This is a genomic window from Brachybacterium sp. ACRRE, assembly GCF_022346485.1.
GTDB classification, from domain to species: Bacteria; Actinomycetota; Actinomycetes; order Actinomycetales; family Dermabacteraceae; genus Brachybacterium; species Brachybacterium halotolerans.
Genome location: NZ_JAKRMO010000025.1, coordinates 1 through 53,448 on the forward strand (window position 1 = coordinate 1; position 53,448 = coordinate 53,448).

At 73.1% G+C, this 53,448-nt stretch carries 48 protein-coding genes, 1 tRNA gene and 1 riboswitch; of the genes, 19 read left to right on the top strand and 30 right to left on the bottom strand.

Annotation, left to right across the window (positions count from 1 at the left end; translation table 11 throughout):
• Nucleotides 1-127 precede the first annotated feature (127 nt).
• Entirely contained in the window at nt 128-1,843 is a 1,716-nt protein-coding gene (gene purH / locus MHY49_RS08970) for a bifunctional phosphoribosylaminoimidazolecarboxamide formyltransferase/IMP cyclohydrolase (protein ID WP_239203666.1), read from the bottom strand.
• A gap of 73 nt (nt 1,844-1,916) precedes the next feature.
• A riboswitch (ZMP/ZTP riboswitch) is annotated at nt 1,917-1,995 on the bottom strand.
• Between the two features lie 33 nt (nt 1,996-2,028).
• Complete coding sequence (purN, locus tag MHY49_RS08975; RefSeq protein ID WP_239203667.1) at nt 2,029-2,607, bottom strand: phosphoribosylglycinamide formyltransferase; 579 nt, start codon at nt 2,605-2,607, stop codon at nt 2,029-2,031.
• A gap of 182 nt (nt 2,608-2,789) precedes the next feature.
• Between purN and MHY49_RS08980 the strand changes: the two genes are divergently transcribed.
• Entirely contained in the window at nt 2,790-3,206 is a 417-nt protein-coding gene (locus tag MHY49_RS08980; protein ID WP_200501894.1) for a hypothetical protein, read from the top strand.
• Here MHY49_RS08980 and MHY49_RS08985 read toward each other — a convergent pair.
• The gene (locus tag MHY49_RS08985; RefSeq protein WP_239203668.1) at nt 3,175-4,629 is read right to left on the bottom strand and encodes a DUF6350 family protein; all 1,455 of its coding nucleotides are present in this window, start codon (nt 4,627-4,629) and stop codon (nt 3,175-3,177) included. The two genes, MHY49_RS08980 and MHY49_RS08985, sit on opposite strands and share 32 nt — an antisense overlap.
• Before the next feature lie 121 nt (nt 4,630-4,750).
• Between MHY49_RS08985 and MHY49_RS08990 the strand changes: the two genes are divergently transcribed.
• Entirely contained in the window at nt 4,751-6,121 is a 1,371-nt protein-coding gene (locus MHY49_RS08990) for an isochorismate synthase MenF (RefSeq protein WP_239203669.1), read from the top strand.
• Between the two features lie 81 nt (nt 6,122-6,202).
• On the opposite strand, the gene MHY49_RS08995 is transcribed toward MHY49_RS08990, so the two are convergent.
• From MHY49_RS08995 to MHY49_RS09015, 5 genes are all read right to left on the bottom strand, one after another.
• Nucleotides 6,203-7,798 carry a S1C family serine protease gene (locus MHY49_RS08995; protein WP_239203670.1) on the bottom strand — a complete coding sequence of 532 codons (1,596 nt, stop codon included), beginning with the start codon at nt 7,796-7,798 and terminating at the stop codon, nt 6,203-6,205.
• A gap of 87 nt (nt 7,799-7,885) precedes the next feature.
• On the bottom strand, nt 7,886-9,697 hold the full coding sequence (gene menD / locus MHY49_RS09000; protein WP_239203671.1) for a 2-succinyl-5-enolpyruvyl-6-hydroxy-3-cyclohexene-1-carboxylic-acid synthase: 1,812 nt from the start codon (nt 9,695-9,697) through the stop codon (nt 7,886-7,888).
• 62 nt (nt 9,698-9,759) lie between these two features.
• Nucleotides 9,760-10,737: an o-succinylbenzoate synthase gene (locus tag MHY49_RS09005; RefSeq protein WP_239203672.1), complete on the bottom strand. Its 978-nt coding sequence runs from the start codon at nt 10,735-10,737 to the stop codon at nt 9,760-9,762.
• A gap of 5 nt (nt 10,738-10,742) precedes the next feature.
• Nucleotides 10,743-11,228, bottom strand: a complete 486-nt coding sequence (locus tag MHY49_RS09010; RefSeq protein WP_239203673.1) for a glutathione peroxidase — start codon at nt 11,226-11,228, stop codon at nt 10,743-10,745.
• A 50-nt stretch (nt 11,229-11,278) separates the two neighbouring features.
• Entirely contained in the window at nt 11,279-12,796 is a 1,518-nt protein-coding gene (locus MHY49_RS09015; protein WP_239203674.1) for an amino acid permease, read from the bottom strand.
• Between the two features lie 104 nt (nt 12,797-12,900).
• Between MHY49_RS09015 and MHY49_RS09020 the strand changes: the two genes are divergently transcribed.
• The 4 genes from MHY49_RS09020 (at nt 12,901) to MHY49_RS09035 (ending at nt 16,992) form a co-directional block, all read left to right on the top strand.
• Entirely contained in the window at nt 12,901-13,518 is a 618-nt protein-coding gene (locus MHY49_RS09020) for a GNAT family N-acetyltransferase (RefSeq protein WP_239203675.1), read from the top strand.
• An 89-nt stretch (nt 13,519-13,607) separates the two neighbouring features.
• Nucleotides 13,608-14,576, top strand: coding sequence for a 1,4-dihydroxy-2-naphthoyl-CoA synthase (locus tag MHY49_RS09025; RefSeq protein WP_239203676.1), 969 nt, complete (start codon nt 13,608-13,610; stop codon nt 14,574-14,576).
• A 5-nt stretch (nt 14,577-14,581) separates the two neighbouring features.
• Nucleotides 14,582-15,934, top strand: coding sequence for an AMP-binding protein (locus MHY49_RS09030; RefSeq protein ID WP_239203677.1), 1,353 nt, complete (start codon nt 14,582-14,584; stop codon nt 15,932-15,934).
• 176 nt (nt 15,935-16,110) lie between these two features.
• The gene (locus MHY49_RS09035) at nt 16,111-16,992 is read left to right on the top strand and encodes a 1,4-dihydroxy-2-naphthoate polyprenyltransferase (RefSeq protein WP_239203678.1); all 882 of its coding nucleotides are present in this window, start codon (nt 16,111-16,113) and stop codon (nt 16,990-16,992) included.
• Between the two features lie 40 nt (nt 16,993-17,032).
• Here the strand turns inward: MHY49_RS09035 and MHY49_RS09040 are convergent, their stop codons facing one another.
• Nucleotides 17,033-17,311, bottom strand: a complete 279-nt coding sequence (locus MHY49_RS09040) for a DUF4229 domain-containing protein (protein ID WP_200501905.1) — start codon at nt 17,309-17,311, stop codon at nt 17,033-17,035.
• A gap of 126 nt (nt 17,312-17,437) precedes the next feature.
• Here MHY49_RS09040 and MHY49_RS09045 point away from each other — a divergent pair, with 126 nt between their 5' ends.
• Nucleotides 17,438-18,169: a GTP pyrophosphokinase family protein gene (locus MHY49_RS09045; protein ID WP_239203679.1), complete on the top strand. Its 732-nt coding sequence runs from the start codon at nt 17,438-17,440 to the stop codon at nt 18,167-18,169.
• A 53-nt stretch (nt 18,170-18,222) separates the two neighbouring features.
• Nucleotides 18,223-18,720: a PLD nuclease N-terminal domain-containing protein gene (locus MHY49_RS09050; RefSeq protein WP_228357641.1), complete on the top strand. Its 498-nt coding sequence runs from the start codon at nt 18,223-18,225 to the stop codon at nt 18,718-18,720.
• 151 nt (nt 18,721-18,871) lie between these two features.
• Here the strand turns inward: MHY49_RS09050 and ccsB are convergent, their stop codons facing one another.
• The 6 genes from ccsB to MHY49_RS09080 form a co-directional block, all read right to left on the bottom strand.
• A complete protein-coding gene (gene ccsB / locus MHY49_RS09055) occupies nt 18,872-19,993 on the bottom strand; it encodes a c-type cytochrome biogenesis protein CcsB (protein WP_239203680.1) in 1,122 nt (373 codons plus the stop codon).
• A complete protein-coding gene (locus MHY49_RS09060; protein WP_239203681.1) occupies nt 19,990-21,879 on the bottom strand; it encodes a cytochrome c biogenesis protein ResB in 1,890 nt (629 codons plus the stop codon). The genes ccsB and MHY49_RS09060 overlap by 4 nt, the downstream gene beginning before the upstream one ends.
• Nucleotides 21,879-22,688 (bottom strand): cytochrome c biogenesis CcdA family protein, encoded by an 810-nt coding sequence (locus MHY49_RS09065; protein WP_239203682.1) that lies wholly within the window; start codon nt 22,686-22,688, stop codon nt 21,879-21,881. Before MHY49_RS09065 ends, MHY49_RS09060 begins: the two co-directional genes overlap by 1 nt.
• On the bottom strand, nt 22,685-23,302 hold the full coding sequence (locus MHY49_RS09070; protein WP_239203683.1) for a TlpA disulfide reductase family protein: 618 nt from the start codon (nt 23,300-23,302) through the stop codon (nt 22,685-22,687). The genes MHY49_RS09065 and MHY49_RS09070 overlap by 4 nt, the downstream gene beginning before the upstream one ends.
• The gene (locus MHY49_RS09075; RefSeq protein ID WP_239203684.1) at nt 23,299-23,946 is read right to left on the bottom strand and encodes a histidine phosphatase family protein; all 648 of its coding nucleotides are present in this window, start codon (nt 23,944-23,946) and stop codon (nt 23,299-23,301) included. The genes MHY49_RS09070 and MHY49_RS09075 overlap by 4 nt, the downstream gene beginning before the upstream one ends.
• A 118-nt stretch (nt 23,947-24,064) precedes the next feature.
• Complete coding sequence (locus tag MHY49_RS09080; RefSeq protein WP_200501911.1) at nt 24,065-24,706, bottom strand: MarR family winged helix-turn-helix transcriptional regulator; 642 nt, start codon at nt 24,704-24,706, stop codon at nt 24,065-24,067.
• A 106-nt stretch (nt 24,707-24,812) separates the two neighbouring features.
• Between MHY49_RS09080 and MHY49_RS09085 the strand changes: the two genes are divergently transcribed.
• Nucleotides 24,813-25,355 (top strand): YceI family protein, encoded by a 543-nt coding sequence (locus MHY49_RS09085; protein ID WP_200501912.1) that lies wholly within the window; start codon nt 24,813-24,815, stop codon nt 25,353-25,355.
• Nucleotides 25,356-25,526: 171 nt separating this feature from the next.
• Entirely contained in the window at nt 25,527-25,841 is a 315-nt protein-coding gene (locus MHY49_RS09090) for a glutaredoxin family protein (protein ID WP_239203685.1), read from the top strand.
• Between the two features lie 156 nt (nt 25,842-25,997).
• Here MHY49_RS09090 and MHY49_RS09095 read toward each other — a convergent pair whose 3' ends face one another.
• From MHY49_RS09095 to MHY49_RS09110, 4 genes are all read right to left on the bottom strand, one after another.
• Nucleotides 25,998-26,096: a 30S ribosomal protein bS22 gene (locus MHY49_RS09095; protein WP_109274628.1), complete on the bottom strand. Its 99-nt coding sequence runs from the start codon at nt 26,094-26,096 to the stop codon at nt 25,998-26,000.
• A 161-nt stretch (nt 26,097-26,257) separates the two neighbouring features.
• On the bottom strand, nt 26,258-28,033 hold the full coding sequence (locus MHY49_RS09100) for a GTPase (RefSeq protein ID WP_239203686.1): 1,776 nt from the start codon (nt 28,031-28,033) through the stop codon (nt 26,258-26,260).
• Complete coding sequence (locus MHY49_RS09105) at nt 28,030-29,862, bottom strand: dynamin family protein (RefSeq protein WP_239203687.1); 1,833 nt, start codon at nt 29,860-29,862, stop codon at nt 28,030-28,032. Before MHY49_RS09105 ends, MHY49_RS09100 begins: the two co-directional genes overlap by 4 nt.
• Nucleotides 29,863-29,898: 36 nt before the next feature.
• Nucleotides 29,899-31,143, bottom strand: a complete 1,245-nt coding sequence (locus MHY49_RS09110) for an acetoin utilization protein AcuC (protein ID WP_239203688.1) — start codon at nt 31,141-31,143, stop codon at nt 29,899-29,901.
• A 181-nt stretch (nt 31,144-31,324) separates the two neighbouring features.
• Here MHY49_RS09110 and MHY49_RS09115 point away from each other — a divergent pair, with 181 nt between their 5' ends.
• The gene (locus MHY49_RS09115; RefSeq protein WP_239203689.1) at nt 31,325-32,743 is read left to right on the top strand and encodes a TrkH family potassium uptake protein; all 1,419 of its coding nucleotides are present in this window, start codon (nt 31,325-31,327) and stop codon (nt 32,741-32,743) included.
• A gap of 164 nt (nt 32,744-32,907) precedes the next feature.
• Nucleotides 32,908-33,573, top strand: coding sequence for a TrkA family potassium uptake protein (locus tag MHY49_RS09120; RefSeq protein WP_152351722.1), 666 nt, complete (start codon nt 32,908-32,910; stop codon nt 33,571-33,573).
• A gap of 81 nt (nt 33,574-33,654) precedes the next feature.
• On the opposite strand, the gene proC is transcribed toward MHY49_RS09120, so the two are convergent.
• The gene (gene proC / locus MHY49_RS09125) at nt 33,655-34,527 is read right to left on the bottom strand and encodes a pyrroline-5-carboxylate reductase (RefSeq protein ID WP_239203690.1); all 873 of its coding nucleotides are present in this window, start codon (nt 34,525-34,527) and stop codon (nt 33,655-33,657) included.
• 101 nt (nt 34,528-34,628) lie between these two features.
• On the opposite strand from proC, the gene MHY49_RS09130 reads away from it, so the two are divergent.
• Entirely contained in the window at nt 34,629-35,153 is a 525-nt protein-coding gene (locus MHY49_RS09130; RefSeq protein WP_239203691.1) for an NUDIX hydrolase, read from the top strand.
• 36 nt (nt 35,154-35,189) lie between these two features.
• On the opposite strand, the gene MHY49_RS09135 is transcribed toward MHY49_RS09130, so the two are convergent.
• The 3 genes from MHY49_RS09135 to MHY49_RS09145 form a co-directional block, all read right to left on the bottom strand.
• On the bottom strand, nt 35,190-35,450 hold the full coding sequence (locus MHY49_RS09135; RefSeq protein ID WP_239203692.1) for a hypothetical protein: 261 nt from the start codon (nt 35,448-35,450) through the stop codon (nt 35,190-35,192).
• The gene (locus MHY49_RS09140; RefSeq protein WP_239203693.1) at nt 35,447-40,297 is read right to left on the bottom strand and encodes a hypothetical protein; all 4,851 of its coding nucleotides are present in this window, start codon (nt 40,295-40,297) and stop codon (nt 35,447-35,449) included. Before MHY49_RS09140 ends, MHY49_RS09135 begins: the two co-directional genes overlap by 4 nt.
• 142 nt (nt 40,298-40,439) lie before the next feature.
• The gene (locus tag MHY49_RS09145) at nt 40,440-41,240 is read right to left on the bottom strand and encodes a DeoR/GlpR family DNA-binding transcription regulator (RefSeq protein ID WP_239203694.1); all 801 of its coding nucleotides are present in this window, start codon (nt 41,238-41,240) and stop codon (nt 40,440-40,442) included.
• Nucleotides 41,241-41,438: 198 nt separating this feature from the next.
• Here MHY49_RS09145 and MHY49_RS09150 point away from each other — a divergent pair, with 198 nt between their 5' ends.
• Nucleotides 41,439-41,615 (top strand): Rv0909 family putative TA system antitoxin, encoded by a 177-nt coding sequence (locus MHY49_RS09150; RefSeq protein WP_228357627.1) that lies wholly within the window; start codon nt 41,439-41,441, stop codon nt 41,613-41,615.
• Nucleotides 41,616-41,786: 171 nt separating this feature from the next.
• Here the strand turns inward: MHY49_RS09150 and MHY49_RS09155 are convergent, their stop codons facing one another.
• A complete protein-coding gene (locus MHY49_RS09155; RefSeq protein WP_239203695.1) occupies nt 41,787-42,593 on the bottom strand; it encodes a nitrilase-related carbon-nitrogen hydrolase in 807 nt (268 codons plus the stop codon).
• A gap of 69 nt (nt 42,594-42,662) precedes the next feature.
• On the opposite strand from MHY49_RS09155, the gene MHY49_RS09160 reads away from it, so the two are divergent.
• Nucleotides 42,663-42,738, top strand: a tRNA-Arg gene (locus MHY49_RS09160).
• Between the two features lie 186 nt (nt 42,739-42,924).
• Nucleotides 42,925-43,188, top strand: a complete 264-nt coding sequence (locus MHY49_RS09165; RefSeq protein ID WP_239203696.1) for a hypothetical protein — start codon at nt 42,925-42,927, stop codon at nt 43,186-43,188.
• A 64-nt stretch (nt 43,189-43,252) separates the two neighbouring features.
• On the opposite strand, the gene MHY49_RS09170 is transcribed toward MHY49_RS09165, so the two are convergent.
• From MHY49_RS09170 to sucC, 5 genes are all read right to left on the bottom strand, one after another.
• Nucleotides 43,253-44,092: a hypothetical protein gene (locus MHY49_RS09170; RefSeq protein ID WP_239203697.1), complete on the bottom strand. Its 840-nt coding sequence runs from the start codon at nt 44,090-44,092 to the stop codon at nt 43,253-43,255.
• Between the two features lie 167 nt (nt 44,093-44,259).
• Nucleotides 44,260-45,201, bottom strand: a complete 942-nt coding sequence (locus MHY49_RS19185; RefSeq protein WP_370646074.1) for a C40 family peptidase — start codon at nt 45,199-45,201, stop codon at nt 44,260-44,262.
• 193 nt (nt 45,202-45,394) lie between these two features.
• Complete coding sequence (locus MHY49_RS09180) at nt 45,395-46,123, bottom strand: metal-dependent transcriptional regulator (RefSeq protein WP_239203698.1); 729 nt, start codon at nt 46,121-46,123, stop codon at nt 45,395-45,397.
• A gap of 239 nt (nt 46,124-46,362) precedes the next feature.
• Nucleotides 46,363-47,253, bottom strand: a complete 891-nt coding sequence (gene sucD / locus MHY49_RS09185) for a succinate--CoA ligase subunit alpha (RefSeq protein WP_239203699.1) — start codon at nt 47,251-47,253, stop codon at nt 46,363-46,365.
• A 9-nt stretch (nt 47,254-47,262) separates the two neighbouring features.
• Complete coding sequence (gene sucC / locus MHY49_RS09190) at nt 47,263-48,429, bottom strand: ADP-forming succinate--CoA ligase subunit beta (RefSeq protein ID WP_228357620.1); 1,167 nt, start codon at nt 48,427-48,429, stop codon at nt 47,263-47,265.
• Nucleotides 48,430-48,555: 126 nt separating this feature from the next.
• Here sucC and MHY49_RS09195 point away from each other — a divergent pair, with 126 nt between their 5' ends.
• The 3 genes from MHY49_RS09195 to MHY49_RS09205 all read left to right on the top strand — a co-directional run bounded on the left by MHY49_RS09195 (nt 48,556) and on the right by MHY49_RS09205 (nt 50,853).
• Nucleotides 48,556-48,903: a hypothetical protein gene (locus tag MHY49_RS09195; protein ID WP_228357619.1), complete on the top strand. Its 348-nt coding sequence runs from the start codon at nt 48,556-48,558 to the stop codon at nt 48,901-48,903.
• Between the two features lie 100 nt (nt 48,904-49,003).
• On the top strand, nt 49,004-49,591 hold the full coding sequence (locus tag MHY49_RS09200; protein ID WP_239203700.1) for a hypothetical protein: 588 nt from the start codon (nt 49,004-49,006) through the stop codon (nt 49,589-49,591).
• A complete protein-coding gene (locus MHY49_RS09205) occupies nt 49,588-50,853 on the top strand; it encodes a YncE family protein (protein WP_239203701.1) in 1,266 nt (421 codons plus the stop codon). Before MHY49_RS09200 ends, MHY49_RS09205 begins: the two co-directional genes overlap by 4 nt.
• Before the next feature lie 18 nt (nt 50,854-50,871).
• Here MHY49_RS09205 and MHY49_RS09210 read toward each other — a convergent pair.
• Nucleotides 50,872-53,448, bottom strand: a 2,577-nt coding sequence (locus tag MHY49_RS09210) for a UvrD-helicase domain-containing protein (protein WP_239203702.1), incomplete at its 5' end; no start/stop codon positions are given.

Here is a 53,448-nt window from a genome sequence, read left to right on the forward strand (position 1 = left end):
GGTGCGGGGGGACGGTCGCGGGCGGGCTGAGGGTGAGGAGCCGTGGCGATATCGCCACGGCTCCTCACCCTCGGCCCGTCCAGGGCACGGGCACACATGTCACCGCCCGAGGGCGGCGGCGTGCGGGTCAGTGGGCGAAGTGGCGGGTCCCCGTGAGGTAGAGGGTCACTCCCGCCGCGCGGCAGGCCTCGATGACCTCCTCGTCGCGGATGGAGCCGCCGGGCTGCACGATCGCGCTCACGCCCGCGTCGATGAGGATCTGGGCGCCGTCGGCGAAGGGGAAGAAGGCGTCGGACGCGGCGACCGCTCCGCGGGCCCGCTCGGGCGCCTGCTCGCCCTCGGAGTGCTCGCCCAGGGTGTTGGCGCGCTGCACGGCCAGACGGCAGGAGTCCAGGCGGTTGACCTGGCCCATGCCGATGCCGACGGCCGCGAGGTCCTTGGCCAGCAGGATCGCGTTGGACTTCACCGCCCGCACCGAGCGCCAGGCGAAGACGAGGTCGGCGAGGGTGCTCTCGTCGGCCGCCTCCCCTGCGGCGAGGGTCCAGGTGGCGGCCTCGTCGCCCTCGGCCTGGTAGGCGTCGGACTCCTGGATCAGGGAGCCGCCCCAGATCTGGCGGATCTCGACGCCGCCGCGGGGACGGTCGGCGATCCGCAGGATCCGCAGGTTCTTCTTCGTGCGCAGCAGCTCGAGGGCCTCGTCCTCGTAGGCGGGGGCCAGGATCACCTCGGTGAACACGGGCTTGACCTGCGTGGCCATCGCGAGGGTCACGGGGCGGTTGGTCGCGATCACGCCGCCGTAGGCGGAGAGCGGGTCGGTGCCGTGCGCGCGTGCGTGCGCGGCGGCCAGGTCCTCGTCCTCGGTCGCGACGGCGATGCCGCAGGGGTTGTTGTGCTTCATGACGACCACGCACGGCTGGTCGTGGTCGAAGGCGGCGCGGGTGGCGGCATCGGCGTCCACGTAGTTGTTGAAGCTCATGGCCTTGCCGCCGAGCTGCTCGGCGCCGGCCAGGCCGGGGTTCTCGTCGTCGATGACGGCGACGCGGGCGCGCTGGTGCGGGTTCTCGCCGTAGCGCAGGGTGCGCAGACCGGCCTCGGCTGCCTCCTCGTCATCCATCTCCAGGAGATAGGCCGGGGAGTCGGCGTCGTCGTCGGCGTCGGCGTCCGGGGAGTCGGAGACTCCCCCGTCGGCCCCGCGGAGGGTCCCGGCGCCGAGCGCGGAGGCGGTGCCCTCGGCGTCGGTCCCGTCGAGCTGGCCGAGCATCCAGTCGCTGATCGCGGTGTCGTACTCGCTGGTGCGGCCGAAGGCGATGGTCGCGAGCTCCTGGCGCTCGTCGAGGGTGAAGCCGCCCCGCGTGGCCGCATGGCCGGCGCGCGCGTAGTCCTCGGGATCGACCACGACCGCGACGGAGGCGAAGTTCTTCGCCGCGCCGCGCACCATCGACGGCCCGCCGATGTCGATCTTCTCGATGATCTCGTCGAAGGTGCCGCCCGCGGCGACGGTCTCCTCGAAGGGATAGAGGTTCACGACGACGAGGTCGAAGGGCTGGATCCCCTGGTCCTCGAGCTGGGCGCGATGGTCCTCGAGCCGCAGGTCGGCGAGGATGCCGCCATGGATGCGCGGGTGGAGGGTCTTCACGCGACCGTCGAGCATCTCGGGGCTGCCGGTGACCTCGGCGACGTCGGTGACGGCGAAGCCCGCCTCGCGGATCGTGCTGGCGGTGGAGCCGGTCGAGACGATCTCGACGTCGGCCTCGGAGAGGGCACGGGCCAGGTCCGTCAGGCCCGTCTTGTCGAAGACGGAGACCAGGGCGCGGCGGATGGGACGGCGGTCGGTGGAGCTCACGGAGCGTTCTCCTCGCGGATCGGTGCGGTGCGGTCGATGCGGCGGCTGCGCGGACGCGGTCGCCGCCTTCACATGCGGGCACCCAGGCGGTCGATGCCCACGATCGTCACTCCCCGGTGGTCCGCCCACCTGCGCCAGTCGTGTGGGTCCAGTGTATCCGGGGCAGGCGGGAGGTCCGGAAGGGGTCAGGGGGCGAGCGTGCGCGAGAGGTCGCGCACCACGTCGACGAGCATCTCGCGCTCGACGACCTTGATGCGCTCGTGGAGGCTCTCCTCGGTGTCGTCCGGCCGGACGTCCACGGCGCGCTGGGCGAGGATCCGCCCGGTGTCCACGCCCGGGTCGACCTCGATGACGCTGGCCCCGCTCACCTTCACCCCGTAGGCGAGGGCGTCGCGCACGCCGTGGGCCCCGGGGAAGGACGGCAGCAGGGCGGGATGGGTGTTGATGATGCGCCCGGGCCGGGCGTCGAGCAGCGGCGGGCCGATGAGCTTCATGAAGCCGGCGAGCACCACGAGCTCCGGCGAGAGGGCGGCGACCTCGCGGGCCAGGGCCGCGTCCCAGGCAGCGCGATCCGGGTGGTCGCCCAGTCGGACGACGCCCGTCGGCACCCCCGCGCTCTGCGCATGCGCGAGGCCGGAGGCGGCGCGGTCGGCGATCACGCCGACGATCTCGTAGGGGCACTCCTGCTCGTGCTGCGCCGCGAGGAGCGCGGCGAGGTTGCTGCCGGTGCCGGAGATGAGGACGACGATGCGTGCTGGAGCCACGGGGCAACCCTACGGGGAGCGCGCCGGGACGAGGACGGGCGTCCGGGTGGCGTGCGCGGGATCGCGCGCGAGGGGCGATGCGCGAGGGGCGATGCGCGAGGAGCGGTACGCGCGGGGACGGCGACCGAGGCGCGCGGCACGGGACGTGCGGGGCCGGCTCGCGCAGCGGGCACAATGGTCGGGTGAGCAGTCCCGAGCCCGAGCCCTCCGCCCCGTCCGAGTCGACCCTGCGCTATCGCCGGATCCTCACTCGGCTGCTCGTGTCCCTGCTGGCCTCGTGGGTGCTGATGATGCTGCCGCTGCCGTGGTCGCTGCTCGCCGGTGTCGCGGGGATCGTCACGGCCGTGCTGCTGGTGCGGCTCGTGATCGCCGCCTGGAGGGACCGCCGGCCGGCGATGGCCGTGATCTCCGCGCTGGTGGGCGTCCCCGCGGTGTTCATGATCGTGCTCGGCTCGGTGACCGGCGCGATCTTCTACGGTCCGATGTCCGAGCTCGAGCAGTGCCGGGACGAGGCGCTCACCCAGCAGGCGCAGGACGCGTGCCGGGACGAGGTGCAGAGCTCGGTGCTCAGCTGGATGGAGGGTCTGACGGGGTCCTGACCGAGGCGTCGTCGTCCTGGTCGCGGGCGGGCTCGTCCTCGGAGCGATCCGTGCTCCCGTTCTCGCGGGACTCGGCCGCCTCGACGCGGCCGCGCAGCCCCGCCCACTGGGCGCGCGCCCAGGGCAGGGCGGGCGTGAGGCAGACGGCGGCGACGGCGGCGGTGGGCAGCACCACGATCCCCAGCAACGGCAGCAGCAGGGAGCCGATCCGGGGTCCCAGGGCCTCCAGCGAGCCGTCGCCGATGCCGCCGGTGGCGAGTCCCGCGACGAGCAGCACGAGCAGCAGCAGGGCGACCGCGTAGGCGACGAGGGCGATGACGCGCTCGCGCAGAGCCGACTCCGAGGAGTCGGCGTCGGCCCCCTCCCCCACCAGGTCCCGGCACAGGCGGATCGCGCCGAGCGCGATCGCGACCACGGGCAGCACGATCAGCAGGCGCGTCCACCAGGGCCCGGTGCCCGGGTCCGGCACGATGCCCAGCAGCGGGAGGGCGGGCATCACGGTGGTCTCGGCGCCCGCCAGGCTGATCACGCTGCCCGCCCCGAGCGTGACCGAGCCGCCGAGGATGACCACGAGCACCCACACGGCGATCAGCGGGAACAGGGCGAGCTGCAGCAGCAGGAGCACCACGGATCCCCAGAAGCCCGCGTGCAGGGACTCGTGCAGCGATGCCACGGCGCCGAAGCGGATCGCGATCATCGCCGTGCAGACGAGCGCCGCGGAGGCGGCGAGGCCCGCGAGCGCGAGGAGCACCGCCCGGGCGACGGAGCCGTAGGGGGCGGGGAGCAGGGAGAGGATGCGCACCTCCGGCACGCCTCCGCCGCCGCGTCGGCGCAGGGCGAGCAGCGCTCCGGCGAGGCCGCCCACCACGGAGACCAGGGCGCCGGAGACCACCGCGGAGGGCACCACCGCGTGCACGAGCGTGCTGCGGGCGATCGCGGCGAGCACGCCGAGCCCGGCGGTGTAGACGACCACGAGGGCGCCCAGGCACATGCCGCCGTCGCGCAGGGCCCGAGCCCGCAGGGCGCCGTCGGCCGAGATGGGGCGGAGGCGGCGCACGGCGCGCCGGGCCGCGAGGGCGACCACCACGAGCAGCACGATCGTAAGCCCGAAGGGCATCACGGCGATCGAGCCGGTGACCGAGCCCGCCTGCAGCAGCAGGCTGCCGCCGTGCCCCAGGACGAGCGCGTCCAGGGCCAGCAGGATCGCGCCGAGCACTCCCAGCGATCCGTGGGAGGAGGAGAGCTGGGCGATGAGCGCGGGGACCACGGTGATCGCGAGGCCCGTGCCGAGGGCGCTGAGGGCCGCGAGCGCCCCGGCGAGCACCGGGGAGTCCAGCCGCACGTCGCCGCGGTCCGCGCGGCCCCGATCCGCGCGGGCGCCGTCCTCGCGCGTCCTGCCGCCGCCTCCGCCGTTGCCTGCCACGTGCACCTCTGTCCTGGTCCGGTCCCGGTCGGGTCGTCCCGTCCTCCGCGGGCGCGCTCCACTGTGACCCGCAGAGCGCGGCAAGTCCAGCGCGCAGGGTCCGTGTCGCATAATCGTGCTGATGCCCACCTCAGACCCCGTCCCCGATCCGTCCTCCGTCTCCGCGGACCCCGCGCCCGGTGCACCGAGCGCGCATGCCGCGCCCGCCCCCGCACCCGCCCTGCGCGTGCGCACCCTGCGCCTCGAGGACGAGATCGACCTGCCCGCGCACCTGCCGCGCGACCTCACCGCCGCCTGGCTGCGCCACGGCCAGGGCATGGTGGGCGTCGGCACCGCCTGGACCTGCACCACGAGCGGGCCCGATCGCTTCGAGGAGGCCTCGGCGCGCTTCCGCGAGCTCGCCGCGGCCGCCCGCATCGACGACGAGGTCGGCACGCGCGGCAGCGGGCTCATCGCCTTCGGCAGCTTCTCCTACGCCGCGACCTCCCCGCGCCCCTCCACGCTGCTGGTGCCGCGCGCGATCCTCGGCGTGCTCGACAACGATCCGTTCCTCACCCTCGTCGACGTGCTCGACGAGCAGGAGGACGCGTCGGACGCGATGGACCGGGTGCCCGCCGCCCCGGCGGACTGGCGGGACCTGTTCCCCTCGACCCCGCGCGCCGAGCGCACGCACGTACAGATCGACCCCGACCACACGCCCGACGAGTACCAGGAGCTGGTGCGCCGGGCGCTCGGGATGATCGAGGAGGGCCGCGCGCAGAAGATCGTGCTCTCGGAGTCCTCGACCGTGCACCTCGAGCAGGCGCAGCCGGTGGCGACGCTGCTGGGACGCCTCGCCGAGTCCTACCCGACCACCTGGGTCTACCACCTGGCCGACGTCATCGGCGCGACCCCGGAGATGCTGGCCGACACCGAGCACGGGCGCCTGTTCAGCCGCGTCCTCGCCGGCAGCCGCCCTGTCGCCGAGGGTTCGGAGCTCGCCGAGCAGGACCGTCGGGCCTTCCGCAGCGACGCCAAGGAACTGGCGGAGCACGCCTTCGCGATCGACTCGGTGACCTCGCGCCTGGCGGACCTCACCACCGAGATCACGGCCTCCGCCGAGCCGTTCGTGCTGCGACTCCCCGGCCTCGAGCATCTGGCCTCGGACGTCGCGGGCGAGCTGCGCGAGGGCGTCACGAGCCTGGACGTGGCGGGCCGGCTGCACCCGTCGGCCGCCGTGAGCGGCACGCCGCGGGAGGCGGCCGACGCCGCGATCGCCGAGCTCGAGGTCCGCGACCGCGGCGGCTACGCCTCCCCCGTGGGGTGGATGGACGCCGAGGGCGACGGCCAGTGGGCGATCGCTCTGCGCATGGCCCACCTGGAGACGCCCACGCGGGTGCGCGTGCAGTCCGGCGGCGGGCTCGTCGCGGGATCCGACCCCGTGCTCGAGCACGCCGAGGCGCTCGCGAAGTCCCGGCCCGTCCTGCGCGCCATCGGCCGCCCCGAGGGCTGAGAGCCCGCGGGCCCCGCGTCGACTCCGGCCTGGTCGCTCGCCTCGGCACCGGGCCGGTCAGCCGCGTGGCCGGCCAGTCGGTCAGCCGGCCTCGGTGAGGGTCACATCCTTGGTGATCTCCTTCTGGCCCCGCACGATCGTGAGCTTGTGGGAGGAGCCGACCTCGAGGCCGCGCACCATGCCGGTCAGCGCGGCCGCGCCGTTCACGGGCACGCCGTCGACCTGGGTGATGAGATCGCCCTCCTTGAGCCCGGCGTCGGAGGCCCCCGAGCCGCGCTCGATCGAGCGCACGAGCGCCCCGCGGTAGCTCGCGCCGGAGACGTCCTGGCTGCTGTCCTGCGCGGTGACGCCCAGCAGCGCGTGCTTCGCGCTCCCGCTCTCGATGAGCTGGTCGACGATGAGGGTGACGGTGTCCGAGGGGATCGCGAATCCCAGACCGATGCTCCCGGACTGCGAGGAGGAGGACTCCCCCTCCTGCGAGAAGGTCGCGATCGAGGAGTTGATGCCGACGACCGCGCCGCTCGCGTCCACCAGCGGGCCGCCCGAGTTGCCGGGGTTGATCGCGGCATCGGTCTGCAGGGCCGACGAGTAGGTGGAGTCGGATCCGTCGACGGCCTCGCCCTGCGTGGTCACGGGACGGTGCACGGCCGAGATGATGCCCGTGGTCACCGTGTTCTCGAGACCCAGCGGGGTGCCCACGGCCATCACGTCCTCGCCGACCTGGACGTCGTCGGAGTCGCCGAAGGAGGCCGGGGTGAGGTCGTCCGGCGGGTCCTCGAGCTTGATCGCGGCGAGGTCGGTGGTCGCGTCGGTGCCGATCACCCGGGCGCTGTACGTGCGGCCATCGGTGAGGGAGACCTCGACCTTCTGGGCGCCGGAGACCACGTGGTTGTTCGTGATGATCGTGCCGTCCTCGCGGTAGATCACGCCGGTCCCCTCGGCCTGGCCCGAGGCCGTGCTCACGGAGATCGCGACCGTGCTCGGCGAGACCTTCTCCGAGACGCTCTCCCAGTTCGGGGTGTCGCCGTCCTGGGCGACGGGGCTCGCGTCGGCCGTCTTCGTGCTGCTCGAGGAGCTCGACGACGCGGCGGAGCGCGACCCCTGGCCGTCGACCTGGTCGTAGGCGATGACGCCGCCGAGGGTGAGTCCGCTGCTGAGCAGCATGCCGGCCATCACCAGGCCCGCGACGCCCACCCAGCCCGGACCGCGGCGCCGGGCCGCGGGGGCGGAGACCGGGATCGCCGGGGCAGAGCCCTGGATGGCGGGATCCGGGCCCTGCGCGGCCTGGGTGCCGGGAGGCGTCGCCGCGCCGGACGCACCGGTCGCGGCCGCACCCCAGCTCGGGGAGGCCGATGGGCTGCGCATGTCCTGGGGGCCCTGCGCGTTCTGCGGGCCCTGCGGCTCGCTCCATCCGTAGGAGGCGGAGGCCGTCGGGGACGCTGCGCCGTAGGGGTCGTCATGCTGCGACGGGGCGCCGTACGGATCGCCGCCCTGCGGCGGGGCGCCGTGCTCGTCGGCCCCGAGGCCGTCGAGGCGCTGGGTCTCGTCGACCCGCCCGAGCTGCTCGGTGGGATCGGCGGAGACCGGGTGCTCGGTGGTGTGGTCGGACGGGCGGCGGTCGGCGGACCCGTCCGGGGCCCCGGTGCCCTGGGGGACGTTCGATTCCTCGGATGACATGCCAGTCATTGCATCCCCTCGTGCCTTGAAGTCCTTGCGATCGAGCTGTGCGCTGGCTGTGTCGTGCATCCCCCGGCGGGGTCGGGATCAGGGGCCGACGACGATCATCCGGAGCCCGCCGGTCGGCCGTTCGAGGCCCCTGACCAGGGCATCGAGGGCCTGCGGGCCCTCGTAGCGCACCGCGTCGACGCCGAGCGCGCGGGCCGCGGCGGCGATGTCGGCGCCGTGCGGGGTCGTGAAGAAGCGCTCGAGGAGCCCGGGATGCGCGCGCCGGTGCTCGAGCCCGGAGAAGATGCGGCCGCCGGAGTCGTCGACCACGATCACGTCCAGCGCGGGGCGGCGCTCGAGGGGGCCGACGATCAGGCCCGTGAGGTCGTGCAGCGCCGTCACGTCGCCCACGAGCAGACGCACGCGTCCGGTGGGAGCGTGCTCGGCGGCGGTGTGCTCGTCGGGAGCGTCCTCGGCGGGAGCGTGCTCGGCGGCGAGCGCGTACCCGCCGGCGGTCGAGGCCATCCCGTCGATCCCGGCCAGGCCGCGGCCGGCCAGCACCGTCCCGCGCGCTGCCGGGGCGAGCTGCTCGAGATCCCTCACCAGGGACGAGGAGCCCAGCACGAGGGTGTCCTCCTCCCCCGTCGCCTCCCAGACGGCGAGCGCCGCGCGCTGCTGCCACGTCGGCTCGGACGCCTCCACGAGCAGTGCGCCCTCGCGTCGCCAGTCCTCGAGCCGCGCAGCGGTGTCCGCGCGGTCGTCCGCGTCCCCGAGGGCGAGGGCGGGCACCACGAGGGACGCGGTGCGGGAGGCGTCGGCCCAGGAGGGGGTCGGGTCCACGATGATCGTCTCGACGTCGGCCGCGCCCAGCAGCGCACCGACCACGGGACGCGAGAGCGTCGGGTGGCCGTAGACGATCGCCTGCGAGGGCCGCAGGGGGTGGTCGGGGTCGGCCATGACCTGCGCGAGCAGCTGCGGGTAGCCCGTGACCATGCTGGGCCCGCCGCGGGATCCGGAGCTCGGCTCGGCGAGCAGAGGCAGCCGGTGGGCCTCGGCGAAGGCGCGGGCCGCGGGACCCGCGCCGTCCCCGGCGACGACCACGGCACGCGGATCGGGCGGGAGAGCGACCGGCGTGGGCTCACGCGGCGGGATCCGACGGGTGACGACCAGGCGATCGCCATGCTCGGGCCCCGGCACCGACGCAGACTCCGGCTCCCGGTCCGACTCCGAAACCGACACCGACCCTGTCGAGGCGGGCCCGTCGACGGTCCCGGCGCCGGGCACGAGCGGGTCGCGCAGGCACAGGTTCACGTGGACGGGGCCGGGGTGGGGTCCGGTCGCGGCGGCGAAGGCCCGCGCGAGGGTGCTCACGGCGGTGCGCAGCTCGACCTCGGTCGCACCGTCCCGCGAGGGCGCCGGGAGGTCGGTCGCGAAGCGCACCGCGTCCCCGTAGATGCCGACCTGATGGGTGGCCTGGTTCGCGCCCACGTCGCGCAGCTCGATGGGGCGGTCCGCGGTGAGCACGATCAGCGGGGTGCGGGAGTGGTGGGCCTCGAGGACGGCGGCGTGCAGGTGCGCCGTGGCGGTGCCCGAGGTGGTCACGACGACGCCCGGCGATCCCGGGTCGCGCCGGGAGATGCCGAGGGCCGTGAACGCGGCGGCGCGCTCGTCGATCCGCACGTGCGCCTCGAGACGGCCCGCGATCTCGGGGTCCTCGAGCGCGTAGACGAGCGGTGCCGAGCGCGAGCCCGGGCTGATCGCGATGTGCCGCACGCCGAGCGCGACCAGGGTGCGCCAGATCGCGACGGCCTCCTCGACCGCACCGGAGCCCAGGGGCGAGGGCACGGGGATGGTCATCGGCTCCGGATCCGCCCCGAGAGGGCGGCCGGCGGGCGCGGGGTGCTCGGTCATGGTCCCAGGCTAGTGATCCGACGCCCGCGCCGATCCCTGCTCAAGCGCGTTCGCGCCGGGGGTCACAGCAGCTGTGCGCACGCCTCGAGGCGCTGCTCCCAGCGGGCGGTGAGCTCGCGCGGCGCGCAGTGGGCCTCGAGCAGCTCGGGCTCGGGCAGCGGGCGCCGCACCGGGATCATTCCCCCGTCGGCGCGCAGCGGTGCGGCGACGAGGTCGCCGGTGAGCAGGACCGCCGTCGCGAGTCCGCAGGCATGGGTGAGCTCGGGCAGGGCCGCGGCGAAGGCGAGGCCCGCGCTCAGGCCGACGCTCGACTCCAGCGCGCTCGAGACGACCACGGGGAGGTCCGCCTCGGCGGCGAGCTCGAGGCAGCGGGCCGCGCCCCCGAGGGGCTGCACCTTCATCACGAGCACGTCCGCCGCGCCCGCGCGGGCCACGCGCAGAGGGTCCTCGGCGCGCCGCACGAGCTCGTCGGCCGCGATCGGCACGTCGACCGCGCGGCGCACGGCCGCGAGGTCCTCGAGCGAGGCGACGGGCTGCTCGACGTATTCGAGGCCGCCCGCCGCGCGGTCCAGCTGCGGGATCGCGGCGATCGCCTCGTCGCGGTCCCAGCGGGCGTTCGCGTCCACGCGGATGCGGGCGTCCGGCCCCAGGGCATCGCGCACGGCCTCCAGGCGCTCGAGGTCCTCGGACAGGGTGGAGGCGACGTCCGCGACCTTGACCTTCGCGGTGCGGGCGCCGCCCACGGTCGCCAGCCGGTGCGCGAGCGCGGGCGGGACGACGGGGATCGTCGCGTTCACCTCGATGCTCTCGCGCAGGGGCGCGGGGCGCGGGGCGGTCGCGTCGGCGAGCGCGCAGCGCAGCCAGGCGGCCGATTCGGCCGGGTCGTAGTCCCAGAACGGGGAGAACTCGGCCCAGCCCTCGGGCCCCCGAAGCACCACGCCGTCGCGCACGGTGATCCCGCGGAAGCGGGTGGTCATGGGGATCGACCAGCAGCGGGCGTCCTCGATGCCCCGCTCGCGCAGCGCGGCGGGGATGCGCATGCCCCTCACGCCGCGGCCAGCACGGCGTCGATGGGACCTCGCAGGTCGGCGGGCTCGACGCTCGGGTGGAAGCGGCCGATGACGGCGCCGTCGGGCCCGACGAGGAACTTGGCGAAGTTCCACTCGATGTCCGCTCCGTCTTCGCCGGAGCGCTCCGAGCGCAGCCACTGGTAGAGCGGGTCGGCGTCCTCGCCGTTGACGTCGATCTTCGCGAGGATCGGGAAGTCGACGCCGTAGGCGGTGCGGCAGAAGGTGACGGCGTCCTCGTCGCTCCCGGGCATCTGGCCGGCAAACTGGTTGCAGGGGAAGCCGAGGATCACCAGTCCCCTCTCCCGGTACTGCTCCTGCAGCTCCTGGAGGCCGTCGAGCTGCGGGGTGAGCCCGCACTTCGAGGCGACGTTCACCACCAGGACGGTCCGGCCCGCGTACTGCGAGAGGTCGGTGGAGGCGCCCTCGGCGGTGCGGACGGTGAAGTCGTGAAGCGTGGTCATGGCGGCTCCTTGCGGGACGGGTGGGTGCGGCGACGCCGCGCCCGTCCAGGCTAGCCCCGCTGGACGGGCTCGGTCCGCCAGAGGGCCGCCTCGTCCCTCTCGCGGACGACCCGCGCGCGGAACTCCTCGCGCTGGGCGCCGTGGGCGGCATCACGCCGGATCAGCACGTACCCGATCGCGACGATCACGAACCAGACCGGCGTCGCGAGGAGACCCGCGAGGGTGTCGGACGCGCCCGTGAACGCCCAGAGCAGGAAGGCGAAGAACGCCATCACGACGAAGGACATCACGGTGCCCAGCGGCATGCGGAAGCGGCTCGCGGCGTGGTCCTGCGGGCGCCGACGGCGGTACGCCAGGTAGCTCAGCAGGATCATCGTCCACACGAACATGAAGCACAGCGAGGAGACGGTGGTGACCACGGAGAACGCGGTCGACTCCCCCAGCCCGAAGACGAGGAGCACCACCGAGGCCAGCAGCATCACGCCCGTGAGGAACAGGGCGTTCTGCGGGACGTGGCGGCGCGAGACGCGCGCGAACAGGCGCGGCGCGTCGTTCTGGGTGGCGAGGCCGAACACCATCCGGGAGGTCGAGTAGATCCCGGAGTTCGCCGAGGACATGGCCGAGGTCAGGACCACGAGGTTCACGATGGCGGCGGCCGCAGGCAGACCGGCGGTCGCGAAGACCTGGATGAACGGGGAGTCGTCGGCGCTGTACACCGTCCACGGCATCACCGACATGAGGATCACGAGGGCGCCCACGTAGAACAGCAGGATGCGGACGGGGATCGAGCGCACCGCGCGCGGCAGGTTCTTCTCCGGGTCGCGGGTCTCGGCGGCCGTGGTGCCCACCAGCTCGATGCCGACGAAGGCGAAGGTGGCGATCTGGAAGGCGGCGACGAAGCCGGTGAAGCCGCGCGGGAAGAAGCCGCCGTCGGCCCACAGGTGGGTGAAGCTCGAGGGGCCGGCCGAGGTCTCGAAGCCCGTGAGCACGAGCACGAGTCCCAGGACGATGAGGGCGAGGATCGCGACGATCTTGACCATGGCGAACCAGAACTCGGCCTCGCCGAAGGCGCGGACCGTCGGCAGATTCAGGCCGATGAGCAGGGCGATCACCACGATCGCGAGGACGGGCGTGGCCCAGCTCGGGAGCATGGGGACCAGGTCGCGCAGATAGACCGAGGCGATCACGATGACGTCGGCCACCGCGGTCACGACCCAGCAGAACCAGTAGGTCCAGCCCGTGAAGAACGCCGCCCAGGGGCCGAGCAGGTCACCGGTGAAATCGGCGAAGTTCCGGTACTCGCGGCGCGAGAGCAGGATCTCGCCCATCGCGCGCATCACGAAGTAGAGCATGAAGCCGATGACCACGTAGACGAGCAGCACGGAGGGGCCTGCCACCGAGATGGTCTTGCCCGAGCCCATGAAGAGGCCCGTGCCGATGGCGCCGCCGATCGCGATCAGCTGGATATGGCGGTTGCCGAGGGAGCGCTCGAGGCGGGGGGCGTCGGGGGCGCCCGGGTCCGCCGAGCCGGTCGACGTCGTCGTCGTGGGGGTCGTGGAGTCATTCACCCGCGGGACCTTACCCATCGGCGGGCGGATCCGTGCGGCGACGCGCGGACGGGATGGCCCGGCCGACGGGTCGCTCGGCAGCGGGGGCGTCGTAGCCTGCTCGCATGGCCCATCACCCCACGTCGTCCGCCGTCGAGCGCCCGCTCCCCGCACCGTCGGGCCCGCGCCTCCGCCCGGTGCGAGCGGACGACGCCGACGCGATCCTCGAGGCCTTCACGTCCTCCCCCGACATGTCCCGCCAGGGCGACGTGCACGACGCCGCGTCGGCCGAGGAGTACTGCACCTGGCTGCGCGGGGCGGACCGGCACGCCTTCGCGATCGTGGACGACGAGCCGGATGCCGTGCAGGGCGCGCACGGCCGCATGGTCGGCCTGGTCGCCGTGAGCGTCGACGAGGGCAATCGCAACGGCTGGTTCTTCTACTGGCTGCATCCCGCGCATCGCGGCCGCGGCCTCGCCTCGCGGGCGGCGGCCGCACTCGCCGAGCGCGCGCTGCGGCCCGTCGACCGGGGCGGCTGGGGGCTCGAGCGCCTCGAGCTCGGACACCGCATCGACAATCCCGCCTCAGGCTCCGTCGCCCGCGCCGCCGGCTTCCTGCACGAGGGCACGGAGCGCGAGAAGTTCCTCATCGGCGGCGAGCGCGTGGACGTCCTCGCCTACGGCCGGCTCGTGACCGATCCCGCCCCGACCACCCCGCATCTGCCCTGGGCCGACCACGCCTGAGAACCCCGTCCGATCCTCGTCGCTCCCCGTCGGCCGGATCACTCGTGAGCGGGCCGAGCCCCGCGCGCGCCGGGGATACCCTGGCGAGCATGCCCCGCTTCGAGCTGCCCCGCGACGTCTCCGACGCCTTCGATCCCGAGCGCTGGCGGGACATCGGCCCTGATGAGCTGGACGGTCCCGCACTCACGGACGTGACCTACCACCGCGCCGTGGACCGCTCCGACCCCGAGGCGCCGAAGGACCTGCCGTGCGTGCGGATCGCCTTCGACCGGCCCGAGGTGCGCAACGCCTTCCGGCCGCACACGGTCGACGAGCTCTACCGGGCGCTCGACCATGCGCGGCTGGACACCGGGGTCGGCGTCATCCTCCTCACCGGGAACGGTCCCTCCCCCAAGGACGGCGGCTTCGCGTTCTGCTCGGGCGGGGACCAGCGCATCCGCGGGCGCTCCGGGTACCAGTACGCGGGCGGCGAGACCGCCGAAACCGTCACCCCCGGGCAGGGAGGCCGCCTGCACATCCTCGAGGTCCAGCGCCTGATCCGCACCATGGGCAAGGTCGTGATCGCCGTGGTCAACGGCTGGGCCGCCGGCGGCGGGCATTCCCTGCACGTGGTCGCCGACCTCTCGATCGCCTCACGGGAGCATGCGCGCTTCATGCAGACCGACGCGAACGTGGGCTCCTTCGACGGCGGCTACGGCTCCGCGTACCTCGCCAAGCAGGTGGGCCAGAAGCGGGCCCGCGAGATCTTCTTCCTCGCCGAGGAGTACTCGGCCCAGGACGCCTACGACTGGGGCGCGGTGAACCGGGTCGTCGACCACGCCGATCTCGAGGACGCGGCGCTCGCGATGGCCGCGACGATCGCCACGAAGTCCCCGCAGGCGGTGCGCATGCTCAAGTTCGCCTTCAACCTGGCCGACGACGGCCTCATCGGCCAGCAGGTCTTCGCGGGCGAGGCGACGCGCCTGGCGTACATGACGGACGAGGCGGTCGAGGGCCGCGACGCCTTCCTCGAGCACCGCGCCCCCGACTGGTCGTCCTTCCCCCACCCGCAGGGCTGAGCACCGTGGTCGAGCACCCTCCGGCAACGTCCGCTCCCTGGATCCGTCCCGCCGCCTTCGACGGCTCCGCGGCCTCGCTGGCCGAGCACGTCCGCGCGATCGGCGAGGTCATGGCAGGTCGCGGGCGGCTGTGGCTGGGCCCGTTCGACCCGCCGCCGGCGATGCCCGCCGGTTTCGAGGACACCGTGCTGGTGGTCCCGACCTCCGGCTCGACGGGCCGCGCGAAGGCCGTCGCCCATCCCCTGCGCTCGCTGCGCGCCTCGCAGGATGCGACCGCGCGGCTCTTCGCGGACGGCGACGGCGCCCGGGACACGGATGCCGACCGCACCGCGCACGCGGGCCACGGGCACTGGCTGCCGCTGCTGCCGCCCACCCACATCGCCGGCATCCAGGTCATCGCCCGTGCCCACCGCACGGCCCAGGTGCTGGGACTCGAGCGCGTCCCGCTCCCGGATCCCCTGCCGGATCTCTCGGCCCACTTCGACGCCGCCCGTTTCGTCGCCCTCGCCGAGCAGGCCCTCGCGGAGGCCGCGGAGGCGAGCCTCCCCGCCTTCACCTCGCTCGTGCCCACCCAGCTCACCCGGCTGCTCGGTGAGGCGTCGGGGGACGGCGCCAGAGCCCGGACCCTGCTCTCGCGCTTCTCCGCGGTGCTCGTGGGCGGTGCGGCCACGCCGCCCGACCTGCTGGCGCGCGCGAAGGGGGCGCGCATCGCCGTGCGCACCACGTACGGGTCCTCCGAGACCGCGGGCGGCTGCGTCTACGACGGCGTGCCGCTCCCCGGCGTGCAGCTCGAGCTCGTGGAGACGGTGGACGGCGCGGAACGGGACACAAAGGAGGGCGTTGAGGAGGGCCGCCTGCGGCTGCGCTCCCCCACCCTCGCCCACGGCTACGTGCTCGCGGACGGCACCGCGGCGACCGAGGACTTCCCCGTCGTCGGCCCCGACGGCGAGCGCGCCTTCGTCACCAGCGACCTCGCCCGGATCGACGACGGGCGACTGCGGATCCTGGGCCGCGCGGACGACGTCATCACCACCGGCGGCCTCAAGGTCGTCCCGCAGGACGTGGAGCGCGCGATCGACCGCTCCCTCATGCTGCGCGGGCTCCTCGCCGAGTGGGTCGTCGTGGGCGTGCCGGACCCCGAGTGGGGTCGGCGCGTCGAAGCGCTCGTCGTCCCCGCCGACGATGCCCCGACCGAGGCGGAGGACCTGCCCGCCCTCGTGCGCTCGGCGCTGCGCACCACGGGGGTCCCCTCCCATGCCGTGCCGCGGCACGTGCATGTCGTCGAGGCGCTGCCGCGCCTCGGGATCGGGAAGATCGACCGGGCCGCGGCGGCCCGCATCGCCTCGGCGCACGGCTGAGACCGCCCGGCGGCCCGGGGTCCAGCGGGTGGTCGCGTGAACGCATCGGCGCATGGGCACGTGGGCGCGACCCACGCCACCCCGGGGCGCATGCCGGGCGCGGCCTCATCGGACGTATCCTTGATGGGGCCGTGAACTGCGGTCCTGCCACCGCAGACCACGCCTCGAGGAGCATCATGGCCACGTTCTCCCAGTGGGTCGAGGCCGCTCGCCCCCGCACCTTTCCCGCCGCGATCTCCCCGGTCGCCGCCGGCACCGGGGCGGCGCTCTGGGACGCCGGATTCGACGCCGCCGTGGTCATCCCGCGGGCCCTGCTCGCCCTCGGCGTGGCCCTCTGCCTGCAGATCGGCGTGAACTACGCCAACGACTACTCGGACGGCGTGCGGGGCACGGACGACGACCGCGTGGGTCCGTTCCGGCTCACCGGCTCGCGATCAGCGGCCCCCGGCACCGTGAAGCGCGCGGCGTTCCTCGCGCTCGGGCTCGGGGGTCTGCTCGGACTCGTCCTCATCGCGATCGCCGGCATCTGGTGGACCGTGATCGTGGGAGCCGCCGCCATCGCCGCGGCCTGGTTCTACACCGGCGGGAAGCGACCCTACGGCTACCTGGGTCTGGGCGAGCTGTTCGTGTTCATCTTCTTCGGGCTGGTCGCCGTGGGCGGCACCGCCTACGCGATCACGCTCCGCGTGAGCTGGGTGGCGATCCTCGCCGCCTGCGCGATCGGCCTGCTGGCCGTGGTCATCATGCTCACCAACAACCTGCGGGACCTGCCCACCGACGCCGTCGCCGGCAAGCACACCCTCGCGGTGCGGCTCGGCGACCGGGGCACGCGCATGCTGCTGACGGCATGCCTCGTCGTCCCGTTCGTGCTGATGGTGCCGGTCATGGTGATCCACCCGCCGGTGCTCGTGGTGCTGCTCGCCGCCGTCCTCGCGGTCGGCCCGCTGCGCACGGTGCTCGCCGGAACCCAGGGGCGCGCTCTGATCCCGGTGCTGGCCCGGGCCGGCCGGCTCGAGCTCGTCTTCGCGCTGCTGCTCCTCGTGGGCCTCGCGGTCTGACCCGTCACCGGGCCGCCCCCGGAGCGTCCCCGCTCAGCGCTCAGCGCTCGTCGTCATCCTCGTCGAGCAGCGCGTCCTCCTCGTCGGCGTCCTCGTCGCGGACGGGGCCGCGGCGCTCGCGGCGGCGCTCGTCCGCCGACTGCAGCCTCCCCGCGAGCCGCTCGCGCGGGGCGCGCAGGAAGAGCACCGAGACCAGGAACGCGATCAGCACGGCGATGATCCCGGCGAGGTAGAACCCCACGCCGATCTGCACCATCAGCCACCAGGCCGCGGCCAGCACCACCAGCCGGATCACCGTATAGAGCAGGACGTCTCGCATGGGTGCCAGGGTAATGCGCCCGCCTGGACGGACCGTGCGGGCCGAGGCGCGGAACACAGGGCGCGTCAGGATTCCGTGCCGGGACCTCGCACCGAACCTCCAGAGACCGGTGGGAGGATCCGGCGCATGAGTGCTGAGCGAGCGTCCGACGCCGTCCCCTCGTTCTCCGGGCACGGGATCGACCCCCGGGCGCTGGACTTCCTGCGCCGCCTGGCCGGGCCCGACGCCGAGCATGCGGACGCCGAGACCATGCTGCGCCGCATGCAGCAGCGCATGCGGGGCTTCCTCATGGAGTACAAGTTCGGCCTCGACGAGATCTCCACGAAGGTCGGCATCCTGCGCGAGCAGTTCGACGCCCAGCACGACCACTCCCCGATCGAGCACGTGAAGACCCGTCTGAAGTCCGCCGAGTCGCTCACCCAGAAGATCGTCGCCCGCGGCGTCCCGGCTGACCTCGACGCGATCCGCGCCCAGATCTTCGACATCGCCGGCCTGCGGATCACCTGCCCGTACGTGGCCGACGTGTACCTCGTGAGCGACGCGATCCGCCGCCAGGAGGACCTCGAGGTCCTGCAGGTCAAGGACTACATCGCCGACCCCAAGCCCAACGGCTACCGCTCCCTGCACCTGATCGTCCAGGTGCCTGTGTTCCTCGCCGACCGCACCGTCGAGATCCCCGTGGAGATCCAGCTGCGCACCATCGCGATGGACTTCTGGGCGAGCACCGAGCACTCCCTGCGCTACAAGTTCGACGGCGACGTCCCCGAGGTGCACTCCCGGCGCATGTCGCAGATCGCCGAGACCACACGGGAGCTCGACGAGCAGATGGCGGAGCTGAGGCGGGTCCTGGCGTCCTGAGTCCCAGAAGGGCGCCCGGCCCGCCGGCCCGCGAGGTTCCGTAGACTCGGGGGATGTTGAAGGGTGTCCTCGCCATCGCCTCGATCGGGCTGACGATCTTCGCTCTCGCCGACTGCATCCAGTGCGAGAACGCGCAGCTGCGTGGTCTGCCGAAGTGGGCCTGGATCGTGCTCATCGTGCTGCTGCCCTGGGTGGGGCCGCTCACCTGGCTGCTGGTCGGTAAGGACCGCGAGAGCGGCGCCCCGAGCGCCTTCGATCCGCTGCGCGGAGGCCCCTCCCGGGACGGAGAGGACGGACCCGCGGGATCGGCGGGGTCGTGGGGCTCCCGAAGCGGTCGGGGTGCGCGCGGGTCCCGGCCCCTGGCACCCGACGAGGACCCCGAGTTCCTGCGCAAGCTCGACGAGGACATCCGGCGCGAGCGCCGAGAGCGCGAGCGCCGCGGCGGGAGCGACGGCGGTGACGGCACCGGGAGCGGCGGCGAGGACGACGACCGGGGGCGCGGCGACGGCACCGGTCCGGCCACCCCGACCACGGACGACGGGCGCGGCTGACCCCGAAGGGGCCGGACAGCCGCCCGCGCGGCACGCAGACATGAGGCCGGCGCACCGGGAATCAGGGTTCTCGGTGCGCCGGCCTCCTCGTCTGCGCCGGGGCGGCGGGATCGCGGCGTCGGAATCGCGGCGTCGCGGTCCCGCCGGCGGCTCAGCCGAGTCCGGAGTAGGAGTGCAGGCCGTTGATCACGAGGTTCACGACCGTGTAGTTGATGATGACGCAGGCGAAGCCGGCGAGGGCGAACCAGGCCGCCTTGTTGCCGCGGAAGCCGCGGGTGGCGCGGGCGTGCAGGTAGCAGGCGTAGACCACCCAGATCACGAAGGTCCACACCTCCTTGGGGTCCCAGTTCCAGTAGCGGCCCCAGGCCTCGTTGGCCCAGACCGCACCGAAGATCAGGGTGAAGGTCCAGCACACGAAGGCGAGGGAGTGCAGGCGGAAGCAGAGCGCCTCGAGGGCCTCCGGGCCGGGGATGCGCTCGGTGAGCGCCGAGACCGGGCCCCAGAAGCGCCCCAGCGGGCGGTCGGCCGCCTCGCGGGCGGCGCGCACCTTCTGGGTGCGGGTCGAGAGCAGCTGGAGGGCGGCGACGATCGCGCCGAGGCCCGAGAGCGCGGTCGCGATGATGGCGACGCCGATGTGCACGATCAGCCAGTGGGAGTTCTGCAGGCTCGGGGTGAGGTCGGAGGCGGGCAGGATCCAGGCCGTCTGGGCGATCAGCATGAGCACGAGCACCGGGAGCATCACGAGGGTGCCGAGCAGACGCAGGTCCTTCCGGCGGATCGAGATGATCACGAACAGCGCGACGATCAGCGCGCTCGAGGTCATCGAGAACTCGTACATGTTGCCCCACGGCACGCGCCAGGTCGCCACGCCGCGCAGCACCATCGCGGTGATGTGCAGGACGGCGCCGATCGAGGCCATGACGTATCCGAAGCCGCGCGCGCCCAGCGCGTTGCCCGAGGTCGCGGCACCGGTGGAGCCCCGTGAGGCGGAGGCCTTCCCGGTCGTGGCCGTCCGGGTGGGAGTCGTCCCGGCGTCGGTCGACCCACCGGGTCCCCCGCCGGCTGCCGCGGCCGTCCCGGCGCTCGCGCCGACGGTCGCGAGCTCGGCGCGGGCGCCCTCGCTCTCGCGCTTCTGCTTCTCGAGCTTCTCGTCGCTGCGCCGCTGGGTGACGCCCGAGAGGTCCGCGCCGAAGCCGATGAGGGCCAGGACGTACAGGACGATCGTGACGATGATCAGGAGGTTCGAGAGCTCCGCGAGCTGCTGGTCGATCACTGGAGGGGTCCTTCGTGCGAGGGCTTGGACTGCGAGGAATCGGTCTCCGGGGTCTCGGGCGCGGGCCTCGGGGAATCAGAGGACGGGGGATCAGCGGACGTGTCATCGGATGGCGACGGATCCGCCGCCGAGGAGGCGGAGTCCGCGAGGCGCTCGGCGAGCGCGCGCACGTCCTCCACGAGTCGATCATCGTCGCTGCGGGCCAGTCCCGCCACCTCCAGGACCACCCCGTGGGCCGACGGCACCGCCCGCACCCACACGCGGCGGCGCGGCACGAACAGCGAGAGCACCAGGCCCAGCACCGCGCTCAGCGCCATGACCAGCGTGAACACCTGGAACGGGTCGCGCTTGATGTCGAAGGCGGCATAGCGCTTGACGCCGTCGAAGGAGATCGAGGAGCCGTCGGCGAGCGTCTGCGACTCCCCCGGGGTGAGGCTCACCAGGGACTGGTTGCCGTCCGAGTCGGCCACCGGCGTGAGACTGCTGACGTCGACCTGGTAGGCGTTCTTCGGGACACCGTCGTCCAGGCCCAGGTCGCCGTTGTAGACGGTGAGGGCGAGCTGCGGGTTCACCAGGCCCGGGAACTCGGAGTGCGGGCCCTTCTCGTCGATGACGCCCGTGGGCAGGAAGAAGCCGACGACGGCCATCTGCTTGGGCTGGGCGTCGGGCGCCTTGATGACCAGCTGCGAGGTGTACCCGGTGTCGCCCGAGGGGATGGTGATGATCGGCCCCTCGGCGACGACGTTCCCGTCGGGGTCCTTCACGGTGACCTCGGGCGCGTAGCCGTTGCCCAGGAGGTACATCGTGGTGCCCTGGACGTGCAGCGGCTGGTTCACGCGCAGCGTCTTGGAGTACTCGCCGCTCTTGTCCGGGTCGTCGACCGTGACGTCGGCCTCGAACTTCTTGGGCTGTCCGAAGCGGTGCTCATTGGAGCTGGTGTCGTACTCGGCGCGGAAGTCGTCGAGGGTGAAGCGGAACGACGGCAGCTTCGAGGAGTCGTACCAGGCGCCCTGCTCGAAGGAGTCGTACTCGGCCAGGGAGTTCGAGAACCCCTCCCCCTCGACCACGGTGATCTGGCCGCGGTACTGGAAGAGCCCGCCGGCGGCCACGCCGACGAGCACGCCCAGCAGGGCCACATGGAAGAGAAGGTTGCCGGTCTCGCGCAGGTATCCGCGCTCGGAGGTCACCGAGCGCGCCCCGCCCTTCTCCTTGAGCACGTCGGTGCGGTAGCGGGAGCGCTTGAGGGTCTTCGCCGCGCGGGTGGTGACGGCCTCGACGTCGGCCCCGGGGAGCTCGACGCGCGTGAACCCGGCGAAGCGGCGCAGGCGCGAGGGCGTGCGCGGGGGGCGCGAGCGGATCTGGCGCAGGTGCACGCCCAGGCGCGGGATCACGCAGCCCACGAGGGAGACGAACAGCAGCAGGTAGATCGCCGAGAACCACACCGAGGAGAACACGTCGAAGAAGCCCAGGGTGTCCAGGAACTTCGCCCACGAGCCGTGCTCGGAGATGTACTGCTCCGTCTTCGAGGCGTCCACGTTGCGCTGCGGGTACAGGGAACCCGGCACGGCGGCGATCGCGAGCAGCAGGAGCAGGAAGAGGGCGGTCTGCATGCTCGTGAGCTGGCGCCACAGGAACAGCAGCGTCCCGCGCACGCCGAGCTTGGGCAGCGAGGCCCCGGCCTTGCCCGATTTTCCGGCCTGGCGCAGATCGCGGGCCTCGGGCGCGACCCGGCGGTCACGGGTGCTCGCCGTGCCCATCTGGTCCTTCTGCTCGTCGCGTGCCCGACCGGCCCGCTCGGAGCGCGGGGGCTTCGCGTCCTCGCCCTTCGCCTCCCGGCTCTGCGCCCGGCGCTGCGCCTTGCGCGCCCTGCGGTCCTCCTGGGTCATCACACCACCGTCTCGTATCCGCCGATGAGGGTCTGCAGCTGCGCCATCCACTGCGTCCAGGTCCCCGTCAGCAGCAGCACGCCGATCGCGATCAGCAGGGCGCCGCTGACCACGGAGATGGTCCGACGGTGGCGGGCGAGGGCGCGGCTCGCGCCGAGCGCGCGCTGGAAGAGCAGCGCGAACAGCACGAAGGGAATGCCGAGACCCAGGGAATAGGCGAGAGCGAGCAGGGCCCCGCGCAGCGGGGACGCTCCGTCCAGGGAGAGGGCGACCACGGCCGCGTAGGTCGGGCCGATGCAGGGGGTCCACGAGAACCCGAAGACGATCCCCATGAGCGGGGCCCCGAGGAGACCCGCGTCGGGCCGACTGTGCAGGCGCTTCTCCCCCGACAGCGAGGGGAACAGGCCCAGGAACAGCAGACCCATGGCGATCACGAGGATGCCGGAGATCCGGTTGACCCACACGACGTGGGACTGCAGGACGTGCCCGAGCGCCCCGACGAACCCGCCGAGCACCACGAACACGGCGGCGAAGCCGAGCACGAACAGCACCGCTCCGAGCGCCATCCGGGAGGAGCCGCCGCGGGAGCGTGCCCTGCCGCGCCCGCCGCCGGACGCGCCGCGGCCGGTGCCGTCGGCCCCCTGGCCCGCGAGGCCCGAGACGTACCCGAGGTAGCCGGGGACCACGGGCAGCACGCACGGGGAGACGAAGGCGACGATCCCGGCGGCCGCGGCCACCGCGAGCGCCACCCAGAGGGAGCCCGAGAGGATCGTCGTGGAGAAGACCTGTCCGATGTCCATCGCGCTCATTCGTCCACGACGGTGTCGATCATCGACCGCAGGATCGAGGGATCCGCGGCGCCGGAGATGCGCGCCGCGACCCTGCCCTTCGCATCGAGCACGAGCGTCGAGGGGACGGCGTTGGGCGAGACCTGGCCGCGCAGCGCGTAGAGGATCTTGGAGTCCAGGTCCGGCAGCGACGGGTAGGGGATCTTGTACTTCTTCTGGAAGGCGACGGCCGGGCCCTTCTCGTCGCGCACGTTGATGCCGACGAACTCCACGCCCTTGGCGGCGTAGTCGCCGGCGATCTCGACGAGGTCCGGCGCCTCCTTGCGGCACGGGGCGCACGAGGCGTACCAGATGTTCAGGACGAGCACGGAGCCGAGGTCGTCGGCGCTCGCGAAGGCCTTGCCCTCGTAGGTGGTGCCGCTGAAGTCGACGGGATCGGTGCGATCCTCGGGGTCGATCTCGGTGGTCACGCCGTCGCCGGAGACGAAGCCGTTCTCGCCGTCGCCGCCGCTGTCGCCGTAGCGCGAGGAGGTGTCCGAGCCGCAGGCCGCGAGCAGGAGGGCGCCGGCGCCGAGCCCGGCCGCGCCGAACAGGGCGCGCCGGCCGACGGGGCGGGCGCTGGGGAGGTCGTTCATGCGAGCTTGCCCCCGGTCGCGTCGACCGAGCCCATGTAGAGCTCGGCGGCCGGCTCGGCGTAGTCGATGCCGGCGAGATGCGGGCCGACGAACCGCAGGCTCGTCACCGAGCACAGACGGCACTGCCGGCGCCGCGGGTCGTGGAAGAGCGGCTTGCCCTCTGCCGAGAGCCGGGTGACCCAGATCGGCAGCTGGTGCAGCACGAGGACGGCCTCGTGGCCCTCGACCTCGGCGCGGGCCGACTGCACAGCGCTGATCACGCGCGCGGCCTGGTCCCGATAGGGCTCGCCCCAGGACGGGCGGAAGGGGTTGGCGAACCAGCGCCAGTTGCGCGGATCGGAGAAGCGGGCCTCGCCGTGGCCCATGCGCTGGCCCTCGAAGTGGTTGCCGGACTCGATGAGCCGCACGTCCTGTGCGACGGGGAGGCCGTGCACGGCGGCGATCGGCGCGGCAGTCTGCTGGGCCCGCAGCAGCGGCGAGGCCCAGACGGCGCGCACGTCGCGCGGGGCGAGGTGATCAGCGGCGAGCTGCGCCATCTTCTGGCCGCGCTCGGACAGGCGGTACCCCGGCAGCCTCCCGTAGAGGATCTTCTCGGGGTTGTGCACCTCTCCGTGACGGACCAGGTGGATGACGGTCGTGCTCATGGGCGCGGGGACCTCCGCGGGAACCGAGGGTGTGGGCCGGATCGACACTCGGGGCGGCCGACGATGCGCAGAACGGGGCCGTGCCCGCGACGAGTGGCGAACCGCCTCAAGGTACCAATCAATCCTTGACGTCGGATGGGACGGTGCCCAGGGTCACGGGGGCGCCCTCGGGGATGGTGCGGGCCATGATCCGGCCCAGTTCCAGCAGGTCCTCGGTGCCCACGGCATCCAGCAGCCGCTCCCGCACGGAGGCCACGTGCACGGGCGCCGCCTGGCGCAGCAGCTCGGCGCCGGCCTCGGTGAGCACCGCCTCGCGACCCCGGCCGTCACCCGAGCAGCGGACGCGCTCGAGGATGCCGCGCTTCTCGAGGCGGGCGACGGTGTGGGTCAGGCGCGAGCGAGAGTGCACGACCTGATCGGCCAGCCCCGACATCCGGATCCGGCCCTCGGGCGCCTCGGAGAGCCGCACGAGGATCTCGTACTCGTCGAGGGAGAGATCGAAGCGCGGATCCTGCTCGAGCGCCGTCGAGATGTTCTCCATCAGCAGGTTCACGCCGTAGAGGAACGTGCGCCAGGCCTGCTGCTCGTCGTGGCTCAGCCACTCCACCTCGCCGCCCGCGCCCTCCGTGCCCTCGCGATCAGCGCTCGTGCCGTCGGCGACGGGTACGCCGCTCGCGGGCGACGCTCCGCCCGTACCGCGGCCGTTCACCGACTCGCCGTCCGCACCGCGCGGTTCCCGCGTATCCTCGGTGGTCGACATCACATGCTCCTTCCGGACCCCTGGGGCCTTGCGCCCGACGTCCATCATAGTTTACCTTTCAAGCACAGAGTTCGTGCAACATTCAAGGAAAGAAGGACGGCACACGATGACTGCTCTCCCCGATGGCATCTCCCAGGGCACCTGGACGCTGGACGCCTCCCACACCAACGCCGGCTTCACCATCCGCCACGCGGGCATCTCCAAGGTGCGCGGCCACTTCGCGGACGTCACGGGCTCCTTCGTCGCGGGCGCCGACCTCGAGTCCAGCCGCTTCGAGGCCTCCCTGAAGACCGCGTCGATCTCGACCGGCAACCCGGACCGCGACAACCACCTGCGCTCCGGTGACTTCTTCGACGCCGAGACGAACCCGGAGATCACCTTCTCCTCGACGTCCGTCTCCGACGACGAGATCGTGGGCGATCTGACCATCAGCGGCGTCACCAAGTCCATCACCCTCGACTACGACTACGAGGGCGCTGCGACCGACCCCTTCGGCCAGTACCGCGCGGGCTTCACCGCCTCCACCAAGATCTCCCGCAAGGACTTCGGGCTCACCTGGAACGCCGCCCTCGAGGCCGGCGGCGTGCTCGTGGCCGACGAGGTCAAGATCACCATCGAGGCCGAGTTCACCGCTCCCGCCGCTGCGTGATCCCGTGCGCGCGGAGCCATCCTGACCGGATGATCGCGTGATCGACCGATCGCGTGATCGGCTCGCCGGGCCTCCGCCCACAGCCGCTGAAGGGCCGTCCACCACCGGGTGGGCGGCCCTTCATGGTGCGCGGGGCCGACGCAGGGCGGGACGCTCTACGCTGGACGGGTGATGACCCTCCCCGCTGACCTTCCCCGCCCGCCGCGCACCACGGATCCGGATGCGCGCGTGCTGTACCTCACCCGCCCCGGCTGCCATCTGTGCGACGAGGCGCTGCCCGTCGTCCGCGCCGAGGCCGACCGCGCGGGGACGGTCGTGGAGGTGCGCGACATCGACGAGGACCCCGCTCTGCAGCGCGACTGGAACGAGCACGTGCCGGTGATCGTGGTCGACGGCGCCGTGCGGGCACGCTACCGCGTCGACGCGTCGTCCCTGCGCTCGGCCCTCAGCCGTCGGCCCTGGTGGAAGAGGATCCTGGGCCGCTGAGCCCGATGGGCCGAGAGGCCCCTCGAACCGGGCGGGCCGAGAGACCCCGCATCGCAACGCTCGAGGACCCCGCCGGAGATCCGGCGGGGTCCTCGTGCAGTGATCACCGCGCGGGCCGCAGGGCCCGCATGCGGTCGCGCCCTGGGGGCGCGCAGATCACTTCTTGTTGCGGCGCTGGTGGCGCGTGCGACGAAGCAGCTTGCGGTGCTTCTTCTTCGACATGCGCTTGCGACGCTTCTTGATCACGGAACCCATGGGGACCCCTGTTCTGCAGGCGGATGCCTGCGGTCTCGGACGGAGAGCGGACTGCACGCGGCCCGGCCCACAGGCGGTGCTCCCCGCTCCCGGGGGCGGGATGCGGCGCCCACGCATGAGCACCACGAGTCCAGGGCCCGTGCCACAGTCGACGCCCCACTCTACACGCGCCGAGGGGGTGAGTCCCCGCTCGCCTCTGCGAGATCCGTCGCAGATCTGCGGGCCGCGTCCAGTCTGTCCTGCACGGGGCCGACGACGAGATCGGCCGCGACCTCGTGCACGCGGGCGCGCAGCAGCCGTCGGGCACGAGCCGCGTGGAGGCGCGAGACGAGGGCGGCGAGCGCCCCGCCGAGCACGGCCAGCAGGATCCCCGCTCCCACGCCCAGCACGACGAGCGCCGTGGGCAGGGGGATCGGCACCCACAGCTCGCGGATCATCGGCATCGGCGGCGCCGGCACCTGGAAGAACGCGAGGACCGCGTTGAGCACGAGCCAGCCCAGACCCACCACCCAGGCCACCATCGCGAGCCACTGCAGCACGTCGAGGACGGACCACCACCAGCCACGGGTGCGGCGCGAGAGGTCCGCGCCGACGACGGCCTGGTCAAGAGCGTCCGGGAGCTCGTCCTCGCGCGAGCGGGCGGAGCGGCGCACCGCCGCGCGCCACGGGTCGGAACCCTCGCGGCTGACGGTGTCGGCGAATCCGCGCAGGCCCTCGGAGGCGCGGGCCGAGGTCGCCGCGTCGGGCACGGGCAGCGAGGACCGCGCCTCTGCGCCCCGTCCGCCGCGTGATGCGTCGGCCCCGAGGTGGAGGCGACCCAGCGGGTCCGGGCGCACGCGTCGGAGCCAGCGCACGACGGGCCAGCCGCTGCGCGCGTCGGCGCGATGCCGGTAGGCCTTCCCCACGGCCTCGGCCACAGGCTCGATGCGAGCGGCGGCCCCGAGGGCGTCCTCGAGCGAGCGCTCGGCGGCCGGCGGCACCCGGTCCGGCAGACCCGAGGGATCCGCGGCCTCGCGCAGCCCCGTGGCGGCTTCCCGCAGGTCGGCGCGCCGACGCATGGCGATCGCCTCACGGGCCTGGGCGACGGCCGCGAAGCGGGAGCGGATCTCCGCGAGGCCTGCGCCGGTCTGCGCAGAGACCGCGAGGACGGGCGCGTGCTCGAGGCCGTCCCGTCGCACGATCTGCTCGAGGGAGGCGCGCACGCTCTCGCGCTCGTCCTCGCGCACGGTGTCGATCTGGTTGAGCAGCACGAGCGTGACCGCGTCGTGGCCGGCGAAGGGCTCGACGAAGTCGCGGTGCAGCACCCGGTCGGCGTACTTCTGCGGGTCCGTGACCCACACGAGCACGTCGACCATGCCGGTCATGCGCTCGGCGATGTCGCGGTGGGCCTCCTGGACGGAGTCGAGGTCGGGCAGGTCCAGCAGCACCATGCCCGCGGCGGGTCCCGCTCCGGAGGCACTGCCGGCACGGCCGGCTCGGGCGGCGCGCCCGGCGCCGTCCGCGGCCGCCCGCGCGAGCGCTTCGTGCAGCGGACCGCCCTGCACCTCGTGGCGATCGGCGACCTCGAGCCAGTCCAGGAGGGCGTCCGCCCCGGCGGGGTCGAGCACCGCGGCGTGCGGGTCGCGCGTCGTCGGCCGACGCACCGCCGCCGGCGAGATCTCCTCCCCCACCAGGGTGTTCATGAGCGAGGACTTGCCGGATCCGGTCGCGCCGAAGAAGCCGATCACGGTGTGCTCGGCCGAGAGCGCGGTGCGCGCATCGAGCCGCTCGAGCATCTCCCCGGCCGCATCGAGGGCGTCCGCCGGGGCGATGCCCTCGAGGTCCTCGCGGGCCCGCACGAGGGCGTCCCGGCGCTCGGCCACGGTCGCGAGGGCCTCCGCGGAGCCGGCGCGGGCGCCGCGCGAGGTGCGGGAGGTGCGAGAGGTGCGCGGACTCATGCGATGTCCTCCCCGGTCGTGGATTCCTGCGCCGCCCGGCCGCCCGTCGACTGCTCGGCCTGCGTCCGGATGTCGGCGGCGAGCGCTGCCGCCCCGCGCGCGTCGGCCCGCAGGGCTGCGGGCTCCGTGCCCTCGGGCACGGCGTCCAGGCGCACACGGAAGGGCTCGGCGCGCTCGGCGACGAGTCCCTCGAGCCGCGCGACCAGGCTCTCGCGGGCCACGCGGGCCAGTCTCCGCACGGCGTCCTCGCCGAAGATCGTCTCGAGCAGCTTCTGGCCGACGATCGCGGTCGCGGCGCCCGTGCCGACCTCCAGGCCGGTGGGGATGAAGGCTGTGGAGGCGAAGACGACGACCATGAGCGCGACGCCCACGGCGTTCACGCCGAGGGACAGGATGCGGGCCTTCGTGCGACGGTCGGCGCCCTCGCTGCGCACGAGCTCGAGCACGTCCCCCTGCCAGTCGCGCACGGCCCGGGCGACCTGCTGCTCGTAGCCGGGCTCCATGCGGGAGAGGTCGGCGCCCTCCACGAGGGGGCGTCCGGCGGTGTGCGAGCGCCATGCCTGCTCGACGTGCTCGGCGCCGCGCGCGGTCTCGTCGACCACCACGTGCACGAGCCCCGTCTCGAGGGCGTCCTGGGCCGCGACGGCGGGCCTGCCCTCGCCGCGCAGCGCCCGTCCGAGGCGGTCGCGCACCCGCCCGACGAGGCTCTCGAGCGAACGGACGATCTCGCCGGTCCCCACGACCTCCTGCCAGCGCGCGAGGACCTCGCCGCGCAGCAGGGACCCGTCGCCCACGGCCGCCTCGATGCGCTCGACGACGTCGGCGAAGGCGTCGTCGACCGCCGCCGCCAGCTCCTCGCGGATCGCGCCCTGCTCCTCGACGCCGGCGGCGACGTCCTGGAGGGTCCCGTTCAGGGAGTCGAGGGCGCCGGCGAGGGTGCGCCGGGCGATCGCGCCGCGTGCACCCTGGTCCGCGGCGAGCGCGTGCAGCCAGGCGTCGATCTCGCCGACGCGGGCGTGGTCGAGCATCCCCTCGGCCGAGAGCGACGACTCCGACACGAGGAAGAGCCGGGCGGGCTCGAGCCCGCGGTCCTCCAGCATCGCGCGCAGGTCGGTCTCGAGCTCCTCGGCGATGCCGGGCCGCTCGGGGATGCGGTTCATGACCACGGCGACCGTGGCGTCGGCCTCGACCGCCGTGCGCAGCACCTCCCACGGGACCGCGTCGGCGTAGCGGTTGGCGGTGGTGACGAACAGCCAGAGATCGGCGGCGCGCAGCAGCTGCCGGGCGAGCTCGCGGTTGCCCGCGGCGATCGAGTCGATGTCCGGCGCATCCAGCAGGGCGAGGCCGCGCGGGACCTCGGCGAGGGGGCGCAGCTCGAGCTCGCGCGAGGGCTCGTCCTCGGATCCGGCCGACGGGGCGCCGGCGCCCGCTCCCCCGCGGACGCGGGCGAGGCCGGGCAGGATCCGCGTGCCCTCGAACCAGGGGGCGTCCTCCGGATGGTGCAGCAGCACGGGCCGCCGGGTCGTGGGGCGGATGGCGCCGGCGCGGGTGACGGGCCGACCGACCAGGGCGTTCAGCAGCGTCGACTTGCCGGCGCCCGTCGAGCCGCCGACGACCACGAGCAGTGGGGCGTCGACGGACTGCAGGCGCGGGACGAGGTGGTCGGCGAGCTGGCGGGAGGCTGCGGTCACCGCGCTGCGGGTCTGCGCGGCGCCGGGCGCCTCGAAGCCGAGGCGGACCCCGTCGAGATCGGCGGCGAGGTCGTCGAGCACCCGCGTGGCGTCCGGCCGTGGCTCTACCGGGTCGTCCGCCGGGGGTCGAGTGGTCATGCGGCCATTCTGGCAGTCGCCGCGCCGCGGGGTCCCTCAGTCGAGGAACGGGTCCAGGCCCCACTCGGGGAAGGCGGAGCGGCGGGCGGCCTGGACGGCGCGGTCGAGGTCGTCGGCCGGATCGAAGCCCAGCGACCAGTCGCGCACGTCCAGGGGGCGCTGCTCCCCGTATCCCATCTCGGGCGGGGCGTCGGGGTCGAGCAGACCGTGGGCGCGCAGCACCTCGGGGGCGGCGCGGCGGTACGCCTCGGGGACGTCGCCCTCCTCCGGGAGCGGCTCCCCGGTGACCACGGCCACCAGGTGCGCCCAGGAGCGCGGGACCACGTCGGTGACCGCGTACCCGCCGCCGCCGAGGGCGAGCCAGCGCCCGCCCGCGGACTCCTCCGCCACCTCACGCATGAGCATCATCGCCGCCCGCTGGGCCTCGAGGGTCGCGCGGACGTCAGCGAGCGGATCCTTGCGGTGGCTGTCGGCGCCGTGCTGGGTGACCAGGAGCGTCGGGCGGACGGCGCGGGCGAGGGCGGGCACGGTCGCGCCGATCGCGCGCACCCAGCCGTCCGCGTCGGTGCGCGGCGGAAGCGGGACGTTGATCGCGCTGCCCAGGGCGCCCGCGCCGCCGGTGTCCTGGACGAAGCCGGTGCCCGGGTAGAGGTGCTCGCCGCTCTCGTGGATCGAGAGGGTGACGGCGCGCGGCTCGTCCCAGAGCGCGCGCTCGACGCCGTCGCCGTGGTGGACGTCGAGGTCGACGTAGAGGATGCGCTCCTCCCCCGCGTCCAGGGCGTGGGCGATCGCGATCGCCGCGTCGTTGTACACGCAGAACCCGGCGGCCTGCGAGGCGCGCGCATGGTGCATGCCGCCGGCGAAGTTCACGGCACGGTCCACCTCGCCGGCGCGGATCGCGTCGACCGCGGCGATCGATCCGCCGACGATGCGGGCGCTCGCGGTATGCATGCCCTCGAAGGCGGGGACGTCGTCACCCCCGATGCCGAAGGCGATGAGCGCGTCGTCGCCGCCGTCCTTCCCCGCTCCGGGCTCCGAGGCGCGGCGCACGGCCGCCAGGAACTCCGAGGTGTGCACGCGCAGCAGCTCCGCGTCGTCCGCGACGGGCGCGGGCAGGATCTGCACCCCGGGGCGCGCGAGCAGTCCGCTGGACTCGGCGAGCAGCCTGGTCAGCTCGAGGCGGACGGGCGACATCGGGTGATAGGGGCCGAAGTCGTAGGCGAGGAGGGAGTCGTCCCAGACGACACCGGCGGCGGAGGAGCCATAGGGGGCGGAGACCATGCGTGCGAGCGTACCCAGTGCAGGGCCGGACGAGCGCATCGCCGACGTAGACTGCGCGACGGATCAGCGCCTGCGCGACGGGCGGTCCCGCGGGTCCGCGGGCCCCGGCGGCGCTGGTCGGACAGCGCGCACGCGACGGGCACGAGACGCAGGACCGAGACGCAGGACGAGGAGCAGCCGGATGAGCGAGGGCCGGGACGAGGACGGGCGCACAGACCTGTCCGCGGTCTCCCTCTGGCAGCGCATCCGCGAGTTCTCGAGCACCGCGCTCGCGACGGCCGCGAGGACCTCCCCCGCCCGCCTCGCACTGACCGTGTTCACCGCGATGATCGGCCTGGTCACGCTGCTGCTGATGTCCCCGCTCGCCGCGTCCGACGGCCAGGCCACCGACTTCCGCGACGCCGTGTTCACGGCCGTCTCCGCCATCTGCGTGACCGGGCTGACCACGGTCGACACGGCCACGCACTGGTCGACCTTCGGCCTCGTGGTCCTCATGGTCGCGATGAAGATCGGCGGGCTGGGCGTGCTCACCCTCGCCTCGCTGCTGGGACTGTCGGTGATGCGCTCGATGGGGCTCGCCCAGAGGATCATCACGGCGCGCGAGACCCGCGCCGAGCAGCTCGCCGAGGTGGGCAGCGTGCTGCGCACGATCGTCATCACCTCGACGGCCTTCGAGGTCCTCACCTTCCTCGCGCTCGTGCCGTACATGATCGCGACCGAGCACGGCACCGGCACCTCCGTCTTCTACGGCGCCTTCTACGCGATCAGCGCGTTCAACAACGCGGGCTTCGTGCCAGATCCCGGCGGCATCTCCCAGTACCTGGGCGACCCGTTCTTCTCGATCCCGATCTCGACGGCCGTGTTCATGGGCTCGCTCGGATTCCCCGTGGTGCTCGTGCTGGTCAAGAGGTGGCGCACCCCTCATCACTGGACGCTGCATGCGAAGCTCACCCTCGCGACCTCGGGGATCCTGCTGGTCGCCGGCATGCTCGGCTACCTCGCGATGGAGTGGTCGAACCCGCACACGCTGGGCCGCGAGGACTTCGGCGCGAAGGTGCTGGCCTCCCTGTTCGCCTCGGTGATGCCGCGCTCGGGCGGCTTCTCCACGCTCGACATCGCCTCTCTCGAACCCGAGACGCGCCTGTTCACGGACCTGCTCATGTTCATCGGCGGCGGCTCCGGGTCGACGGGCGGCGGCATCAAGGTGACGACGTTCGCGCTGCTCGCGCTCTCGATCGTCGCCGAGGCGCGGGGCGACCGCGACGTCGAGGTGTTCGGGCGTCGGATCCCGCAGGAGACCATCCGCCAGGCGATCGGCGTGCTCGTCATGAGCGCCTCGGTCGTGTTCATCGCGACGTTCCTGACCCTGCAGCTCACGCCGTTCAGCCTGGACCAGGTGCTCTTCGAGGTGCTCTCCGCCTTCGGCACCGTGGGGCTGTCCACGGGCATCACCCCGCATCTCGGCGACGCCGCGAGCTACGTCCTCATCGTGTGCATGTACCTGGGCAGGATCGGGCCGATGACGCTCGGCGCCGCTCTTGCGCTGCGGTCGCGCTCGCGCGTGGTGCGCCTGCCCAGCGAGCGCCCCATCGTCGGCTGATGCCGGTGCGCAGCGTCCAGGTCCCCCGTCTCGCCGCCCCGTACCGCAACGCGTTGAGTGCTGCGAAGCGGTCGTTCTGAACGTCCATAACGACCACTGCGCAGCGCTCTAGACTGTTCGCGGCGCTCCGGCGCCGTCCCGCCGTCCGCATGTGAGGAGACATCGTGGCCCGTCCCCGTGGCAGCAGCGGAGCCCTGGTCGTGGGCCTGGGCCGCTTCGGAGCCTCCCTGGCCCTGACCCTCGAGGAGCTCGGCACGAACGTGCTCGCGATGGACACGCGCGAGGATCTCGTGCAGGAGTACTCGGGGCGTCTCACCCATGTGGTCGAGGCCGACGGCACGCAGATGGAGGCCCTCGCCCAGGTGGGCGCGGCCGACTTCTCCGTCGCGGTGGTGGGCGTGGGCACGTCCCTCGAGGCGAGCGTGCTGATCACCGCGAACCTCGTGGACCTGGGCAAGCCCGTGATCTGGGCGAAGGCCATCAGCGTGCCGCACGGCAAGATCCTCGAGCGCATCGGCGCCCATCACGTGGTCTTCCCGGAGAAGGACGCCGGTCAGCGCGTCGCGCACCTGGTCAACGGGCGCCTCATCGACTTCATCGAGTTCGACGACGGCTTCGCGATCGTGAAGATGCGCCCGCCGCAGGAGATCATGGGCTTCACCCTGCAGGAGTCCGATATCCGCGCGAAGTACGGCGTGACCGTGGTCGGCGTGAAGTCGCCCGGCCGCGACTTCACCTACGCCGGCCCGGACACCAAGGTTTCCCAGCACGATCTGCTGATCGTCTCCGGGCACACCGAGCTCATCGAGCGCTTCTCCAACCGCCCCTGAGGCAGATCGGCCAGCGGGAGGGCCGACCGATCCGAGACGGATCAGCCGGCCGACTCGGAGCAGGCCGGCCGCCCGGCCGGATCACTCCCCCGACATGGCCCGGGACTTGCGCGCCGCGGCGTCCATGGCCCCGGCGAGCGCCGGGCGGATGCCGCCGCGCTCGAGCGCCGCGATGCCCTCGGCGGTGGTGCCGCCGGGGCTCATCACTGCGCTGCGCGCGACGGCCGGGTGCTGGCCGGTCTCCTGCAGAAGGGTCGCGGCGCCGCGCACGGTCTGGAGGATCACGCGCGTGGCCTCCGGGCGCGGGATGCCCTGGCGCACGGCCTCGTCAATCATCGCGTCGACGACGGTGAACACGAACGCGCTCGCGCTGCCCGCGGCGCCGATCATCGCGTGGCCCTTCTCCTCGGGCAGGTCCACGACGATCCCGGCGGCCGAGAGCAGCGCGCGGGCCAGCTCGACCGAGGACTCGGTCGCGTCGTCGGACGCCATGAGGTGGGTGACGCCCTCCCCCACGGACATCGGGGTGTTGGGCATCGCGCGCACGATCTGCGTGTGCCCGCCGAGCGCCTCGGTGAGCGCCGCGAGGCTGGTGCCGGCCGCGAGGCAGATGACCAGGGTGTCCTCGGCGAGCGCGGAGCGCACCTCGGGCATCACCGCGTCGAGCTGGTAGGGCTTCACACCGAGCACGACGACGTCCGACCCGCTCAGGTCCGGCACCGATCCGGCGGTGGCGCCGAGCTCGTCGGCCGCGCGCCGGGAGGAGGCGTCCGAGGAGTTCACGACGCGCAGGTTCTCCGGCGCGACGCCCGCGGCGAGCATCGCCCGCACGAACGCTCCGCCCATGTTGCCGGCGCCCAGCACGCTCACCGTCACGGCGGAGAGATCGGGCGTCCCGTCGGATGCGGCGTGCGAGGTGGCAGGGGTGGTCTGGGGGCTCGTCTGATCCGTCATGCCTCCCACTCTAGGGGCCGGATCCGACATGCCCGATCGGCGACCATCTCCCGCCCCGCCCGTCCTGCCCGTCCTCGATCAGCGCCCGTACACTGCCCAGCATGCCCCTGCTCGTGCGACAGCTCTCCGCCGTGCTCGATGCCCTCCCGGGGCCCGTGCGCCGCAAGATCGTCTGGTGCGCCGTGCGCCTCAGCCAGCCGCGCTTCCTGGTCAGCGTGTGCGCGGTGCTGCGGACGGCCGACGGACGGGTGCTGCTGTTCGAGCACCGCTTCTGGGAGGACGGCCGCTGGGGCGTGCCCTCGGGGCACATGCTCCCCGGCGAGACGCCGCAGGCCGCCGCGGCACGGGAGCTGCGCGAGGAGTCGGGGCTGCGGTCCACGGACCTGCGCGTGATCGACGTGGTCGGCGGGCAGCGCCATCGCGTGGAGATCTGGCTGCGCGGGTCGATCGACATCGACGAGGCCCCGGGTCAGGACGTCCTGCAGGCGCGGGAGATCTGCCGCGCCGCCCTGCTCCCTCCCGAGCAGGCCGTGCGCGTGGCCCGGCCCGGTCAGGCGCGCGTGCTGCGCGCGATCCTCGCGCGCGAGGAGGACGGCGGCAGTCCTCGCCCGGGCACCCCGGGCTGAGACGCCGCCGAGGAGTCACGGCTCGGGAGCCCCGGTTCAGGCCCCGGTGCCCCAGTGCGGCGGCACGTCGCGGAGGATCTCGGCATCGTGGCCGGAGCGCTCCCCCGCCTCGGGCGCGTCCTCTGAGGCGCGATCCGGGATCAGCGGTCGCTCGTCACCACGACGCGGGGCACGGGCGCCGTCGCTGCGGGCGTCGCCCGACCGTTCGTCGTCGTCCCACGGGATGGGCTTCCCGGTGAGGGAGGAGATCACGACGCGGCCCGACCTGCGGTCCGCGCCGTGCGCACCCTGGGTCACTGCCGCTCCTGGAAGCGGCGGATCGCGCTGCTGACGGAGACGTCCAGGAGCACGGAGCGCTGGGTGAAGCCGAGGAAGCTGCGGACCTCGGCGGCCAGGTGGTCCTCGAGGCGGGCGCGGCCGTCGGAGGCGATGTACTCGACGACCGAGTCGAAGTCCTCGCTCGCGTAGAACTCGAGCGGATGGCCTGCGGGGATCTGCGGCCGGGGCAGACGGTGGCGGGCGCCGCCGGCTCCCTCGAGCGCGGCCTGCTCGGCCTCCTCGCGGTAGAGCATGAGCGCGCGCTCGACGCCGCGTCGGATGCGCTCCGCCTCGCCGTCGGGGTCGATGAACAGCGCCCACGACCACACGCGCTCGGTCGCCCAGCCCGAGGCCTCGAGGCGCTCGGCCCTCAGCCGGTCGCGCTCGCGCTGGCTCGCGGTCGCGACGTACCTCTCGCCGTCGGTGTCGACCGCGAGCAGGTAGCGGCCGGGAAGATCCGGATGCCCGAGCGCGAGGTCGATCCGGTCCGAGGTCACCCCGAAGTCGGTGTCGACCACGAGACCGAGCCGCCAGAGACGATCCGCCAGGTCGTTGACCAGGGCGTTGGTCTCGAGGACGTGGGCGACGGGCTCGTCCTGCGACGGCTCGTCCTGCCAGGACCCGTCCTGCGCAGCGTCTTCCTTCGTGGAGTCGTCCTGCGCGGAGTCATCCTGCGCGGCGTCGTGCGGCGCACCGGCGTCCGACGCCGCAGCGTGCTGGGAAGCGGCGTCCTGAGAAGCGGCGTCCCGGACGTCCGCGACCTTCCCGTCGGCCTTCTCGTCGGTGACGCCGGACTCGTCGCCGGAAGCGGCCGCAGCGGTGCTGTCCGCGTCTGCGGATGCCTCCGCCGCCTGCACCTCCGAGCTCTGCGCGGGCTCCTCGTCAGATGCACCGTCGGTCTCCGACGGCGTCGCTGCTGCGGCATCGGCATCGGCATCGTCGACGTCGGCGTCGGTCGCACCGTCGTCCGGGGCGACCGACTCGTCCTGGGCGTCGGCGGCGGCGAGCGCCGCCTCGATCTGGGCGTCGACGGAGCTCTCGGTCTCCTCCGCGGGCGACGCGGGCGAGCTCGCCGACGCGGCCGACGACGCGGAGGCCGGCGAGGTCGAGGCGGGGGCCGGGGCCTCAGCCGCAGGTGTCCCGGCGGCATCCGGCGCCTCGAGGTCGGCGTCGGCGCCGCCGTGGAGCACAGTGAGCATGGCGCGCAGGTCACGCGCGCCCTCGGACTTCAGACGCGAGGGGTCGAGGTCCTCGACGTCGAAGGCGGAGACCACCGTGGTGCGTCCGCGGGAGCGGGTGAGCACGGTGGCGAGCGCCTTGCGCCCGTCGGGCGCGGAGAGCGGACCGAAGCGGTGCAGCAGCCGCCCGTGCGGGGTCTTGCCGAAGCCGAGCGAGACGATCACCTCGTCGCGCACCACGCCGGAGGCGCGGGAGGCGGGAAGCACCGTGAAGTACTCGCGGCTGGCAGCGTCGAAGAACTCGCGCAGGCCGGGCACCACGGAGACGGTGTGCATGATGCGCTCCATGACCTTGCGGGCGTGCTCCGCGGTCAGGGTGAAGACCGCGAGCGAGAGCTCGGGGCGGTGGCGGGCGTGCTCGATGACGAGGTCGGTCACGCGGCGCAGCTCGGCCTCGGTGCTCTCGACGAGCTCGGTGCCGGTGGGCACGGCGCCGCGGCCGTTCTCGACGACGACGAGGCGGTCGGGGTCGGGGGCCGACGGGCTGGGCGTGGAGACGACCTCGCCCACGAGCGACCGGCGCTGGGCGAAGGCGCGCAGCACGGAGCCGGCGGGACGCGGATCGCGGTGGAGGGCGATGTGCGGGGCGACCTGCAGCATGTCGTCGAGCAGGACGGGCCCCTCGACCTCGGCGTGGTCGAGCACGTCGCCGAGCACGACGACCTGGTCGGCCCGGGCGATCGCGGGCAGCGCGGCCGCGGTCGGGAGGCGCCCGCCGTCGGCGACGATGACCATGTCGACGTGGCGCCCGCGCGGGACCACCTGCGGCACCAGGTACGGGGAGGCGAGCCAGGTGGGGCGCGCGGCGAACAGGATGTCCTCGTACTTCGCGGCGAGGTCGCGCACGGAGACGGTCGAGGAGCGGGCAAGCTCGGCGATCGCCGCGCGCGAGGTGTCGGGGAAGGACATCATCGTGGAGACGAGGCGGTCGTCGGAGGCGCCGCGCACCCGGTAGGAGGCGCGCTCCATGTGCTGGGCGTCCAGGCGCCGGAAGCGCTCGGCGACCTGCGACAGCCCCGTCCCGTCGTACTGGGAGATGGTGGGCTCGGCGCGGGCGATGAGCTCGAGGACGCTCTGCCACCAGGCGAGGTCGAGCTCGGCGGCGACGTGCTTCTCGCGGACGCCGCGCGCACGCAGGTCCTCGACGAGGTCGCCCAGGCCGTCGGCCGCGAGCGAGCGCAGCAGGGTGGTGCGGCGCGGCAGCTCGGCCAGGTCGTCGCGGTCCGCGAACAGGGCGTCGGCCCGCTCGGCGAGATCGTCGACGTCGGTGCGGGCGAGCGCCCCGCCGGCGGGCGTGCCCTCCAGCAGCACGGCGAGCTCGTCGCACAGGGCCTGCATGGACTCCGCGCTCTGCGCGCAGTTCTCGAGCTTCTCGGGGACCGACGGGGCGGCGCCGCTGCCGCCGTCGGCCGCCCTCCACTCCTCGCGCACGGCGCGCACGGTCCGCAGCGCCTCGTGGAGGTCGGGGGCGAGCGAGGCCGGGCGCTGGAGCGCGGCGGCCTCCTTGCGCAGTCGCCGACGGGTCGTGAAGGACATGACCACGCCGTGCTCGCGCCGCCAGTCCTTGGTGGCGGTCGCGGCGATGAGGTCGTCCAGCGGGGCCGCGAACACCGCCCCCTGGAACACGGAGAGCGCCCCGCGGACCTTCGAGAGCAGCTGCAGCCGGGCGATCAGCGCCTCGAGGGTGCGTGCGGGGGCGAGACCGATCTCGCCGCCGGTGCGCTCGATCGCGCGCCGCAGCTGCGGGAGCTGCTTCTCGCGCAGGCGCTCGACGAGGGCGAGGGCGCGCTCCGCCTGCGTGTCGGTGGTGATGGGGGCGCCGTACCAGGCGGTGTCCTCGGGGCCGATGGACAGCACGCCCAGGCGGGCGGCCTCGCGCAGCGACTCCGCCCCGCGCTCCCGGTCCTCGCCGACCATGGTCGCGGCGACGTCGGCGCCCAGTCGCACCTCCGTGCGGGGCGCGGGACGCATGCGAGTGAGCGCGGCGAGCGCCGAGAGGGCGTCGTGCGCGGAGGCGTTCCAGGGCTGCTGGACGCGGTGCATGGCCTCGACGTGCCCGGTGAGGATGCTGCGGGCCTCGGCGAGCTCCTCGGGCTCGGCGGTGGAGACCGGGGAGGAGAAGGAGCCGGCGCGCCGCAGGCTCTGCAGCAGCGCGGCCGAGGCGTTGCGCTGGAGGGACGGGTCCGGCGAGAGGTCGAACACGAGGTCCTCGAGGCCGCGTTCGCGGGCGAGGGCGGCGATGTGCGCGAGGTTCGCCCGGCGCTGGGAGACCACGAGCACGCTGCGGCCGCGCGCATTCGCCTCCGCGGCGAGGTCGACGACGAGGTCGATGGGGTCGGTGCCGGGAGGGGTGCTCACCGCGAGGTGGCCGCCGGCCAGAACCTGCGCGAGGACGCGCATGCGGTCCGGGGGCAGGGAGGTGACCATCTCGGACTCGGCGGGGGCGGAGGGCTCGTGGGCGCTCTCCCCCGCGGTGCCGCGCGTCCCGCCGGGGGCCGGACGATCGGCGGACGGCGACCCCGGGGACGCGGGCCCGTCGGCCGACGGGGCGAGGGCGGTGCGGGCCTCGGGGTCGCCGGCGAGGGCGGCGACGAGGTCGCTGTCGGCCCAGTCGGCGGCATCGGTGCGCAGATCGTCGACGAGCTGGCCGGCGGCGTCCATGAGGTTGCCGACCACGAGCGCCTGGGCGACGCGGAAGCCGGGCAGCGGCTGGCCGAGCGACTTGAAGGCATCGATCACCGGCGTCGGATCGAAGCCGTAGGGGCCCTCCGTGGTCGCGAGCAGGGCGCGCGCGTCCACGGCGATGCCTGCCTCGCGCAGGGCGCGCAGCAGGATGGGATTCACGTCCACGGTCGCGTCGAGATCCAGATCGACGTCCTCGCGCGCGCTCCCGCGCAGGCGCAGGGTGATGGGCCGCACCAGCACCGGGGCGTGGTAGGGCTCTCCGCCCTCCTCGGGGATCCAGGTCGCCTCGCCGATGCCGAGGTGGCAGGTGGACAGCCCGACCTCCTCGGCCTGGCGCTCGGCGATCTCGCGGATCGCCCGCGCCTCGGCACGGGCGTCGGCGAGCGCACCGACCTCGCGGACCAGGGACGACAGGCGTGTGGGGCCGCGGCCGGCGAGGAGCTGGGCGAGTCCCGAGGGGTGGGAGTGGGTCAGGTCCAGCACGTGCTCGCCCGCGCGCATGCGGGTGAGGAAGGAGGGCTCGGCGCGGGTGCCGGCGATCTGCAGGATCCAGCGGTCCAGGGCGCTGCCGACGCGGTCGGCTCGGCTCAGCGGGCGGTCGTCCACGCGGCGGCGCGGCAGGGCGTCCTCGTCCTGGAGGGGCGCGATGTCGGCGCCCGCGGGGTCGAGGCGATGGTCGACGGAGAAGGCGAAGCCCTCGCCGCCGTCGGAGGCGTTCGCGCTCGCGGCGCTGGCGGCGCTCGCACCGCTCGCCGCGGAGCGGCCGCGCCTGTTCGCGGCTCCGGTGCGGGCGGTCGAGGCGGCGGGACCGGTGTCCTCGCCGGACGAGGTCGCCTCGTCCGGGGCGCCCGGTGCGCTCCCCTGCTCCTCGGTGCGCTTCTTCCCACGCAGCAGTCTCCACATGGAACCCCACGCTACCGGCCGGACACGACGGTGACGCGGAGGCGTGCCGTGTGCGGCGACGCAGGTCGGGCCGGGCGCATCACACGCAGTTCACCCGGGCCCCGGTCGGCTCCGGCGGACCCCGTCGGACTCCGGGCGGTCCTCACGCCTCGTGCAGGCGCACCTCGTGCTCGGCGAGGTGCTCGCGCAGCTCCCCCGGGACGTCGCCGGCGATCACGAGGTCGGTGAGCGCGGCGACCGGGCAGATGCCGGCGAGGGCGCGCAGCCCGAACTTGTCGGCCGTGGCGAGGCCGACGACGCGCCGCGAATGCCCGATCATCGTGCGGGTCACCCCCGCTTCGGCATCGGAGTTGCAGGTGAGCCCGGCATCGATGTCGAGGCCGATCATGCCCACGAACATGGTGTCCAGCCACAGGTCGCGCATGGTGGCCGTCGCGAGCGGACCGGTGAGCTCGAAGGAGTACGGCTCGGCGACGCCGCCGAGCACGACGGTGCGCACGGCGGGGCGCAGCACGGCCTCGGTCGCGATGTTCAGGGCCGCGCAGACGACGGTGAGCCCGGGCGTGCCGTCCTTCGCGTCGAGATCGGGGCGGGAGACGGCCCGACGGGCCGTGCTCGTGGTCGAGCGCCCGCCGTTGAAGCCGACGATCTGGCCGGGGCGGATCATCTCCGCGGCGACGGCCGCCACGCGCTCGCGGTCGGCGGAGGCGCCGTCCTTCTCCCGCGGAGTGGTCGCGAGGGAGTAGGCCACGTCGATCGCGACGATGCCGCCGTGGGTGCGGCGCGCGAGCTGGGCGCGCTCCATCTCGACGAAGTCGCGGCGGACCGTGGACTCGCTGATCCCCAGCTCGCGAGCCACTTCGGTCACGCTCAGGCTGCGGTGGGTCGCGAGCATCGCGAGCACACGGTCCCAGCGCCCGCTCTTGTCCTTGGGGGGTGTCACAGCGGCCGGCGCCATACCCGGGTCGATCGTTTCCATGCACCAATCATGCCTGTGATTGGCAGGAATGCGCGCCAAATGCTCACGGACCGTCAGATGGGCGGTGTGTTCGGTCGATACCTGGCACGTCGGCCGCTCCGGCTCCTAGCCTGATCCCGTCGCTCCGTCCGGAGCGCGACGCCGAACGAGAGGAGTTTCCCCATGGGTCTCAACGACGCTTTCGACAAGGCCAAGGACGCCGCATCCGACAACAAGGACAAGATCGGCGAGGGCATCGACGGTGCCTCGGAGAAGGCGCAGGATGCCGCTCCCGATCAGTTCGACGGCGCCATCGGCGATGCGGCCGACAAGGCGAAGGACGGCCTCGGCAATCTCTGATCCGAGTTCTTCCCACGGCTGATGAGCCGTCGGCACGGCGCCGGACCTTCGGGTCCGGCGCCGTTCGCATGTGCGGGGGCAGGGACGCCGTGACGAGGAGGCGCCGATGTGAGCGGTGCCGATGAAGGCTAAGAGGCGCCGTCGCGAGCCGGTGCACGAGGCGCCGACGCCTCAGGGGGCCTGGAGCTCCGGTCGATCGGTGAGCACGGGCAGCGTGGACCGCGCCTCGGCCACGGCCTCGGCATCGACCTCGACGAGGAGCAGCTCCTCCGCCTCGCCCGCGGCCGCGATCACCGCGCCGAGCGGGGAGATCGCGACGCTGCCTCCGACGCCGCGCGCCGCGCTCCCGCTCCAGCCGGGAGCCGGCACCTGGTCCGCGGCCAGCAGCAGACTGGTCGAGTCCAGCGCCCGCGCGCGCTGCAGCACCCGCAGCTGATCGGCCTTCCCCTCCCCCGCTCCCCACGCCATGGGGACCACGATCACCTGCGCGCCCGCCCCTGCGAGCGCCACGAACTGCTCGGGGAAGCGGATGTCGTAGCAGGTCGCGAAGCCCACACGCACCCCGTCGACGTCGACGGCGACGAGCGCGTCGCCAGGTGCGATGGTCTCGGACTCGCGGGCGCCGAAGGCGTCGTAGAGGTGGATCTTGCGATAGTCCGCGCGCAGGTCGCGGCCGCGGACGATCACCGTGTTGTGCACCCGGCCGTCGGCGGCGAGCGTGAAGGATCCGGCGACGGCCACCAGATCACGCCTCTGCGCGGTCGCGGTGATCGCCTCGTCGAAGGCATCGGCATGATCGCGCGCAGCGGCGGCGAGATCCGTGCCGAAGGGGGCGAGAGCGGCCTCGGGGAGCACCACGAGCCGCGCATCCGCCGCAGCCGCCTCGTCAAGGGCGCGCACGGCGCGCTCGGTCGCGCGCGCGGGGTCCGCGTCGACGGCGTACTGGGCGAGGGCGACGGTCAGCGTGGAGGTGCTCACGCTTCGATCCTGCCATGCGCCCGGGCGGGAGTCCCGGGCCCTCCGTACCGTAGGATGGTCGGCGGTTCCGCCCCCGTAGCTCAGGGGATAGAGCACCGCTCTCCTAAAGCGGGTGTCGCGCGTTCGAATCGCGCCGGGGGCACCAGAGAAACAGCAGGTCACTCAGTCGTTGCGGCGCAGCACGTTCTCGTCACCGCTCGTGTGTCCGGGTGGGCATCATGATCGAGTTCGTCCTGAGTCTCCTCGGAGACTTCATATTCGCGCGTGGCCGCGCGAAGAAACGGAACGGCCGCGCCGAGGACTGACCAGACAGCTTGCTACGGTGGCAGACATGAGCAAGGACGGTCTGCGCCTGCTGTGGTTGAAGGTGATCGCGCGCCCCGTGGTGCTGGCAGGGTTCCTGTGGCTGTGGTGGCCCGGTGAACGACTCCTGCACTCGTGGATGAGTCAGCTCGCCCTCGTGCTCGTCATCGTGGCCTCGATCTTCTGGCTGCGACTCTTCATCGCAGACCTCCGAGCGCTCGTCAGCGCGTACACGCAGCGGGACGGCACAGCCGGCCCGCGCGGCGCGGAAGCGCCTCCGGCGGACGACTGAGATCCCACCTCCGGCTGAGCGGTGCCCGCCCGCCCACCGCATCACGGCGACTCCGGGGCGGGTATCACCGGCGCCGCACCGGCCTGCGCACCACGGCGAGCAGCACCGCACCCACCACGATGATCCCCGCGCCGACGCCGGTCATCACGGTCGCACGCGGAGCGATGTCGGCGCTGAAGCGTGCCTCGAAGCCCTGGACGATCGGCCCCAGGAACCCCGCGCCGTCGATCGACGCAGGGACGAGGGCTCCGATGCCGGCGGCGAGCAGCAGACCGATCGCGCCCGCCACGAGGGTCGCGATCCCGGCGCCCAGCAGAGCAGCCCGCCTGCGATCGGCGATGATCAGTGCGAGCACCATGAGCACGATCATCACCGGCAGCGCCCAGGACGCGTACGGGAGCACCTGAGCGGCCGCGCGCAGGGCGGGCAGGTCGGGAATCGTGGTGAGGGTGGCCGTGGGATGGTCGGGACGGGGCAGGGTGATCCCGAAGGGCAGCTTCTCCTCGATCGGGTCCATCAAGGAGTCGACGGCGGGCGAGAGGTCGACCTCGATGGGGCTGTCGCCCGAGGCGAAGAGCCCGTCGTGCACCGAGCCCATCGAGGCATCCCACATCTCCTGGTAGGCCGACGTGGTCGTGAAGGAGGCCGCCTGCTCCTTGGCGTAGGGCGCGACCGCGCCGCGCACCGAGGAGGGGATCACGTCGCTCGAGAGCAGCTCGTCGACCGCGGCATCGGTGAGCGCGTGCTGGGTCGAGGCGTCCTCCCCCATCGGCTCGGCGATCTCGAGGAAGCCGTCGCGGTCGACCACGCGGTCCTGCAGCCAGGTGCCCGGCAGCCAGCTCGCGCCGACCACGGCGGCGAGGACGAGCAGCAGGACGCTCGCCGTCTGTCGCAGTGCGCTCATCTCATGGCCTCCTCTGGGGAACGTTCGGGCGTCCGGTCAGGCATCGCGCAAGGGTCGCACGTCGACCTGGATCCTCGCCCGGTCCGCACGGGTTCTCCCCGGACGCACGTCGGCCCCGCACCCAGGGGTGCGGGGCCGACGTGCGACGCGGGGGATGTCAGGGATGATCAGTGGGTGTACGTGACGTACGTCCAGGAGCCCGAGTAGATGTGGCGCTCGGTCGTGCCGACGCGCTTGTTGCCGGCGTCGATCAGCATGTCGCCGCCCGCGTAGATGGCCACGTGGCCGGGCTTGCGCATGAGGTCGCCGGGGCGCGCCTCGGACTTGGAGATCACGCGACCGCCGGCGGCCTGGGCCGAGTCGGTGCGGGGGATGCTGATGCCGTTCTGCGCGTAGACCCACTGGGTGAAGCCCGAGCAGTCCCAGCCGCTCGTGCTGGTCCCTCCGAACACGTAGGGGGTGCCGATACCGCTGCGGGCCGTGGAGAGGATGCCGTTGCCCGAGGCGCTCGAGGCGGCGGGGGCACTGGACGTCTTCTCCGAGGAGCTCGACGACTTCTTGGAGGAGGAGCTGCTCGAGGAGGACGAGCTCGAGCTGGAGGAGCTCGAGTGCGAGGAGCTGCTCAAGGTCGACTGCGAGGAGGTGCTCTCCTGCGACTGGTCGTTCTGCTGGTCCTGGGACTGGTCGTCCTGGGCCTGATCGTCCTGGGCGGCCCGGTCGGCGGCGGCCTTCTCCTTGGCCTCCTGCTCGGCGCGCTCGGCGGCGGCCTTCTTCTCCGCGGCCTTGCGGGCCTGCTCCTGGAGCTCGGCAGCGGACTCGCCCGTGAGCCCATCGACCTTGGAGGACTTGAGGACCGCGTTGGAGGCCCCCTTCGTCTCCTGCGGGATCTCGGTCTTTCCAGTCGGAGCTTCCAGCACGGCCGGGGCGGCGTTCCCCTGGGCCTGCGCGGCGCCGTCGGCCTGGGTCGAGCCGTCGGCCGTAGCGGCGGCGGACCCGCCGAACAGCATGGTGGCGGCGATCGCAGCGCCGGCGGCGGTGCGGCCGGCACGGACGGCCGGCGTCACCGGGCGCATGGCTCGGCGGTGCGTGTTCATCGCGGTCTTCGACACGTGAGGGCTCCCCTGGGCCTCCGCCGGAGCGGAGATTCGGCTTCGTCTTCAGTTGCCCGATCCGAAGCGCTGCGCGCCGAACTCGGTGGGCGTCGGCCGATCGTTCCGCGATCGGCACGCCCTCGACCCTAAGGACTCCTGAACGCCCGCACCCAGCGTCCTGAGAAGGTCTGGGGAAGACCTTGCCGACTCTTTACTCGGCCGCCGCGGGGGTCACCACGAGCTGACCGGCGGTGTCCTCGTCGATGATGATCGGCTCGGCGCCGTCGCCCTGCAGCCGGAAGCCGGACTGCGTCCGCTCCGCCCGGAAGGTCTCGCCCGGGAGGATGCCGTGACCAGCGAGATCGCGCAGGAGGTCGACGTCGGTCTGGGCCGTCTCGCCGATCCGGCGCAGACGGAGCTCGAGCGAACCCGAGCCGCCCAGCGCGCGGTCCAGGGTGCCGTGCCAGCTTGCCGAATCTTGACCTTCGGGGGTGACGCCCGTCTCGCCGGACGTGTCGATCCCGAGCTCGGCGAGACCCGGGATGGGGTTGCCGTAGGGGTCGATGAAGGGCGCGGCGATCTGCTGGGCGATGCGCGTCTCGACCTCGCGGCTCATGACGTGCTCCCAGCGGCAGGCCTCCTCGTGGACCAGCTCGAAGGGCAGCCCGACCTGCTCGATGAGGTGACGCTCCGCGAGACGGTGCTTGCGCATCACGTCGGTCGCGATGGCCTGGCCCTTGTCCGTGAGCATGATGCGGCGCTCGTCGTCGAGGTGCAGGAGGCCGTCGCGCTCCATGCGGGCGACGGTCTGCGAGACCGTCGGCCCCGAGTGCCCGAGCCGATCCGCGATCCGGGCGCGCATCGGGGGGATGCCCGCCTCATGAAGCTCGAACACCGTCTTGAGATACATCTCGGTGGTGTCGACAAGATCGCTGCTCATGGATGCTGCTCCGTTCCTGGTTCCTCCGACGGGCTCTACCGTACCTGTTCAGACCGACACTCCCCCAGCGATTGCGCTGTCGGCCGACGCGCACGCCGGCGCGCGTCCGCCGGCGGGGGCCGGCCAGGGCACTCGGCCCTCGTCCTGCCCCCGACGCACGGACGGGCGGGCACCCGCTGGGGTGCCCGCCCGTCCGTCGGCCGCATGACCCGATCGGGCCCGAGCGGCCGGAGCCGCTCTCAGGCCTGGGCCGAGATGATCTCGCGCATGAGGTCGGCCGTCTCGGTCGGGGTCTTGCCGACCTTCACGCCCGCGGCCTCGAGGGCCTCCTTCTTCGCCTGCGCGGTGCCGGCGGAGCCGGAGACGATCGCGCCCGCGTGGCCCATGGTCTTGCCCTCGGGGGCGGTGAAGCCCGCGACGTAGCCGACCACCGGCTTGGACATGTTGTCCTTGACGTACGCGGCCGCGCGCTCCTCGGCGTCGCCGCCGATCTCGCCGATCATCACGACGCCCACGGTGTCGGGGTCGTTCTCGAACGCCTCAAGGGCGTCGATGTGGGTGGTGCCGATGACCGGGTCGCCGCCGATGCCGATGCACGTGGTGAAGCCGAGGTCGGCCAGCTCGTACATCATCTGGTAGGTCAGCGTGCCGGACTTCGAGACCAGGCCCAGCTTGCCGGGGCCGGTGATGTTCGCCGGGGTGATGCCCGCGTTGGACTTCCCGGGGCTGATCAGGCCCGGGCAGTTCGGCCCGATGATCCGGGTGGTGCCCTTGTCCTTCGCGTAGTTGAAGAACTCGGCGGAGTCCTTCACCGGGATGCCCTCGGTGATGACCACGAGCAGCGGCATCGCGGCGTCGATGGCCTCGATCGCGGCGGACTTGGCGAACTTCGGCGGCACGAAGACCACGGAGACGTTCGCGCCGGTGGCCTCCATGGCCTCCGCGACGGATCCGAAGACGGGGACCTCGTGGCCGCCTTCGAAGGACACGGTCTGACCGGCCTTGCGGGGGTTCACGCCGCCGACGACGTTCGTGCCGGAGTCGAGCATGCGCTGGGAGTGCTTCATGCCCTCCGAGCCCGTCATGCCCTGGACGATGACCTTGCTGTTCTCATCGAGGAAGATCGACATGACGGTCCCTCACTTTCCTGCGGCGAGCTCGGCGACCTTGGCCGCTCCGCCGTCCATGGTGTCGGCCTGGGTGACGAGCGGGTGCGCGAAGTCCGCGAGGATCTTCCGCCCCTCCTCGACGTTGTTGCCGTCGAGGCGGACCACGAGCGGCTTCGTCGCGGCGTCGCCCAGCTTCTGCAGGGCGCCGACGATGCCGTTGGCCACCGCGTCGCACGCGGTGATGCCGCCGAACACGTTGACGAAGACCGCGGAGACCTGCTCGTCGCCGAGAATGACGTCCAGACCGTTGGCCATGACCTCGGCGCTCGCGCCGCCGCCGATGTCCAGGAAGTTCGCGGGCTTCACGCCGTGCGACTCGCCCGCGTACGCGACGACGTCCAGCGTCGACATGACCAGGCCCGCACCGTTGCCGATGATGCCGACCTCGCCGTCGAGCTTGACGTAGTTGAGGTCCAGGGCCTTGGCCTTCGCCTCGAGCGGGTCCTCGGAGGCGGTGTCCACGAGGTCGCCGTGGTCGGGGTGGCGGAACTCGGCATTGTCGTCGAGGGTGACCTTGCCGTCCAGGGCGACGATCTCGCCGGAGCCCGTCTGCACGAGCGGGTTCACCTCGACGAGGGTCGCGTCCTCGGCGCTGTAGACGTCCCAGAGCTTCTGCAGCACGGGGACGACCTTCGCGCCGGTCTCGGCGTCGAAGCCGGCGGCCTCGACGATCTCCTTCGCCTTCGCCTCGTCGATCCCGGTGTTGGGGTCCACGGCCACCCGCGCGAGCGCGTCCGGGCGCTCGACGGCCAGCTGCTCGATCTCCATGCCGCCCTCGACAGAGCACATGGCCAGGTAGTTGCGGTTCGCGCGGTCCAGCAGCAGGGAGAAGTAGTACTCGGAGGCGATGTCCGCGCCGCCCGCGATCATCACGCGGTGCACGGTGTGGCCCTTGATGTCCATGCCGAGGATCTCGGAGGCCTTCTGCTCCGCCTCCTCGGGGGACTTCGCGATCTTCACGCCGCCGGCCTTGCCGCGGCCTCCGACCTTCACCTGGGCCTTGACGACCACGACCGGGGTGCCGATGGTCTCAGCGGCGGCCTTGGCGGCCTGTGGGTCCTCCGCGACGATTCCGGGGAGCACGGGGACGCCGTGCTTCTCGAAGAGATCGCGGGCCTGGTACTCGAACAGGTCCACGGATGTTCGTCCTTCCGTTGTCGTAGGCGGGCGGCGGGCCCTCGTCGGCCCTCGAACCGCCCCTCGAACGCCTCCACCATATCGCCGCGGACCCCCGTCCCAGCACCGCACGACTACGCTGTGACCGTGGCCCCACGATCCCGCAGTCTCACCGGCCGGATCCGCGACCAGATCGGCTTCAGCCTCGTCGCGGTCCTGGTGCTGTTCATGCTGCTGCGCGTGTTCGGCGTCCGCTCGAGCGTCGCAGGCCTCGTGCTCTCGATCGCGCTGACCCTCGCGCTGAACGTGGGCCTCTCCTACATCGGCGAGGCGCGTGCGCGCAGCGCCCGGCGCCGCGCGCAGGACGGCTCCCGCGATCCCCGCCGGTACGACCCCCGCGACGATCTCGACGCCCCCGAGCGGCGCGGCGGGACCCGCGAGGGCCGGCGACGGCAGGGCGGCGGCGACATCCGCTGGCGGGACGACGGCCGCTGACGGCCGCTGACGGCCGACGGGGACGGCGAGCACGCAGGGTGACGGTGACGCAGACCGAGCGCGGGACGGGGCGGCCCGCAGGACGAGCGAGGGAGGATCCATGAGCAGCTGGAGGACCTACGCGAAGGCGGCGCGCAACACCGCCCGTCGGCAGGCGCCCGACCTCGCCCGCCAGGCCCGCGACTCCACCCGCCGCAGCACCGAGCGCGCGGGTGCCTACGCGCGAGCGGCGACGAAGGCGGCCGACGAGGGCACGCGCGAGTCCCGCGAGCACATGCGCGAGCGCGGCCGTCGCTACCGCCGGGACGCCGCCGTCTACACCGAGGCCACACGGCGCCACCTCAAGCGCGCGCGGATCGGGCAGCGCCTGCTCTCGGCTCTGCGCGACGCGGTGATCATGGGCGCCTCGCTGGGCGTGATCTGGTTCGTGGTCACCCGCACCGGCGTGCAGATCCCCTTCACCGCCGTGCTCGCGATCGTGCTCGTGCTCATGGTGATCCGCTTCGGCTGGGCGCTGTGGGTCGGCTTCGGACTGGCGGACGACGAGGACGAGCTCGACGAGAACGAGGACGAGGTGGACGAGGACGGGCGGGCCGACGAGCGCAGCTCCGACGCGCGCCGCCCGGAGCACCCGGAGCGTCGGGACCGCGAGCCCCTGCGCGAGCACGAGCGCACCCGGCGGCGATGAGCCCACGGAACCGGCGATCGACGCGGCTCGCCGGCCTGCACGCGGAGACCGATCCCCGTCGGCCCGCCGTGCTCCCCCTGCTCACTGCGCTGCTGTGCCTCGCACTGGTGATCGCGGTCGTCGGCCTCGTGGAGCACCGGCGGGGCACGACCGGGGGCGACGGCGGTCTGCTGGGAGAGCCGTCGGGCACTCCGTCCGGTCCTGCCGAGGGCGTGCCGACCGCGACCGCCCGCGTCCTCGACGGGCCATCCTCCGAGACCCGGATGAGCGACCGGCAGCGGATCACCGGGGACATCACCCCGAAGTCCGTGGTGGCCAGCGGCCACGGGCACGTGCTCGCGAACAACATGCTGTACAGCCACTCCGTCACGCTCTACGACGCGGCCGATCGCAGCCTCGCCGCGACCGTCCCGGACACGGTGGACATGTCCGCGCTCGGATTCCCCCAGTACCCGGGGACCAGCAGGGGCGCGCCGGTCGAGGCCGCCTGGACCGCCGACGGCCGCTATGCCTACGTCTCGCAGTACCAGATGACGGGCGAGGGACACGGCGCCTCGGGCAACGACGACTGCCGCAACGGGGACGCGACTGGACGGAGCGCGCTGCTGCGCCTGGACGTGGCGACCATGAGCTGGGACCAGACGATCGAGGTGGGGCGGGTGCCGAAGTTCGTGGCCCTCTCCCCCGACGGGTCCCTCGCCCTGGTCTCCAACTGGTGCGACCGCACCGTGTCCGTCGTCGACCTCGAGGCCGCCGAGGTCACCGCGGAGATCCCCGTGGACTCCGCACCGCGGGGCATCGTCGTGCTCCCGGACAACGAGACCGCCTACGTCACCGCGATGTACGCCGACGAGCTGTTCCGTCTGGACATCCCCACCGGCACGAGCGAGCTCGTGCGCGAGACCGGGCGCAAGCCCCGCCACCTGGTCCTCTCCCCCGACGCCACCCGCATGTACCTCACGGAGGCGGGCTCGGACCGCCTCCTCGAGCTCGACACCGCGAGCGGCGAGGTGCTGCGCGAGGCGCCGACGGGACGCGAGCCGCGCTCGATGGACATCTCCCCGGACGGCACCGCGCTCTACGTCGTGAACTACTACGAGGACTCCGTCTCGAAGTTCGACGTCGACACCTTCACCGAGGTCCAGCGCGAGAGCGTGGGCCGCAACCCGGTGGGCGTCGCCTACGAGCCGACGACCGCGAGCGTCTGGGTCGCGAACTACGCGGGAAGCATCGACGTCTTCGACGACTCCGGGCAGGCGTGAGCGCGGCCCGCCCCGTGCTCAGAGCTTCGTGAGCGGGGCGTAGCGCAGCAGCAGGCGCTTGGTGCCGTGGGGCGCCTTGAACTGGACCTCGACCTGGGTCTTCTCGTCCTGGCCGGTGACCTCGGTGACGGTGCCCATGCCGAAGGTGTCGTGGGTGACGCGGTCGCCGACGACGAGCGAGGGCATGTCCGCCGCGGAGCGCGCGCTGCGACCCGAGCCGAAGGACGGGCGCGTGACGTCGCGCCGGCCGCCTCCGGCGCCGCCGCTGAAGGACGGCCCGCGGGAGGAGCCGCCGCGGCCGCCTCCGTGCCCGCCGCCGTAGCCGCCTCCCCCGTAGCCGCCGCTCCCGAAGCCACCGGATCCCGCGTAACCCATGCCCGAGAGGGAGGAGCCCGCGCGCGCGACGTCGAGCACCGGCTCGGGGATCTCGTCGAGGAAGCGGCTGCCGGGGAAGAACTGCGGGGCGCCCCAGGTCGCGCGCATCTGGGCGCGCGTGAGGTAGAGCTTCTCGCGGGCGCGGGTGATGCCCACGTACGCCAGGCGCCGCTCCTCCTCGAGCTGGTCGGGGTCGGCGAGCGTGCGCTGGTGAGGGAAGGTGCCGTCCTCGAGGCCGGTGAGGAAGACGACCGGGAACTCGAGGCCCTTGGCGGTGTGCAGCGTCATCAGGGTGACGAACTGGTCCTCCTGCCCGGGGATCTGGTCCGCATCGGCCACGAGGGAGACCTTCTCGAGGAACTGGTCCAGCAGCGGCGCCTCGGGGTCGTCGGTCGCGGGCAGGGCCGAGCCGTCGGAGTCGTCGCCAGGCGAGGCGGGGGCGGTGCCGCCGTCGGCCGTCCCGGCGTCCCCGTCGTCATCGTCGTCCTCGAACTCGCTCGCGGCGGCCGCGGCGGCCTCCGTCTGGGCCTCGAACTCGCTGGCCACGCCCACGAGCTCGGCGAGGTTCTCCAGGCGCGACTCGTCCTGCGGGTCGTCGCTGTTCTGCAGCTCGGCGTAGTAGCCCGAGCGCTGGAGGACCTGCTCGACGAGCTCCGCCGGACCGGTGCCGCTCGCATAGAGCTCCCGCAGGTCGTCGAGCATCGAGACGAAGGTGCGCACCGAGTTCAGGGAGCGGGTGGCGATGCCGGGGGCCTCGTCGGCCCGGCGCAGGGCGTCGCCGAAGCTGATGCGGTCCTGCTCGGCGAGCAGGGCGATCGCGGCCTCGGCCCGGTCGCCGATGCCGCGCTTGGGGACGTTGAGGATGCGACGCAGGTTGATCTCGTCGTCGGGGTTGGCGAGCACCTGCAGATAGGCGATCGCGTCCTTGATCTCGCGCCGCTCGTAGAAGCGGGTGCCGCCGACCACCTTGTAGGGCAGGCCCACGCGGATCAGCTGGTCCTCGAGGGCGCGGGACTGCGCGTTGGCGCGGTAGAAGATCGCGATGTCGCTCGCGCGGCGGCCCGCGTCCACGAGGGCGTCGATCTGCCGGCCGATGTAGCGGGCCTCGGCCTGCTCGTCGTCGGCGACGTAGAGGGTGATCTTCTCGCCCTCGCCCTGGTCGGTCCACAGGTTCTTCTTGCGCCGCCCCTGGTTCTCCTCGATCACCGCGTTCGCGGCGCTGAGCACGTTCTGGGTGGAGCGGTAGTTCTGCTCGAGCACGATCGTGCGAGCCGAGGGGAAGTCCTGCTCGAACTCGACGATGTTGCGGATGGTCGCCCCGCGGAAGGCGTAGATCGACTGGTCGGAGTCGCCCACCACGGTGAGGTCGGCGCGCGGGTCGTCGCCCACGAGCTCGCGCACCAGGGAGTACTGGGCATGGTTGGTGTCCTGGTACTCGTCCACGAGCACGTGGCGGAAGCGCCGGCGGTAGGTCTCGCGCACGGCGGGGTTCTCGCGCAGCACCTCGACGGTCAGCCCGATGAGGTCGTCGAAGTCCACCGCGTTCGCCTGGCGCAGGCGCTCGGTGTAGGCGGTGAACACCTGGGCGATGGATTTCTCGAACAGGTTCTTCGCACTCTCCGCCTGATCGGCGTAGTCGATGGGGTCGACGAGCTCGTTCTTGAGCGAACTGATCTTCGAGGCGATCCCGCGGGGCGGATTCTTCTTCGTGTCCAGCCCGAAGTCCTTGGCGATGTTCGTGATCAGCCGCAGCGAATCCGCCGAGTCGTAGATCGTGAAGGAGCTCTTGAGCCCGGCGGCCGCATGCTCGCGGCGCAGGATCCTCACGCACGCGGAGTGGAAGGTCGAGACCCACATGCCGCGCCCCGCCGGGCCGACGAGCTCCTCGACCCTCTCCCGCATCTCGGCGGCGGCCTTGTTCGTGAAGGTGATCGCGAGGATCTCGCCGGGCAGCGCCTCCCTCGTGCGCAGCAGATGGGCGATCCGTCGCGTGAGCACGCGGGTCTTGCCCGAGCCGGCGCCCGCGACGATCAGCAGCGGGCTGCCGCGGTGCTCGACGGCCTCGCGCTGGGGAGGGTTGAGACCCTCGACGAGATCGGAGACATCGGGGAGGGGGCCGCGCGGAGCCGCCGACGGCGCTGCGGGCTCGACCGCCGCGGGGGTCCAGGCCCCCTCGGGCTCGCCCTCGTCCTCGGGCGGAGGGGCGTCGTCCTCCGGGGG

Excerpts from the sequence above, each read along its gene's own strand:
- MHY49_RS08990 (WP_239203669.1), top strand. The coding sequence starts at position 4,751 with ATGCCCACCTCAGACCCCGTCCCCGATCCGTCCTCCGTCTCCGCGGAC.
- MHY49_RS08995 (WP_239203670.1), bottom strand. The coding sequence starts at position 7,798 with ATGTCATCCGAGGAATCGAACGTCCCCCAGGGCACCGGGGCCCCGGAC.
- menD (WP_239203671.1), bottom strand. The coding sequence starts at position 9,697 with ATGACCGAGCACCCCGCGCCCGCCGGCCGCCCTCTCGGGGCGGATCCG.
- MHY49_RS09005 (WP_239203672.1), bottom strand. The coding sequence starts at position 10,737 with ATGCGCATCCCCGCCGCGCTGCGCGAGCGGGGCATCGAGGACGCCCGC.
- MHY49_RS09010 (WP_239203673.1), bottom strand. The coding sequence starts at position 11,228 with ATGACCACGCTTCACGACTTCACCGTCCGCACCGCCGAGGGCGCCTCC.
- MHY49_RS09020 (WP_239203675.1), top strand. The coding sequence starts at position 12,901 with ATGGCCCATCACCCCACGTCGTCCGCCGTCGAGCGCCCGCTCCCCGCA.
- MHY49_RS09025 (WP_239203676.1), top strand. The coding sequence starts at position 13,608 with ATGCCCCGCTTCGAGCTGCCCCGCGACGTCTCCGACGCCTTCGATCCC.
- MHY49_RS09035 (WP_239203678.1), top strand. The coding sequence starts at position 16,111 with ATGGCCACGTTCTCCCAGTGGGTCGAGGCCGCTCGCCCCCGCACCTTT.
- MHY49_RS09040 (WP_200501905.1), bottom strand. The coding sequence starts at position 17,311 with ATGCGAGACGTCCTGCTCTATACGGTGATCCGGCTGGTGGTGCTGGCC.
- MHY49_RS09045 (WP_239203679.1), top strand. The coding sequence starts at position 17,438 with ATGAGTGCTGAGCGAGCGTCCGACGCCGTCCCCTCGTTCTCCGGGCAC.
- MHY49_RS09050 (WP_228357641.1), top strand. The coding sequence starts at position 18,223 with ATGTTGAAGGGTGTCCTCGCCATCGCCTCGATCGGGCTGACGATCTTC.
- MHY49_RS09060 (WP_239203681.1), bottom strand. The coding sequence starts at position 21,879 with ATGACCCAGGAGGACCGCAGGGCGCGCAAGGCGCAGCGCCGGGCGCAG.
- MHY49_RS09065 (WP_239203682.1), bottom strand. The coding sequence starts at position 22,688 with ATGAGCGCGATGGACATCGGACAGGTCTTCTCCACGACGATCCTCTCG.
- MHY49_RS09070 (WP_239203683.1), bottom strand. The coding sequence starts at position 23,302 with ATGAACGACCTCCCCAGCGCCCGCCCCGTCGGCCGGCGCGCCCTGTTC.
- MHY49_RS09075 (WP_239203684.1), bottom strand. The coding sequence starts at position 23,946 with ATGAGCACGACCGTCATCCACCTGGTCCGTCACGGAGAGGTGCACAAC.
- MHY49_RS09080 (WP_200501911.1), bottom strand. The coding sequence starts at position 24,706 with ATGTCGACCACCGAGGATACGCGGGAACCGCGCGGTGCGGACGGCGAG.
- MHY49_RS09085 (WP_200501912.1), top strand. The coding sequence starts at position 24,813 with ATGACTGCTCTCCCCGATGGCATCTCCCAGGGCACCTGGACGCTGGAC.
- MHY49_RS09090 (WP_239203685.1), top strand. The coding sequence starts at position 25,527 with ATGACCCTCCCCGCTGACCTTCCCCGCCCGCCGCGCACCACGGATCCG.
- MHY49_RS09095 (WP_109274628.1), bottom strand. The coding sequence starts at position 26,096 with ATGGGTTCCGTGATCAAGAAGCGTCGCAAGCGCATGTCGAAGAAGAAG.
- MHY49_RS09100 (WP_239203686.1), bottom strand. The coding sequence starts at position 28,033 with ATGAGTCCGCGCACCTCTCGCACCTCCCGCACCTCGCGCGGCGCCCGC.
- MHY49_RS09105 (WP_239203687.1), bottom strand. The coding sequence starts at position 29,862 with ATGACCACTCGACCCCCGGCGGACGACCCGGTAGAGCCACGGCCGGAC.
- MHY49_RS09110 (WP_239203688.1), bottom strand. The coding sequence starts at position 31,143 with ATGGTCTCCGCCCCCTATGGCTCCTCCGCCGCCGGTGTCGTCTGGGAC.
- MHY49_RS09115 (WP_239203689.1), top strand. The coding sequence starts at position 31,325 with ATGAGCGAGGGCCGGGACGAGGACGGGCGCACAGACCTGTCCGCGGTC.
- proC (WP_239203690.1), bottom strand. The coding sequence starts at position 34,527 with ATGACGGATCAGACGAGCCCCCAGACCACCCCTGCCACCTCGCACGCC.
- MHY49_RS09130 (WP_239203691.1), top strand. The coding sequence starts at position 34,629 with ATGCCCCTGCTCGTGCGACAGCTCTCCGCCGTGCTCGATGCCCTCCCG.
- MHY49_RS09140 (WP_239203693.1), bottom strand. The coding sequence starts at position 40,297 with ATGTGGAGACTGCTGCGTGGGAAGAAGCGCACCGAGGAGCAGGGGAGC.
- MHY49_RS09150 (WP_228357627.1), top strand. The coding sequence starts at position 41,439 with ATGGGTCTCAACGACGCTTTCGACAAGGCCAAGGACGCCGCATCCGAC.
- MHY49_RS09165 (WP_239203696.1), top strand. The coding sequence starts at position 42,925 with ATGAGCAAGGACGGTCTGCGCCTGCTGTGGTTGAAGGTGATCGCGCGC.
- MHY49_RS09170 (WP_239203697.1), bottom strand. The coding sequence starts at position 44,092 with ATGAGCGCACTGCGACAGACGGCGAGCGTCCTGCTGCTCGTCCTCGCC.
- MHY49_RS09180 (WP_239203698.1), bottom strand. The coding sequence starts at position 46,123 with ATGAGCAGCGATCTTGTCGACACCACCGAGATGTATCTCAAGACGGTG.
- sucD (WP_239203699.1), bottom strand. The coding sequence starts at position 47,253 with ATGTCGATCTTCCTCGATGAGAACAGCAAGGTCATCGTCCAGGGCATG.
- MHY49_RS09200 (WP_239203700.1), top strand. The coding sequence starts at position 49,004 with ATGAGCAGCTGGAGGACCTACGCGAAGGCGGCGCGCAACACCGCCCGT.
- MHY49_RS09205 (WP_239203701.1), top strand. The coding sequence starts at position 49,588 with ATGAGCCCACGGAACCGGCGATCGACGCGGCTCGCCGGCCTGCACGCG.